The organism is Peptoniphilus sp. oral taxon 386 str. F0131 (assembly GCF_000090945.1).
GTDB classification, from domain to species: Bacteria; Bacillota; Clostridia; order Tissierellales; family Peptoniphilaceae; genus Anaerosphaera; species Anaerosphaera mikwangii.
In genome coordinates this window covers 1260296-1309826 of record NZ_GL349422.1, presented here as the reverse complement: position 1 = coordinate 1309826, position 49531 = coordinate 1260296, and the positions used below count along the sequence as shown (strand labels likewise).

Genomic DNA, 49531 nt, shown 5'->3' with positions numbered 1-49531 from the left:
TGAATACTATGGAAAAACACATGACTATTCTAAAAAAAACAGACCTTGCATTTTCAAAAATATTTCTGCCGGAACATGTCCCGAAAGAATTTTCAAACAGAGAATACCTATGGAATGAAGTTGAGAAAATCGAAAAAAGTAAAAATTCACAACTTGCAAGAAATCTACTCTTTGAACTGCCAAGAGAATTAAATGAACAGGAGAGAATAAAGTTAATCAGTGAATTTATAGAAGAAAACTTTACTTCTAAAGGTATGATAGCAGACTGTAGTATTCATAATCCTATGGCAAGCGATCATGAAGAACAACCACACGCCCATATCTTACTTACCCTTAGAGAAATAGACGAAAAAGGGAATTGGAAACCGAAATGCAGAAAAGAATATATCCTTGATGAAAACGGAGAAAAGATAAAGCTGAAAAGCGGAAACTACAAATCAAGAAAAGTAAATCTGAATGATTGGAACGAACCTGACAAAGCAAAAGAGTGGAGAGAAAACTTTTCAAAGAAAGCAAACGAATATTTAGCAAGGAATAATATCCAAAAGAGAATTGATCCACGCACCTTTGAAAAACAAGGCAGAGAAGAACTCCCGCAAATCCATTTAGGCACAAGCAGTTATCAGATGGAGAAAAAAGGCATACAGACAGAAAGAGGAAACCAAAACAGAAAAATCATCGCCTTGAATTTAGAGTTTAGAAAATTAAAAGAGGAGCTATCCAAACTTACATCTTGGATAGGCTCATTACTTGGAAGTCTGCAAGTAAAATATGATGAGTACAAACAAGAGAAGAAAGAAGAATATGAGAATAAGGCGGAACTCTTTAATCTCTATGAGTACATCAGTATTTATTATGACTTACAGGGAGAAAAAGCAAGAAAGTTAAACCCTTATGCAAGCAACAAAAAGATAGGAGCAGACCTAAGACGATTTTCAAAGGCAAGAATATATCTGAAAGACAATAACCTTAAAACCATAGCCGACCTACAAGAAAAGATAAGCACGTTACAATCCCAAAATAAGAAGATTAGTCAAGATATTAAGGCGAAAACCACAAGAATAGAAAACTTAAATAAATGCTTTGCCTATGCAGACATCATCAAGGATAACAAACAAGTCTTTGAGGAATGGAACAGTAAATCCCTATTCAAAGATAGCTTTTACAATTCACATAAAGATGAGATAGATAAATATAAAAGAGCAAGGGCAATCCTTGAAAAGATAACAGGCTCATCGGCGATTAAGTCTAAAGATTGGAAGAAAGAAATCCAAAGCCTTGAAAGTGAAATATCAAAACTCAACAGACAATCTCAAAAAGTCAAAGAAGAATACGAAAGTATTAACCATATCAAGTATGCCGTAAAAACAGTCAATGAAGATTATGGTATAGACTTATCTATTGAGATTGACAAGGCAATCAAGAGAGGAAGAGGAGAAAAACCAAGTGTCATTGCACAGATTAAGAAGTATCAAGAGCAACTAGAAGCTTATGAAAAACGAAAGGAAAAGACAAAGAACTATTACAGAAAAGAGGAAAGATGAAGTCCCAAAATGGGATAACATCATAAATAAGATAAGCAGACGCACTGTTTCGGTGCATAAGAGGAACGAAAGGAGAGAAAAATGGCAGATAAAAGAATGTTTTCACTAAAGATAGTAGATAGCGATTTATTTTTAGATATGCCACTAAGTAGTCAATGCCTATATTTTCATCTATCAATGAGGGCAGATGATGACGGCTTTGTAAATAATCCTAAGAAAATCATCAAGATTATCGGAGCGAATGAAGATGACCTGAAAATACTTATTGCCAAAGGCTTTGTGATTGTCTTTGAACAAGGGATTATTGTCATTACCCATTGGAAAATCAACAACTTTATCCGTAAAGACAGATATAAACCGACCCTTTATGAAAATGAGGTGCAAAGCCTATCCCAAACTAAAAACGGAATGTATATCAAAGAGGTTGGTTGTCATTTGGTTGACCAAAGGTTGACAAGTGGTCAACCCAGTATAGATAAGGGTAGATTAGATAAGGTTAGTATAGATAAGGGGAGAGAAGAAAGTACCCCGCCCCCCAATTCAAAAACCTATGGAGAATATAAAAATATCCGATTAACCGAAGAAGAATACCGAAAGCTGAAAGAAAAGCTGCAAGGTCATACCGATATGATGATTGAAAAGCTGTCAAGGTATATCAAGAGTACCGGAAAGACATATCAAGACCACTATGTAACTATCCTTAACTGGTATGAGCAAGACAAGGATAAACTATCACAGAAAAAGACCGGCAAGATTCCAACTTTTGAAGATTATGACAAGGGGGAACATTTATAGCTATCATACAAGGTAAGTGTAAAGGCATTTTTAGAGTACTAATGGGAAAAGTGGTGTCAGATTATGGCTAAGTGTAAAAAGCATTATGTGAGGGCTTAAAATTGTGGTATGGAAAAAATATCGATTTCATGGTACAATGATAATGATATGGTAATAAACTCAGTTACAAAGAGAGGATATATAAATGCGAATTCAATTTACAGTAAGCGATGAAGAACTGAAAATTTTAACTAAAAAAGCAGAAGAGGGTAATTACCCAAGTATTAGTGAATATTGTAAGTGTAGCAGTTTACAAGAAAATACAAGTTATGTTGACTTATATAATACCTTACTAAACAAAATAAGCTCCTTACCAAAGGGCAAAGAGTTTGTTCTACGAGAGTTAATCGCAACACCGCCGGCGTTGATTGGCAGATGGTTTTATGAAAATGTAAATAAGGGACTTGTAAAAAATGTAGAACACATCGGAAAAGCTGAAGGTGGAGTAGAAAAATACAAAAGGACATGATATTGATTTCAAAAAGTCACGCAGTGTGTGGCGGATTGGAAAAGATATTTAGATAATGTTGGAGGTGCATTTCATGGCAGAAGAAAATAAAGAGATAGTTATTGTAGATGATAAAACTATACAAGAAAAAATATATTTCATTCGTGGGCAAAAAGTAATGCTTGATTCGGATTTAGCTGAAATATATGGTTATGAAACAAAAATGTTTAACAGACAGGTTAAAAGGAATATCGAAAAATTTGAAGGGGACGATTTTATGTTCCAATTAACTGATGAGGAAGTATATGAACTTTCAAGGTGCCATTTTGGCACCTTGAATAATGGACAAGGCAGAGGCAGTAACATTAAATACAAGCCATATGCTTTTACAGAACAGGGTATATATATGCTTATGACTGTATTAAGAGGCGAACTTGCGATTAGGCAAAGTAGAGCATTAATACGAATGTTTAAGCAGATGAAAGACTACATTGTTGAAAATAGGGACTTTCTTAGCTCAAAAGAAATGGTGCAACTGTTATTGCAAACAAACAAAAATACAAATGACATAATGCAACATTCAAAAGAAATAGCAAAGTTAGATGATAAAATTAGCACCTTAGCAACAAAAGAAGATTTGAAAAAAGTAATGGATAATTTTATAGATCCGGACACCTACAAGCATTTCCTTTTGATGAATGGAGATAAGATTGAAGCAGATGTTGCCTATACAAAAATATATAAGTCTGCAAAAGAAAGCATTTATGTTATAGATAACTATATAGGACTTAAAACATTGGAACTTTTAAGAGCTGCAAAAGATAATGTTGAAGTCATCATATTTAGCGACAATGTCAGGAATAAAGATATGCTTACAAAAAATATCTTAAACGATTTTAGAAGAGATTACCCTAACATCAACTTAAAAATGAAGATTGCAGGCAAAAGGTATCACGATAGGTATATTGCAATAGACTATGGAACAGAGAATGAAGCCTTTTATCTTTGTGGAGCATCATCAAAGGATGCAGGAAATAAAATATCAAGCATTACCAAGATAGAAGAATCTTCTAAGGATATGTATCATACAATGTTTGCTGGAATGTTAAACAATAAGAATTTGAAAATTTAATATACAGATAACAGATTAGACAGTTATATGAGCTTTAAGCAAGGCGGTAGAAGTAAAAATCTATCGTCTTTTTTAATTGCAACAAACAGGAGGTAAATAATATGCACGAAAATAAAAATGAACAGACTACAGGCACAAAGACCATAAAGAAGATTGGAAAGACCACTTATGAGGTGATTGTCCATTTTAATGATAAAAGCAGTGAAACTATGCAGGATAAACTAAAAAGGATAATGCTGAGGGAATTTCGGAGAAAATCGAACGAAAAAAAAGATAATTTTGATTAAAAAGTCCTTGACAAGTAGCAACAGGAAAAACAGCGAAATCTATTTTAATTTCCTGTGGTGTAAGGCTTGCTCCCTTTGATATTCAGGAACTACGGGACTTAATGAGTGAAGATGAACTGGAACTTGATACACTTGGAGATAGAAAAACAGCACTCTTTGTTATCATTTCCGATACCGATGATACCTTTAACTTTGTAGTGTCCATTATGTATTCACAGCTATTTAATCTTTTATGTGATAAAGCCGATGATGTATATGGTGGAAGATTGCCAGTTCATGTAAGATGCCTACTTGATGAGTTTGCAAATATTGGCTTAATTCCAAAGTTTGAAAAGCTGATTGCAACCATCAGAAGCAGGGAAATCTCCGCAAGTATCATTTTGCAGGCACAATCTCAGCTAAAGGCAATTTACAAGGATAATGCCGATACCATTGTTGGCAACTGTGATAGTACCCTATTTTTAGGAGGGAAAGAGAAAACAACTCTAAAAGAGCTTTCCGAAACACTTGGTAAAGAAACCATCGACCTTTACAACACATCGGAAACAAGATCGAATCAAAAGTCGTTTGGACTTAATTACCAAAAGACCGGTAAGGAACTGATGAGCCAAGATGAAATAACAGTAATGGACGGCAGTAAATGTATCTTTCAGCTTAGAGGCGTCCGCCCTTTTCTATCGGATAAATTTGACATTACAAAACACAAGAACTATAAGCTCTTGGAGGATTATGACAAGAAGAATGTCTTTGATATAGAGAGCTATATCAAGCGAAAAGGAAAAGCAAAACTGCATGGAGATACAGTGATTACAAGAGTGTAGGGAAAGTTTGTACTGTTTGAAATGCACACTATTTAGTATAATGATAAGAAAAACAAGAAAGGAGGATTTTTATTGAATGACAAGGAACTGATTGGAAAAGTTCATTCATCAATGTATGGGCAATTAAAAAAACGAGGCTATGCTACAGCGGTGGATGTCCTGATGGATTTGGAAATACTTTCAAAAGTCAATTATGAGCGTTGGAGAAACGGACAAGTTCCATATTTGGAAAAAGTATGTAATATCAATCTTAAAAAGCTGTCCACAATCCTACATGAGATGAGAGTTTATGCCAAAAAAGGAAATTTGAAGCCCTCCCCTTGTGTATATAAGAAATGGGCGGTTAAGAAAAAGAACGGGCAAGGGAAAAAGCCGGTTATCAAACTACGATTTAGTAAGAGCGGTTCTGAAGATATTGAAAAATGGTATGCCACTCACTTTGTAGACACGAAGAAGATAGAAAAGATAAAAGAAGAAAAACAAGTAAATAACAGTGATGATAAGCAGTAAGTCTAAAAATAGATTTGCTGCTTTTTTCATGTAAAAAGCAGGAGGAAAGATGATCAGGATCAGAAGTCCTACTTAACAGGCAGAGAAAATTTAATATCGGGGTTATGGAGCGATTGAAAACTTAAACTTTCAGTCGCTTTTTTTATTGAAATGAAAAGGAGAAATAAAAAATATGAAGCAGGAAATGATGAACATCAATGCCAACTTGGTTGCAGAGCCTACTTTCTCAAGTTTTGAAAAAGACGGAGAAACGGTAGAAGTCGTAAATTTTGCACTTGTAAAGAAGTACGGGAAAGGCAAGGAATATATCAACTGTGCTGCTTACGGTGAAAAGGTGGAAACAGCGAAAGACTTTGAAAAAGGCGATCTCATTCATATCTTTGGATATTTTAAAGATCGTGAAAAAGACGGTAAGACTTACAAAAACTTTGTAGTGAAGTCATACAACAAAATTGAAAAGAAAGAAAACAAGGAGGAAGAATAAAATGGAATTTTTTACACAGGCAGTAGATGTACTGAAAGTATTGGTAATGGCGGTAGGAGCAGGACTCGGTGCGTGGGGCGTGATCAACCTGATGGAAGGTTACGGGAACGACAATCCCGGCGCCAAGAGCCAAGGCGTGAAGCAGTTGATGGCAGGAGGCGGTATCGTCCTTATCGGTTTAAAACTCATTCCGCTTCTTGCCAATGTACTAAAGTAGGAAGAAAAGGAGCGATGAAATGTTTGGGATATTCGACAAGATAGAAGAATTTTTCAAGGAGCTTCTACTGGGCGGTATCCAAGCAAACTTAGAGTCTATGTTTCTTGACATTAACAATCAGGTTGGGAAAGTGGCAGCAGATGTAGGACAGACACCGATGGGATGGAACGGAGAAGTATTTAACTTTATCAAGAGTATTAACGACTCCGTTATCATTCCAATAGCAGGACTAATCATAACGGCAGTCCTTTGTATCGAGCTTATCAATATGGTCATGCAAAAGAACAATATGCACGATACGGACACCTTTGACTTTTTCAAATACATCATCAAGATGTGGGTTGCCGTATGGTTAGTATCCCATGCCTTTGAATTTTCGATGGCAGTCTTTGATGTGGCACAAAGTATGGTAAACAAAGCGGCGGGGGTGATTAACACCTCTGCTGTTGTTTCCGGAGATCAAATTGTTCAGATGGTAGAAGCTTTAAAAGATAAGGGACTTGGAGAACTCATTATGATTCTCTTTGAAACCTCACTCATTAAGGTTGCCATACAGGGAATCTCCATTGTCATCATGCTCGTTGTGTATGGAAGAATGTTTGAAATCTATGTTTACTCATCGGTTTCAGCCATACCGTTTGCGACAATGGGCAATAAAGAATGGGGACAGATCGGAACAAACTACATTAAAGGACTGTTTGCCCTTGGACTGCAAGGACTCTTTTTAATGGTTTGCCTTGGAATTTACGCAGTATTAGTTAAGACCATACAGATTACAGACATTCATACCAGTACCTTCACGATACTTGGGTATGCGATTTTGTTGGGACTGATGATGTTAAAAAGCGGAACACTGGCAAAAAGTGTTCTCAATGCTCACTAAAAGAAAGGAAGATAGTATGAAGAAAAGAAAAAAAATATGGAAAGCAGCCCTTCTTGTAACAGGCATTGCCTTTGTGATGGATAGCATAAAAAAACATAAGAAAATGAAAGAATTGAGCGAAAGAATCACAAGAATCGGACATTGTCATAATGATTTTTGTCTGATGCAGGGAAGAATCAATCAAAGCACAGAGGAACAGCTTGCAATTATTCAGGAAGAAATCGGCTCCGTATATGAACACATGGAGGAGCTGTCAAAGGAAAAAGAAGATGGGAGGTAAATCATGGCGTATGTACCGATCCCAAAAGATTTGAAGCGTGTAAAAACGAAGGTCGCTTTTAACTTAACCAAAAGGCAGCTGATCGGATTTACTCTCGCAGGACTGGTAGGAATACCGGTCTATTTATTTATGAGAAAGTTTGTAGCAAATGATATAGCAATTCTATTTCTCATCGTGTCCACACTTCCCATTTTTTTCATTACACTGTTTGAAAAAGACGGACTGACCTTTGAAAAGTATTTTAAGTATATCTATTTACACAAGTTTTACCAACCGCAAAAGCGTGTGAGAAAGGAGGTTTACCTTGAACAGCAAAAGAAAAATTCAGCAGCTAAAGCTCACGCAAAACAAAAAGGCGTTAAAAGCAAGAAAACAGGAATTAAAGCAAGATAAAACAAAGATAAAAAAAGAGAAAGGCGGATTTTTAAGCCTTATCTTTAAGAAAGAGCCGAAACGCCATACCGTAGAAGATACCCTTCCCTATCTTAGACTCTTGAAAAACGGGATATGCCAGAGTGATGAAAAACACTTCAGTAAAAGCATAGCCTTTGAAGATATTAACTATCAGCTTGCCTTAGAGGAAGATCGAGATTTGATTTTTAATCAGTTTGCCAACTTCTTAAATTCCTTTGATCCGAGTGTCGGGATTGAACTGTCATATATCAATCAGCTTGGAAGAAACGAAGAAATGCAGTCGGCAATTCAGATACCGGATAAAAAAGACGGCTTTGACGAGATACGCCTTGAGTTTCGAGAAATGCTAAAAAATCAGATTGTAAAGGGAAATAACGGGCTTAGAAAATCAAAGTACATTACTTTTACCGTCGAAGCGGACAATATGGAGCAGGCAATTTCAAAACTGGAAAGACTGGAGATTGACATCTTATCTTCCCTAAAAAGTATGAGCGTGCGTGCAGAAAGCCTAAACGGAGAAGAAAGGCTGAAAATCCTTCACGATGTATTAAATCCGGGCAAGACCTTTGAGTTTTCCTACAAAGACCTAAAGAAAAAAGAAAGCACCAAAAGCTACATTACTCCTAATGAATTTAACTTTACACCAAGTAGATACTTTAAGTTCGGGAAGTTTATCGGAGCGACAAGCCATTTTCAAATCCTTGCCAGTGAACTTTCAGATCGAATGCTTGCCGAGTTTTTGGATATTGATGATAACATCAATATTTCCTTTCATATTAAGGCAATCGAGCAGTCGGAAGCCATTAAGATGGTAAAAAGAAAAAACACCGACATTGATAAGATGCGAATTGAGGAAAACAAAAAGGCGGTAAGAGCGGGTTATGATATGGACATTTTACCCTCAGACCTAATCACCTATGGTGAAGATGTGAAAAGCCTACTCAAAGACTTGCAGACAAGAGATGAGCGTATGTTTGTCGTAACTATTGTCTTTATGAACTTTGCAAGGACAGTACAGAAACTGGAAAACACCATTGCACAAATCAGCTCCATTGCCAATAAGCACAACTGTAAGATAAAAAGACTTGACCATGCACAGGAGCAAGGACTTGTAAGCGTACTTCCTCTTGGCGTAAATAAGCTTGAGATTAACAGAGGCTTAACTTCCTCGTCAACAGCCGTCTTTATACCGTTTACCACAGAGGAGCTTTTCATCAATTCAAGCAACAGTCTTTACTATGGACTGAATGCACTAAGTCATAACCTGATTATGGCGGACCGAAAGAAACTCAAAAATCCAAACGGTTTGATCCTTGGAACTCCGGGAAGCGGTAAGTCGTTCTCGGCAAAGCGTGAGATGGCAAATGCGATTTTGGTAACGGACGATGATGTCATTATCTGCGATCCGGAAGGCGAATATGGCAACCTTGTGCGTCAGTTTAACGGAGAGGTCATTAAGGTCAGCAGTAAATCAAAGGATTACCTCAATCCCCTTGACATCAATATGAACTACGGCGATGGAGATGCACCGCTGAAAGACAAGGCAAACTTTATTATGTCTATGCTTGAACTTGTCGTTGGAGGAAGCGGACTGACGGCAGAAGAAAAGTCGGTTATAGACAGGTGCTTACCTAAGATTTATGAGAAGTATTTTGAAAATCCGATTTCTGAAAATATGCCTATCTTACAAGACCTATACGATATGTTAAAAAATCAGGAAGAAAAGGTCGGGAAAAAACTGGCAACGGAGATGGAGATTTATGTATCAGGAAGTTTAAATGTCTTTAACCACAGGTCGAATGTGGATCTCAACAAGCAGCTCCTTTGTTTTGACATCAAGGAATTGGGCAGTCAGCTTAAAAAAATCGGAATGCTTGTGATTCAGGATCAGGTTTGGAATAAGGTATCCCAAAACAGAGGAAACAAGGCAACAAGGTATTACATTGATGAGTTTCACCTACTTTTAAAAGAAGAACAGACCGCCTCTTACTCCGTTGAGATATGGAAGCGTTTCAGAAAATGGGGAGGAATTCCGACCGGCATTACGCAGAATGTCAAAGACCTACTGATGAGTAAGGAGATAGAAAATATCTTTGATAACACCGATTTTGTTTTAATGCTCAATCAAGCGTCAGGAGATCGGGAAATCTTGGCAAGAAAACTGAAAATCTCCAAACCGCAGCTTAAATATGTTACCAATTCCAATGCGGGAGAAGGACTTCTGTTTTTTGGAAACACCATTGTTCCCTTTATTGATAAGTTCCCGAAAGATACCATTCTCTATCAGAAGATGACAACGAAACCTGAAGAAGTGAGGTAGGATTATGAATAAAAAACTGAAAAAAGACTTTGCCGAAAGACAAAAAATAAAGGAAGAAGCAAAACTGTTAGGGAAAGAATATATGGATGCGGATGAAGTCGGTAAATTAAAGCATGGCGATGATTACAGAGGGAAAATTATTCACGAGAAAGACCGATTTCAGGATAAGATCCACGAAAAGGAAAGCAAAAGAAATTCCAAGAATGAGCTTTTGCAGGGAAGTCCTAATAAAAGAAAAGCGAAACAGCCTAAAATCGTTCTAAAAGACAAGGAAACAGATTCACCTATGGATAAAACTCAGGACAAATTTGTATCAGACTATCAAAGTGTTGCTTTTACTTCCCTTGAAAATGATGAAACAACAGTTGGTGAGAGAATTTCTGCACCGAAAAGCATAAAAACAGAAAAGGAAATCTTCTTTGAAGAACAAAAAGCCGAGCTTTTAAAGAAAAGAAAAATGGCTGAAAAGGTCAGAAAAGAGTTAAGAACGGAAGGAAAGTACAATCAAAATGAAGAAGTCTACGATCCTTTAGGAAAAGACCTTGATAATGATGGTATCATTGACAGGTATGACAATGACTTTAGGGACAGCGACTATTTTGAATCGACTTATGATGTGGAAGATAATCTTCATACCAAAGAAGGTATAACGGAACACTCTAACAAAAAGCACAATGCTCAAAAGAAGCTGTATAAACGAAAAAACTACTCGGATAAGGTCTATACAAGGAAAAAGGAAGATAATCCCGCAGACGATAAGACGGAAGGGAAAAAGTCTTCCAAAGAGATGATTCAGGGCAGAGAAAAGAAAAAGTCTGCAAAGGGATCTGTTCTGTCAGGCTTAGCAAAAGGAAGCGAAGCGGTAAGGGATTATCTATCCCATGGCAGTGATGAAAATCAGGGTGTGGAAACCGGAGAAAAGATTGCAGACGGCAATTCAAAATTACTTCATGGGATAAAAAACTATGCCGATAAGAAAAAGGCTAAAAAAAGCTATAACCTAAGCCAAAAAGATTACAAGATACGAAAGCGTAAATCCAAGTTGGAGTTTCGGGAAGCCAAAGAGGAATTAAAGAAAACAAAGGAATATAAGCAAGCAAATGCCTTTAAGAAGTTTCAAAAGAAAAAGCAGATGAAATCCACTATTGGGAAACGAAATAAATCAAGGCTAAGAGATCGTATCAAAGAAAGTCTGATCGGAACACTGAAAAGCTCCAAAGAAATACTGATACGAAAAGCAAAGGGACTTATGATGATTGTCATAGGTCTTATTATTTTGGGGACTTTTATCATTCAATTTGCAGGCACCTCCATGACCGGAATGATAAACTCTACAAGCGGCGTATTAACTACAACCTATCTTTCCGACCAAAATGTACTAAGTGAAATCAATCAACAGTTTTCGGGATTGGAAGAAGGTCTGCAAGATGAAATCAGTTCCGTAGAAGAAAATTATCCCGGCTATGATGAATATCTCATAGAAAAAGAGGGAGAAATCGGACACAACACCCATGAGCTTTTATCCTACATCACTTCAAGATGTGGAGAAATTAAGGATTCAAAGGAAGTTCAAAGTATCATCCATGACCTTTTTACAAAGATGTATGATTTATCTTATCGAGAAGAAATTGAAATCAGATACAGGACGGTTACGGAAACATATACCGATGAAGATGGCAATGAGCATACCGAAAGTCATGAAGAAGCTTATGAGTATAAGAAGCTCATAGTAACACTGAAGAAAAGGGAAATGGACAGTATCGTAAGAGAAATCTTCGCAGAGTATCCCGATAATGTTCTTCACTATGAAGCCTTGCTTGCCTCTAAGGGAAACATGGAAACTGTCTTTGGAAGCGGAAACGGAAATTTATCGGAGATTGTAGACAATCCCGACTTTTCAAATCCGGGAATTGCCTTTGACGATGTAACGGTGAAGGCACTGTTTAACGAAGCGGAAAAGCATATCGGAAAGAGATATGTATTTGGGGCGAACGGGCCGAATAACTTCGACTGTTCGTCCTTTGTGTGCTGGAGTTTTACCCATTCGGGTGTCAAGAATATGCCACGAACAACCGCTTGGGGAATATACAAAACTTACTGCAATCCCGTATCTCCAAGTGAAGCAAAGGCGGGAGATATTATCTTCTTTAAGAACACCTATGACAGCGGCTCCCCTATTTCTCATGTCGGCATTTATGCAGGAAACGGAATGATGATACACGCCGGAGATCCGATTCGCTTTGTCAGTATCAATACACCTTACTGGAGGGAGCATTTCTATGGATTCGGCAGAGTTAAGTAAAGAAAGGACGGTAAAATGTGAAAAAAGAACTTACAGCAGTGAAAAACAAAATTCAAAAGTTAAAGGATAAAAAGGCTCTGATTGATGAAGAATTGGAGCCTTTATTGATTCGTGAAGAAGAACTTGAAAATGAGGAGATTATTGCCATTTGCAGAAAAAACAATATCACAATTACGGATTTAATGGCAAAGGTTAAAAAAGAACAAACGAAAATAAAAAAGGAGAAAACAGATGAGAACAGTTATGAAAAATAAGGTATTTACAAGGGTGATGACAGCGTTACTTCTTGCTGTTACGGTCATTATGGCAGCTTACTCATCGGTAGCCTATGCACAAGTTGATGAAAAAGAAGCAGCACAGGAAACACTAAAAGAAGAACCGAAAAAACCGGAAATTACAGTTATTAAAAAGGAAGAAGAAAAAGAAGTGCGTTATCCGAACAAATTGACTGCAAAAGAGCCGGAGAATTTAAAGCAAAAAATGGCTTCAAACGGAGAAACAACCAATACCAATAAAGGGCTTCCGACCGAACCTACCAAATCAAGGGCAAGTGTTACGGAGAATGTAAATAATGCCAATCAGGAGTATCCCATTCATCATGGAGATAGTAGCGGTAACAAAGAAACGAATAAATATTCTGCGGATGCCAGACAGTTTATTACCTTTCAGACGAAAAACGGAAAGACCTTTCACATCATCATCAATCATGATGAACAGGGAGAAAATGTCATGCTTCTTACCGAAGTTTCGGAAGATGATCTGCTCAATATGGTAGAAATCAAGGAAAAATCGAAAGAAGTAGTCAAGGAAGAACCCATAAAGGACGAACCGAAAGAAGAAGCAAAGCCTGAAAAAAAGGAAGAAAAAAGCAGCACCGGAACATATATCCTGCTTGTTCTTGTAACTTTGGGGGCATTGGGAGCAGGCTATTATTTTAAGGTGGCAAAAAAGAAAGAAGATAAGGAACTGGAAGCCTTCGAGGAAGATGATGATTTTTTCTCGGAAGCGGAAGGCAGTGAAGAAACGGAAAATGAAGAAGTTGAAAATCAGGAAATGGAAGATGAAACAGAGGACAGCGAAGAAGATTAGGAGTAAAAAAGATACTATTTGCTGTAAAACACAGGGCGAGAGAGTAAAATCTTTCGCCCTACTTTATTGAAACAGGAGGAAAATATACATGGAACATAAACTTGTGATAGCAGAAAAACCGAGCGTAGCCATATCTATCGCAAAGGTTATCGGAGCGAAAAATAAAAAGGACGGATATTACGAGGGAAACGGCTATAAAGTATCATGGTGCGTTGGACACTTAATTCAAATGGCAAATCCCGATTCTTATGATGAAAAGTATGCAAAATGGAATATTGACGACTTGCCGATTATTCCAAAAGAGTACAAATATGAAGTGGCAAAGGCAACAAAGAAGCAGTTTGCAGTCCTAAAAAAACTGATGAATGATAAGGAGATTGATACTGTTATCAATGCCTGCGATGCAGGTCGTGAGGGAGAAGCTATCTTTAGACTTGTATATCTTCAGGCAAGCTGTAAAAAGAAGATGAAAAGGCTTTGGATTTCCTCCATGGAAGATAGTGCAATTAAAGACGGCTTTGATAAGCTAAAAGACGGAAAAGACTATGATAATCTCTTTGAATCGGCTCAAGCAAGAGCAATCGCCGACTGGCTTGTCGGAATGAATATCAGCAGGCTATACTCTTGCTTATATAAGCAAAATTACAGTGTTGGGAGAGTACAGACACCGACTCTTGCCATGATTGTAAAAAGAGATGACGAGATAACTAATTTTAAGAAAGATAAATACTACACAGTGGAGCTATCTATGAACGGCTTTATACTTTCGACTGAGCGAATTGATGATGAGGTTGCTGCTGAACAGCTAATCAATTTAGTTGGCGATAAGATTGAAATCACTGATGTTATCCAAAAAGAGAAAATTACAAAGCCTGATTTACCATTTGACCTTACGACACTTCAAAGAGAGTGCAATAAGTATTTTGGATATTCTGCAAAGCAAACTCTCGACTATGCTCAAAGTTTGTATGAAAAGAAGCTGATTACCTATCCAAGAACAGACAGCAGATGCCTTACTGAAGATATGATTACAAGTACCGTCAATAATATTTTGGGCAAAAATGACTTTGATACAGGTCGTATCAAGACGGTGTTTAACTCAAAAAAGGTTACGGATCATCATGCGATTATTCCTACAGTAAGCTCACTGAGTGAAGATTTATCGGGTATTCCTGAGAGTGAAGCAAAGGTATATCGACTGATTTCTAATAAGCTCCATGCAAGTGTGGGCTATCCTTTAATCGAGAATACTACTAAGATTGTAGCAACTTTTGACGGCTTTGAGTTTACAAGCTCAGGTAAGGTAATTGTAGATGAGGGCTTTACAAAGTATTTGAAAGAATATATGTCTAAGAAAAATGAAGAACCTGTTTTGCCGGAGATAAATGTGGGCGATGTCCTTGAAATAAAGGAGAAAGAAATTAAAGAAAAGTACACTCAAGCTCCGAAACACTTTACAGAGGACACACTTTTAAAGGCGATGGAGATAGCTGGAAATGACAGTTTAGACAAGAATGTGGAAGTCGAGCGGAAAGGACTGGGAACTCCTGCAACTCGTGCCGGAATCATAGAGAACTTGATCTACAAAGGCTTTATTGAAAGGGATAAGAAAAATTTGATTGCAACACCGAAAGGAAAAAGTCTGATTGAGATTGTTGCAGATAACTTTAAATCAGCAGAAATGACGGCACAGTGGGAAATGGAGTTGTCTGATATAGCACAGGGCAAATCTTCCAAAAAAGAGTTTTTAGAGGGTATAGAGGCGGAAATAAAAAATACTATAACTAAGTATAAAGAGGTTTAGCCTATGTTTGATACTTTAATGAAACTTGATGAAAACAGAGAGGCTTTAGATTTTTATGCAACTGATAAAAGAGCCATAGAAGAACTTTTAAATAGAGAAAAATTCAGAACAACAGTCTATGAGCCTGCGTGCGGACAAGGACATATTGGTAAGGTGCTTAAAGAATATGGATATAAAGTGAAAGCGACAGATATTTGTTACAGAGGTTATGGAGAAGAAAGAGAAGTAGATTTTTTCACAGTTAAAGAAAATACCTTAGACATAGTAACTAATCCGCCCTATTTTTGTGCTGACAAGTTTATAAAACACGCTCTTGAAATATCTAAATCAGGAACAAAAATAGCGATGCTTTTTCGTTTGGCATTTTTGGAAGGACAAAAAAGATATGAGATGTTTAAAAAATATCCGCCTGAAAGAGTATATGTATTTTCCAAAAGGCTTAATTGTGCTAAGAATGCTGAATTTGAGAAGTATAAAAGCAGTGCGATCGCTTTTGCATGGTTTGTATGGGAGGTGGGCTATACAGGAATAACAGAGCTTAGGTGGATAAAATAATTTAGTTTAAATCCCTCGAAATCGGGGGAATTAGAAGAAGGAGGTAAAAATGCGAATCAATGATTTTCATAACATTTTGGAGCTTATAAAACAGGATATTCTGCATAGCGAAGCGGAATATTTAAAGCTCCTAAAGGTTGTCGGAAACAATCAACGATACGACTTTAGAAGTCAATTAAGTATCTATGATAAAAATCCGGAAGCAACAGCCTGTGCCAAGTTCGACTATTGGCGTGAACGCTTTCATCGAACCGTTATGCGAGGACAGAAAGGAATTCCGATTTTAGAGGACTACGGCACATACAAAAAGGTTGACTACATCTTTGATGTAAGTCAAACCGTTTCAAGAAACAGAGATGTTAATGAGGTAAATCTTTGGAAATTTGATAAAGAAGCCCATCAAGATGTCTTAAAGGAAATGATAGCAAATGAAGGCTATGAAGAAAGCGAAAGTAACCTTGAAAATATCTTTTCTTTAAGCAGAATTTACGGTGATGAAAAGATAGGCAGCCTGATGAATGAGCTTAGAATCACTGATGAGGACAGAATATCCTTTGTTAAATTCGTCAGGGACTCCATCAGCTATGCGGTAGCTTCAAGGTTTAAGGTGGATTATCCGGTAGATTATGAACTGTTGAGAGAAAATATTTCAAGGCTTGATACCATTTCCCTTATGAGTGTTGGAGAAACGGTATCGGATATTAGCGGAAATATCATAGATACAACCATTCAAAAAAGTAAAGAGTTGGAGCTTCAAAAAGGAGTTTTAAGAAACAGAGAAGCAGGATATAATAAGATTAGAGAAGAAATTGAGAAAGGAGAAAACCATGTACTTCGACGAGATGATAAGGAAAGAATTAGTGAAACCGAGCGAGTTTTCAGAAATGGAGAGTACGGAGGAGATAGCAGTCAAAATCAGGGAGAATACACTAAGCAGCTTGGAGGAACAGATGGAATTCATCAAGGAATATCCGAATCCGACCTACGCAGTGATGAGGCTGGATTATCTTTCACAGAGCGAGGAGCAGAGCCGCTTCGAGATGTTAGTGGATCTATACAAGGAGAAGAAGCTGACAGAACACCTGATGGATATTCAGAAACAGGCGATAGCATTTATGAGGACAGAGAAGCCGAAGCTGATGAAGTCTTGGAAGATAGAGGACGAGAACAATCCACAGTATGGGGCGATGATTTCAGCCTTGAAGGAAATGACCATCAAGGAAATCGTGGAAATCTAAAAGAAAATACTGAAGTAGAGATAAGAGAAGCTGACAAGGCTTCTTTTTCTTTGCCTGAAAATTCTTACGGACAGATAAGGCTTAGCATCCCTCTTGCTCAGAAAGATATAGACACTGTCCTTATTAACGGGGGAAATCACGATGGGGGCAGACTTCCTATCATTGCCGAGTTTTCCAAAGGAAAAAGCAATGAAGAATTAGGAGAATACCTTAAAAACACTTTTCAAGGGGGGAACGGCTATATCATTGACGGAAATGAAATATCGGCTTGGTATTCGGATAAGGGACTTCACTTTGCTTCCGGAACATCGGCAAGAGAAGATGATACGCAGGTTTTAAGTTGGAGTGATGCTGCCAACAGAATTGCTGAACTTCTAGAAAACGGAGAGTTTGCTACCAATGTGGAGATTTCAGAAGCATTTGACTATGAAAGGGACAGAATTTCAGAATCTCTATGGTATCTCATTCACGATTTGAGTGAGGAAGGAAAAGAACAAGGCTTTTTTGAATTTCTCGAAAAGGGAGGTGGCTTTCCGGATGAAACAAAACGATTATCCGAGGCACTGAAAAATCCTGAATACCTTGTGGATGTTATCAAAGAGTATGGACGATTTTTAGAAGCATATAGAGAAGATAGAGATGTACTAAGGTTTGACTATCATAAGGTGGACAGCCTTTATCAGAAGTTACAGGAGCTTGCACTGCCAAGAAAAGAATATACTTCTAATCTGACTGAACTTCCAAAAGTAAAAGCCTTTATTACGGAAGATGAAGTTCTTGCCACACTTTCAATGGGAAGCGGAGCAGATAGAGGAAAAGAGAGAATTACCGAGTTTTTCAAAGAGAACCATACTTTACAGGAAAAAGCCGACTTCTTAAAAGATGAATACGGAACAGGAGGAAGAAGCCATGCGGTATCAGGTTTGACAGGCAGTGGAGAATGGCACGATGCCAAAGGAATAAAACTGGAAAAGAATGATTGTAATGATGTGTTTCTTACTTGGTCAAGAGTGGCAAAGCATATTGATGAGATACTTTCTAAAAATCTTTATCTTGAAGAAAAGAAAATAGAAAGTAAGGCAGAGAGAGAAGAAGCAAAAGAACTACAATATTATTCTAAAGATGAACCTGAAAATCTGATGACTGATGAAATGATTGAAAGAGTTCCTGAACTTTATGCACAGGAAGATGTGGAGTTAGCGGATAAGGAAGTTCATGCCGCATATATCATTCCATTCAGAAGTAATTGGACTTGGTATATGACGGAGTACGACAGAGAAAGTGGTGATGCTTTTGGTCTTGTTTTAGGGATTGAACCTGAATGGGGATATTTCAATCTGAATGAATTGAAAGAACTTAATGCTCAAAGACTTGTGTTGGAAGATTTTCCAAAGACTTTTCAAGAAATCAAAGATACCGAGCTTGTAAAACAGATGAGCGAGGAAGAAATAGACCGAGTATTTAACGGACAGCTTTCCTCAAAAGATAATCAAAAGGAACAGGACATCTTTTATCTTAGCGATGAAATGGGAATTTCATTAGAAGAATCCGAGGGTATTATCGACGACAGGAGCAGGTTATCAGGGGTTAGTACAGAGGATACAGATAACAAAGATAATTTACTTGATGAAAAAAGTCCTGTTCAATCTACTCTATTTGACTACATTCAGCAAAAAGAAGAAGTAGAGCTGAATGAAAAAGAGGAAAGCCTTGCAGAACAATTTGCAGTGAAACAAGGTGATACCGTATATTTTGACCATGAAGCATATATCGCAAGGGATATTGAAAAAAATAAGGTAAACGGAAAGCCGGAGGTATGGCTGTATCCGGCAAGAGATGGAAATAGGCAAATTGCAATCGTACCGTTTATGGATAATGAGGAGCTGCTAAAAAAGATAAGCCTTGAAAGACCAAACTTTTTGGTTGGCGATGAAGTGAGATACAAGGATAAGGACTGTACCATTACCCGCTTTGACAATATGGGAAATAACCTAAAGACTGTAACGGTTATGGACAATACCGAATATCTTGGCGGTATGATAACCGGCTCCGATGTGATTCCCTATCGTTTGGAGAGCGACCTTGAGAGAATATTTGAAAATCTGACATACACGAAAGCTAAAGATACAATTCAAGACATTGATGAAAAGGCAGAAAAACCTAAAATAGAAGCTCATAACTTTAAGATTATCGAAGAAATCCTCCCTGAAAAATTAACGCCAAGTGAAAGGTTAAACCAAAACCTTGAAGCAATCTCCATGCTTAAACGAGTGGAGAGTGGACAAAGAGAGCTTGACAATACAGCTCAGGAAGTCTTGGTAAAATATGTCGGTTGGGGCGGATTATCTGAAGTATTTGATGAAGAAAGGGGTGGTCAATGGAAAAAAGCAAGAAGTTTCTTAAAAGAAAATCTATCGCAGGCAGAATACGAAGCTGCAAGAGAATCTACCTTAACGAGCTTTTACACACCAAAAACTGTGATTGACAGTATCTACTCTACCCTGTCAGGAATGGAATTTAAAAACGGAAATATCCTTGAGCCGAGCATGGGAATTGGAAACTTTATAGGCAATCTTCCTGATGAAATGAAAAAGTCCAAGTTTTATGGTGTGGAGCTTGACTCCGTAAGCGGTAGAATTGGAAAACTTCTATATCCTGAAAGTGATATACAGATTAAAGGACTTGAAGAAACGAGCTTTTCCAATAACTTCTTTGATGTGGTTATCGGTAATGTACCCTTTGGAGAATACAAGGTAAATGACAGAGAGTATAACAAAAATAACTTCCTGATCCACGATTATTTCTTTGCGAAATCCATTGATAAAGTCAGAAACGGAGGTATCATCGCCTTTATCACATCTTCAGGTACGATGGATAAAAAGGATGAAAGTGTCAGACGATACCTTGCAGCAAGAGCAGGGTTTTTAGGAGCTATCAGACTTCCAAATGATACTTTTAAGGGTGTTGCCGGAACGGAAGTAACTTCGGATATTATTTTTCTCAAGAAAAGGGACAGTATCAGAGAGCGTGATGAGGACTGGATACATCTATCTGAAGATGAAAAGGGACTGACCTATAACAAATACTTTGTAGAGAATCCTCAGATGGTGCTTGGCTCTATGGAAGAAGTATCAGGCAAATTTGGAAACACCCTTGCTTGCCTGCCAAGAGAAAATGCCGACTTAAAAGAGCTGCTTGCAAGGGCAAGTGAAGAAATATCCAAAGGAGCAACCTATGAAGAAATCGAGCTTTTAGAGGATGAGATCAGCACAATGCCCGCAACGGACGATGTTAAGAACTTTTCCTACACCATTATTGACGATGAGGTGTATTACAGAGAAAATTCTCTTTTTGTAAAAAAAGAGATAACGGAGAAAAACAAGGAAAAGATTAAGGATTATCTTGAACTGAATACTGCCCTTAAAGATGTCATTTACAAACAAAAAGAAGATTTTTCCGACGATGAAGTGAAAAAATCACAGGAAAAGCTGAATGAAGTCTATGACGGTTTTTCAAAGAAACATGGCTTTGTAAATAACCTTTCCAATACCAGAGCCTTAAAAGAGGACAGTAACTTCCCTCTTGTTTCCTCCATTGAAATCCTTGATGAAGAAGAAAACTTTAAGGAAAAAGGAGATATATTTTCCAAAAGAACCATTACAAAGGCAAAGACCATTGACCATGTAGATACTTCTTTAGAAGCTCTTGTGTTATCTATGTCCGAAAAGGGTTATGTGGACTTTGATTATATGGAAAGCCTGACAGGAAAAGACAGACCGACTTTGATAGAAGAATTAAGGGGAGAAATCTACTTAAATATCAGAGAGGAACAGAACTTTTACAGACCGTTATCCTTTAACCCTGAAGATGGCGATTTACCTTTTGCCTGTGCCAGTGGCAGCGATTCTTACAAATACGGTTATGTTACGAAAGACGAATACCTATCCGGAAATATCCGAGATAAAATCGCCATTGTTGACAGCTATCTTTCAAAGCTAAGACAGACCGAAAGAGAACTTCCTCATCTGGGGTATGCGGAAGATGGCAAAGAAAAAGAGCTGATAAGCTATGAGATGAACCGCTTGGAATACCAAAAGGCAGAGCTTACCAAAGTATTACCGAAGGCACTCGAAGCAAGTGAAATAAGCGTTCGTCTTGGTGCAACTTGGATACCGATGAAGGATATTGAAAAATTTATCTTTGAAACACTCAAAACACCGGGTTATGCCAAATGGGATATTAAGGTTAAATTTTCAAACCTGACAAGCGAATGGAATGTGGAAGGAAAGAGTGCGGATCGAGGAAATGACCTTGCTGAGATGACCTACGGTACAAGTAGGGTAAATGCCTATAAGCTGATTGAAGACGCTCTAAATCTTAAAGAAACGAAGGTATTTGACCAGATTGAAAATCCGGACGGCTCAAAAAGTTCTGTCTTAAATAAGAAAGAAACCCTGCTTGCAGGACAAAAGCAGGAGCTTCTAAAAGAAGAATTTAAGAACTGGATATTTAGCGATCAGGAAAGAAGAAACAGACTCGTAAAACTGTATAATGAGCGTTTTAACTCTATCCGAAATCGTGAATATGACGGAAGTAACCTCTCTTTTGAGGGAATGAATACGGAAATAGAGCTTAGACCACACCAAAGAAATGCCATTGCAAGAAGCCTTTACGGAGGGAATACCTTACTTGCTCATGTGGTAGGAAGCGGTAAGACCTTTGAGATGGTCGCTTCCGCAATGGAAAGTAAAAGGCTTGGAATGTGTAGTAAATCTCTCTTTGTTGTACCGAATCACCTAACAGGACAGATTGGCAGAGAATTTATGCAGCTATATCCGTCAGCCAATATTATGGTGGCGGATAAAAAAGACTTTGAGCCGAAAAACAGAAAAAGATTTATCGGTAAGATTGCTACCGGCGAATATGATGCGGTTGTAATCGGTCATACGCAATTTGAAAAAATCCCGATGTCAAAAGAATACCAAGAGAAGCATATTCAGGATCAGATTGATGAAATCTTGAACTATATTGAGGAATATAAGCACGACAGAAACCAAAATTTTACGGTTAAGCAACTTGAAAAGACCAAGAAAAAACTGGAAGCAAGGCTTGAGAAACTAAACGATGATTTTAAGAAAGACGATGTCATAACCTTCGAGGAACTTGGTGTAGATAAGCTCTTTGTCGATGAAGCACATGGATTTAAGAATTTGTATCTTCATACAAAAATGCGTAATGTTGCAGGGATTGGGCAGTCGGAAGCCTTTAAGTCCTCCGATATGTTTATGAAATGCAGATATATGGACGAAATGACAAATGGAAAAGGAATTGTCTTTGCCACAGGAACACCGGTATCAAACTCTATGACCGAGCTTTACACCATGCAGCGTTATCTTCAGTATGAAAACCTAAAGAAAAATCACTTGGAGCATTTTGATGCTTGGGCAAGTACCTTCGGGGAAACACAGTCCGCCTTTGAACTTGCTCCTGAAGGAACAGGATACAGGGTGAAAACAAGATTTTCCAAGTTCTACAATCTGCCTGAACTAATGTCAATGTTTAAGGAAGTGGCTGACATTCAAACGGCAGATACGCTTGATCTTCCGACACCTGAAGCACACTATGAAGTAATTAAGACCTTGCCGAGCGAGGAACAAAAAGAAATCCTAAAAGGATTATCTGAAAGAGCGGATAAGGTTAGAAATAGAGTGGTAGAACCTGATGAAGATAATATGCTGAAAATCACCAATGACGGTAAGAAACTGGCTCTTGACCAAAGACTGCTCAATCCCCTACTTCCCGATAATTCGGACAGCAAAGTCAATGTCTGCGTGAAAAATGTGTTTGCCATTTGGGATAAGACAAAAGATGATAGGTCAACACAGCTTCTATTTTCCGATATGTCCACACCGAAAGGCGATGGAGAGTTTAATATCTATGATGATATTCGAGAAAAACTTGTAGCTATGGGCATACCGAAAGAAGAAATCGCCTTTATCCATGAAGCTAATTCAGATAAACAAAAAGATGAACTCTTTGCAAAGGTGCGTAAGGGAGATGTAAGGATATTACTCGGTTCTACTCAGAAGATGGGAGCAGGCACGAATGTGCAGAATAAACTGATTGCACTTCACGACCTTGATGTGCCTTGGCGTCCTGCGGATTTGGAGCAGAGAGCAGGAAGAATTGTAAGACAGGGCAATGAAAATAAAGAGGTAAATATCTATCGTTATGTAACGGAAAATACCTTTGATGCGTATTTATGGCAGACCATAGAGAATAAGCAGAAGTTCATATCTCAGATTATGACCAGTAAGACTCCCGTTCGTGTGGCGGAAGATGTGGACGAAAGCTCCCTTAATTATGCAGAAATTAAAGCTCTTGCCACAGGTGATCCAAAAATCAAGGAAAAGATGGACTTGGACAATGAGGTTACGAAACTTAAAATGCTGGAAGCCAACTACAAGTCCAATCGTTACAGATTGGAGGATAAGGTGGCAAAAAATTATCCGGAAGAAATAACAAGGACGGAAAAACTCATTGAAGCTGTTAAGAATGATATATCAGAGGTTGAACCGAAAGCGGAAGGAGAGGAAAAGTTTACTTCCATTACTATTTTAGGCGAGAAGATTACCGATAAGAAATTAGCAGGAGAAAAGCTGCTTGAAGCCATTTCAAAAATAAAAATCAACGAAAGTAAGATGATAGGAAAGTATAGAAATATGGATTTAGAGGTCAGCTATAACTTCTTTACCAATGAGCATAACTTCAGCTTAAACGGTGCTGCAAAGCATTCCGGAGAACTTGGTACAAGTGCGGATGGTAATATTACAAGACTGGATAACGCTCTTGAGAAAATGCCCGAAAAACTGAAAAGATTAGAGGAAAAGCTCATCAGCACCAAAGAACAGCTTGAAAATGCCAAAGAAGAACTTAAAAAGCCGTTTGAAAAGGCAGATGAACTGAAAACTAAAGTATTAAGGCTTGCCGAACTGAATAAGCTGCTCGATATGGGAGAGGTAGAAGAAAAGAGAAATGACAATCCCCTTGTGGAAGATGTAAAACGAGCGATTATTGACTTCTGTAACAGAGAGTATGAAGAAAACCACAGCTATGATGAGTTTGACACACTATACCCTGACTTAAAGCATATAGGTATTGCCTACACCGATACTCCTGATGAAAGACATGGGATTCAGTACGAACTGAATTTAGAGGATTACACATGGACTCAGTACATTGATGATACTCCAATCAAAACAGAGAGCTTTGATTATGAGAACAAAGGAGAAAATGAAGCTCTAAAGAACATGAAAAATGAGATTGAGCTATCCTCTTTTGAAGATTTAGTCTATGTGGACTCGGAAGATTTAAGGGCAGCAACGGGACTTGACATTGATGATGAGGGAAATTTCTATGATCCGCTTGCAAAAGACCTTGACAATGATGGAATTCCTGACCGATATGACAATGATTTTAGGGACAGTGATTACTTTGAATCAACCTATGATGTGGAAGATAATCTTCATACAAAAGAAGAAACTGCTCAAAGAACAGATGACAAGCCTTCTATTTTAGGACAGATAAGAGCTTATCAAAGTGAAAGCAAAACGGAAGAAAAACAAACTACAAAAGAACAGGAATATGCAAGATAAGGGAGCGAACAGCTCCCTTTTACCATGAAAGGAGATAAAAACATGGATTACAAAACAATAAGGGATAGAATTGAAGATATGGCAAAGGATAACCATAAGGATTTCGTAAAAGCGGTTATCAGCATGGAAAAAGGCATTAACGATGAAAGTGCATTAGATAAGCTATATGATGCTTATATGGCAAATGACACCATCAATCTGCTTCATGAAGATTTCGATTACATGATTGAAGATTTAAGAGAACAGGGACAGATAAAAGACCTTCCCTATATTCAGGGGGAAAAAGATGACCTTATCAATATCGTCGGAAATATTGTAGGCAAGGTCGAACTTATTGAAAGAGAAAATAAGAATGGAGAAGCCTTTAAGGTGGCAAATTTCTCCATAGTTTCCAAAGATGATGAGGGGAATAAGATATATCATAATTGCTCTGCTTATGGAGAAAAGAGTGATATTCCAAAGGATTTTAAACAGGGAGATTTTGTGAAGCTCTTTGGACAAATCAGAACTTCCATTGATGATAAAGGCAAGGAGCACAGTAATGTAAGGATACTTTCATCAAAGCTCTTAAAGGCAAAAGAACAGATGAAAGGACAAGATAAGAGTCAAGAGATTGCTAAACTGAAAAGCGAGATAGAAGAAAGAGAAAAAGACTTATTTTATGCAGATTCTTGGGAGCAATCAGGACAGATTAGAGCAGATATTGAAAAAATGAAAGCTAAGTTAAATATCTTGACCAATTCTGAAAAAGGTCAAGAAAACGGTAAAAAATCCATAATTGGTGCTATCAAAGAATATCAGGCGGAAGATAAGGAAAAGCCGAAAGTAAAGCAGGAATCATCAAAAGAAGCAGAGAGATAAATGTATGGTCGGTGTGGTCTTTAGGGCTGCACCGGCTCTTTTTTTATGGATTTTAGCACAATTAAGTTCGATGTGTTTTATTAAGCTCGGCAATATAATCCAACCCAAAGATTTCTATCTCATCTAACACTCTTTGAAATTTAGTGCCTAATGTACTCAAAGAATATTCAACATGGGGAGGAACTTCCGGGAAAACTTTTCTAATGATTAGTTTGTCTTGTTCCAATTGACGAAGCTGTCTTGTTAAAACAGTTCGAGTAACATCAGGAATTAACCTTTCAAGTTCACTAAATCTTTTCGTGCCTGTACTTAGATGATATAAAACTACAATTGCCCATTTTCCTTGTAAAACTTTTTGAGTCGTAACATAGGGACATTTATCATAAACCGTTGCCATTGTAACCTCCTTAGAAAACTATTAGTATTGTATTTGATACTATGTATTATAAATGTTCGTACTTCTAAAATCAAGACTAAAAAAGTATAATGATAGCAAGAGAAAATCATTTCTCAAAAAATGAAAGGAGATCAGCTATGAAAAATGAAGTTATGAAAGTGTTTCATGCTTACACAGAAGCATTATCAAAAGGAGATTTTGGAGCGGTTTTTGAAATGATGTCGGATAATATTGTATGGCATATGGGAGGAGAGAGTTCACTTTCCGGTGTGATAGTGGGAAAACAGGCATTAGGAGAGCGTTTGGGAGAATTTTCAAAACGAAGTAACGGAACATTTAGGGTGATAACAAATTGGGCTGCAAGCAATGACTGTTTTGTGGCTGCCAGTGTTTTTTCTTTAGCGGAAAGAGGAGAAGAAAAACTAAATGATCCGGGGATTGACCTATTCAGAATAGAGAATGGCAAGATACAGGAAGTTTGGACTTTTGCAGAAAAACAAGAGGAAGAAGATAAGTTTTGGGAACAATAAAAAGAGGAGAGAACACTATCTCTCCATCTCCTTACCCATGTAAATTCCATAGTTTTTGCGTATCTTGTAAAGTTCGTCCATTGTAGCTTTTGAGGAAGAATACTCTTTCATCAGGGTATTCTTTTTTTCTTGCAATTTATCAAGTCTGTCTAAAATATCCTTTGAATTTGGAAGTTTGGAATAAGACTTTTTAAGCTCGCAAAGAGCATTTTCATAGAGGGTAATCTGAGCTTTATATTCCTCAAAAAATGCCCTATCAGACGGATTCGCCTTATATTCCTTGTAATAGGCACGATATTTTTTTACAGTATGAACTTGCTCCATAGTGGCAGAAAGCTCCTGCATTTCCTTATCAATCGCCTTGATTTTATCTTGAAGATATTGTCTTTCATCAGCACTTTTTTGAATAAATTCGTCAAGCTGCTGAACGGATTTAATCCCATATTCTCTGATGAAAATAACGGATTCCGCCATCGTATTCAGATTATGTTTTGTTGCCCAGTATTCATAACCTTTGCTTTCTTTCACTTTGACATTGGACTTCATATCAATGATAGTTCCAATGCGTTTTTTAATGGTAGGAGTTTTAATTGTTTCTCTTTCTGCTATGCGTTCTTTTAACCTTTCTTCAGTATAATCTTCTCCGATTGTTTTAGCCCTTGTAAATCTTGGCTTATCTTTCGGCTTAAAAGCGATATGCTTACCGTACTTAATTTCATAACCAAGCTCGGTCATTTTCTTTAGAAATTCATCCCAATCCTTTGACTGTTTTATCATGCGATCAATATCAAATTGAAGCCTGCTTTTCCAAGAAGTACCTTTCTTTGCCTGCTCATTTTCATACCAAGACTTTCCGCTCGTCTTGTATTTTTTCTTGTAGCTTTCGTAGTGTTCATCAATGACGGAAAGGTTGTTTTCTTTGCATAGCTTATCACTCTGATAACGAATTTTATGGTAGCTTTTTTTGTTTGACTGATAGCACTTGCCACTAACCATATTCACATTGTTGAAGATGATATGATTATGGATATGCCCTTTATCTATGTGCGTCGATAACACAAACTCATACTCATCTTTGAGGATCTTTTTACATAACTCAAGACCGATTTGATGTGCCATTTCAGGGCTTGTTTCTCCCGGTAAAAATGATTGAATGAGATGTCTTGCAAGGACAGTTCCCTTAGTTCCTGCCTCCCCTCTTGTCCTTAAAAACTGAGTATGAGCAGTTGACTGATGGCATTTATGCGTACTGACTAAAAGCTGTTCATCTGTTTTATCTCCATTAACAATATAGTCAATAGCAAGATGAAGGGTTGATTTTATAGGATGTATTTTTGTAATCGCCATAAATTTTAATCACCTCCGGAAGTCCTGTTTAGAAGCAAGGAATGAATTTGCCACAGTTCTTTTGAAAAATGTTCAATCTCTTGTTTCATATCGCCTATGTCCTCTTTGTAGATAACACCGGTCGAATTTACACGCTTTGCAATCTGATTGATGTTGTTTGTTGCGTTGGAAAGTAAGCCTTGTAAATCCCTAAAAGGCTCTAAATCTACCTGATAAATTTCCTTTTCCAAAACGCATTTGCGGATAAAGTGGCTCATATTTCTACACTTTGCAAGTTTCCTTTTCTCCTCAAAAAGAGCCTTTTCTTCCTTAGTCAACTTAATTTCAAGTCGTTCATTTCGTATTCTGTTTGCCATAGGTATTTCCTCCTTTGTATGATTTTCGGGGTCTTAGGGTCTCCCTAACAAGCTAAAAATTGATAAAAAAAGAAGCAGATCCCGAAGGGCTGCTTCATCAATTTTTCCGTAAGTGTCCGTACACTTACTGTGCTTGCTCTTATACTATTAGTATATGAACAGCGTTAAGCATAAATTAGATTTAATAACTTATTATAACATGGAAAAAGATGTGTTGCCACATTTATTGTTATTCTTTTAGAAAATGAAAAAATAATTATTTTTACTTGAAATTAAATGTAACAAGTGTTATAATATAACAAAGTTATTTTTGAAGAAAGGAGGTTGAAACAAGGTGGCAAATGGAGATTATGATTTAACTCATAAAAAGATATTGGAGAGTGGCAAGAAGATTTTTAAAGAGCAAGGATTTGAAAAAGCAAATTTAAGAGCTATATGTAAAGAAGCGGGTGTTACGACTGGTGCTTTTTATGGTCATTTTGAGGATAAAGAAAGTCTTTTTGCAGAATTAGTAGAACCTCTTATAGCTGAAATTAAAAGATATTATGCTATGTATGAGAATAAGAGCTTTGATGCTTATAAAAAGGAAAAAAGAATAGGAAAAGAAACTATTCAAAAGATTTTGGAGTCAAAAGCACAGGGCACGATTGATACAGTTTTGCATTTTTTTGAAAACAAAGATGTGTTTGAACTTTTAGTGTTTGGATCTTATGGAACTAAATATAGCAGTTTTTTAGATGAACTTATAGAAATTGAAGATAAAAATCATTTTAAAATATTAAGTATGATTTATGGTGCAAATCATGTTAATGACAGAATAACCAACAGAGGTATTCATTTGCTTAATCATGCGTATTTTTATGCCTTGTCTGAGATTGCTGTACATTCTGAAGATAAAGAAGAAGTAAGACAAAACGCAATTCTAATTTCAAACTTTTTTAATGAAGGATGGGGGAAAATACGAGGATTATAAAAAAATTTTTTTACTCTAAAAATAACTAAGTTATTTTTAGAGTTCAATAAGACTATATTTTTTCTTTCAAAAATAAAATAAGAATATTATTTCTGGTGGATAAACAGAAGAATATTAAATAAAAAACTAAGGAGGAAGTATCATGAATTTAAAAGGTATTGTAAAAATAGCAGTATTCTCTGTTATTGGATTTGTTTTGACGATGGGATTGGGATTTTTGACAGGATCATTTGGTATGATTCCAAGTTTGTATTTGTCATCTGCATTGCCAACAATCATTGTTGCACCTATTTTTGTAATTATGTGCAAGCAGGTTGGACAGAGAGGAACTGCTTTTTCATACTTTCTGTTGCTGGGTGTATTCTATGCTCTTATGGGAATGTGGCCGGTAATTGTTGTTTGTGCTATTGCAGGAATTTTGGCGGAATTTGTAATTGGTAAAAAAGAGAACTATACAAACAAAAATATGAAAGTTGGGATTGCTTTTGGAACAGGTATGTTTATCTATTCCTTACATGCTATGTATTTTGCTTTTGTATTTGGTGTCGAAGGACTTACAAAGCAATTTCCAAAGATGTTTACAGCCGATTACGCAACATTCCTTTACAATTTTTACACACCTAAAAATATCTTGATTTGTTTATTGATTGCAATTGTGGCTTCATTTATAGGTGCTTATTTTGGAACATATATTTACAACAAATTTTTTAGCGATAGGAAGAAAAAAAGTGTTTTGTAAAAATGATAAAAAGAATATAAATCAACACCAACTATCAGACAAAATCAACCCGCTTACTATAGTTGGGTTGATTTTACTATTTTCAGTTATTTTAACAGTAGGAGAACAATCGCAATACTTATTTTCACTTATTTTTGTTTTAGGACTGTTATCCTTATTTTCAATTAAAAAAGCATTTAGAACGATATGTTCATTGCTTATAATATGGGGACTTATTTATTTACTAAAACCTCATTTAGGAAATGTTTTGATTGGCTCTATATATACAATGCTACTTATAGTGTTGAAATTTGCTCCACTTTTCATCTTGGGAAGAGTTCTGTCTTCATATAGCTCTTCGCATCTAATTGCTGCATTTAGAAAAATTGGAATTGATGGTGGAATAGGTATAGGAATCACAGTATTTTTTCGTTTTATTCCGGAAATCTCTATTAGGATGAAGGAAATAAACAACGGCATGAAAATTAGAGGATTTAAAGCAAGCATTTTCAAACCAATTAGAACATTTGAATTATATTTTGTTCCTCTTATGTATAAGTGCATAGACATAAGCGACACCTTAACTTGTTCAATTATATCAAAAGGAATTGAATACGATGGGAAAAAAACAAGTTTTCATGAGGTGAAAATTACATTTATTGATATCTCAATGATAGTCGGAGGGATGATTTTGTTGGGGGCGAGTTTATGGAAAATATTTTAGAGGCAGAAATCAAATCATTTCATTATGGAGAGGATTTGATATTAAAAAATTTAAAAATGTCTGTAAAGAAAGGCGAAATTGTAGTCTTAACAGGTCTTTCCGGATGCGGAAAAACGACACTTTTAAGATTACTAAACGGGCTTATTCCATCCTTTTATGATGGTGATTTGGACGGAGAAATCAAGATTTTAGGGAAGGATATAACGGCATATAAAAAGGGAGAGTTAGCTAAATATATTGGCAATGTATTTCAAAATCCTAAAGATCAATTTTTTTGTGATGTAGTTGAAGATGAAATTGCTTTAGTGGGTGAAAATTTGGGCTTAGACAGGGATACATTAAAAGAAAAAGTTGAAAAAGCAATGGACTTGTTAGGAATAAGCCATATTAGCAAAAAATCCATTTTTGAATTATCAGGAGGAGAAAGGCAAAAGGTAGCTATAGCTGGAACTCTTATCTATGATACGGATATTATTTTTTTTGATGAGCCATCAAGCAGTCTTGATTACGATAGTATAAAACACTTCAGTGAAATACTTCTCAGATTGAAGGCGATGGGAAAGACAATAATTATAGCAGAACATAGGCTCTATTATTTAAAAGAGATTTTTAGCAGATTGATTTATATAAAAGACGGTACAATATGTGATATTTTTCCGAATGGGAGTCTTAGTAATGATAAATGTAAGGAACTTGAGTTAAGAACACTTAATGAAAGAGAATTGATATCAGAAAAAGAACTTATTGTTGCTAAAAGTTATATCAAAGTAAATAAAGCCTGCATTCATCAAGGTAAAAGAACTTTGATAGAAGAATTAACATTTGAGCTTGGAGAGAGCGAAATAATGGGAGTGATTGGTTCTAATGGCATTGGAAAAAGTACCTTAGCAAAAGCATTATGCGGATTATCTGAAAAATATTTAGATGTCAGCTATGGACAGAAACAAAAAGAAAGGCTTAGAAATTCATATTGCGTGTTACAAGATGTAGATGCTCAGATTTTTTTAGACACCGTAGAAAATGAGTTGATATTTTGTAAAGATCAAAACTCGGAAAGTGATTTAGAAAAAATACGAGAATATCTAAAAAATACAAACCTGTGGCATAAAAAAACCAATCATCCGCAGAAATTATCCGGTGGACAAAAACAACGATTGGCGATTATTACTTCGTTTTTATCTGGTCGTAAACTGATAATTTTGGATGAACCAACATCAGGTCTTGATTATAAAAGTATGAGAATTATGTCTGATTTAATAACAGAAAAAGCAAAGGAGATTCCAATTATAATAATTACTCATGACTTGGAGTTGTTATTTAAAACCTGTCATTCCGTCTTAATGCTCGGTGAAAAGGATTATAAAAAAATATCTGTGAAGGGAAATGAAGCGTTAATCATGGATTTTATGGATAAAAAAGGAAATTTATTGAAGGAGAAAAACTATGTTAAATAAGGTTTTTGAATATGCAGGTTCGCATAAAAAATCAATTCACTTAGCAAGTTTTATTATGCTTATTAGTGTAATTATGGGTGTGCTACCCTTTCTATTTGCATATCAGATTATCAATCCACTTATTTTAGGTGAGCAATTAGAATTTGAAAGACTTGCTATTTTATTGATCAGTATTTTAGTTTGTTTAGTGTTGCAAGCTGTCTTAGGAGGTTTAGGTCTTAATGTATCCCATAAAGCAGCATACAACACGCTACTTGGACTTCGAACATCCTTACAGAAAAAAATGGAAGATCTGCCATTGGGTGTTGTTGAAGAAAAAGGGACTGGTACAATCAAAAAAATGTTCGTGGATGATATTGGCAGTTTAGAAGTGCTTTTAGCTCATTCACTTCCTGAAGGAATAGCGAACCTAATTGTACCTATTATGGTTTATATTTCAATGTTTTTTATTGACTGGAGATTAGCGTTAATGTCATTAGCTTCTATTCCGATTAGCATTCTTGCAATGATGATTATGTACTCTGTAGGTATGAAGCAAATGGGACCATATTATATGGCAAGTGGAAAAATGAACAATACCATTATTGAGTATGTAAACGGTATGGAAGTTGTAAAAGTATTTAATAAGCAAACAGAGTCTTATGAACGCCTTTCTAAAGATATAAGTAATTACAGAGATTATGCACTCGCTTGGTATAAGACGGCATGGCCATGGATGGCGTTATATAGTGCCTTACTTCCATGCACGATTATTTTAACATTGCCTCTTGGTGGTTACTTTGTGTATATGGGCTATGCAAGTCTTTCTAACTTAATATTAGTGTTATGTCTTTCTTTAAGTATAGGATTGCCACTCTTGAAAGCTCTTGGATTTTTACCAACTATGCCACAATTAAATTATAAGATTTCTGCTTTAGAACAAGCCTTAAATATGGCTCCTTTAAAGCAGGGAGAAAATGATTTTAAGGGAACAGGACAGACTATTTTATATGATAATGTTACCTTTGGCTATCAGCTAAACAAGATGGGAGAAAATGGACAGCCCGAAACCTATATTAAGAATGTTATTCATAATGTAAGTTTTACGGCAAGAGCTGGTGAAAAGACAGCGATTGTCGGTGAATCAGGTTCAGGAAAAAGTACTTTAGCTAAACTTTTAATTCACTACTATGATGTTTTAGATGGAAGCATAAGTATTGGGGGACAAGACTTACGAGATATAAGATTGGAATCTCTCAATAAGCAAATTTCTTATGTAGCACAAGACCAATATTTATTTAATACTTCGCTTTTAGAGAATATTCGTATTGGTAATTTAGCTGCAAGCGATGATGAGGTTATAGAAGCAGCTAAAAAAGCCCAGTGCATGGAATTCTTAAATAGACTTCCGGATGGTATTTATTCTTTAGCTGGGGAAGCAGGAAAGATGCTTTCAGGTGGAGAAAGGCAAAGAATATCATTAGCGAGAGCTATTTTGAAGAATGCTCCGATTGTTGTACTTGATGAGGCAACAGCCTATGCAGATCCTGAAAATGAAGAAAAAATGGAAGCAGCTATTCGTGAACTTGTAAAAGGGAAAACCTTAATTGTTATTGCACACAAGTTACCATCTATTGTAGATGCAGATCAGATATTAGTTATGGATCATGGTCATTTAGTTGCAAATGGAAAGCATAAAGACTTATTAGAATCTTCAGCAGAATATCGCAAATTATGGGATGCGACACTATTTAGTAAAGATTGGAAAATCAGCAGAAAGGAAGGTGAAATGAATGTTTAGACTAATTTCAAGAATTTTAAATTTATCAGGTAAATACAAAAACAGAATAAAGTCCGCATTTATATTTGCCTTTGTTGAATCTATATTAAGTAAAATGCCGATATTTATTGCATTTACCGTTTTGATTGGATTTTATGAAAAAAGGAATACGTCCCAAACTTTTCTATATGTAGGAATAGGACTTGTTTTAGTGGTTTTATTACAAGCTGTGGTTCACTTCTTAAGCGATAAATTACAAAGTGCAGCCGGCTTTATGATTTTTGCTGATAAAAGAATGGAGCTTGGGAATCATCTTAGAAAGCTTCCGATGGGATATTTTACAGCAGGTAATTTAGGAAAAATAAATTCTGTTTTAAGTTCGGATATGGCTTTTATTGAAGAAGTTTCCATGAGTACGATTGCCAATATGATGAGCTATGTATTATCAACACTTGTACTAACAGTATTCATGTTTGTTTTAGATTACAGAATTGGACTGATTGCGGTGTGTGTAACACTGGTTGCAACATTGCTTGCAAAGAGCATGAATAAAATGTCTTTATCTGAAGCGGTTATTAGACAAGAACAAAGTGAAAAACTCACCGATGCAGTTTTGTCATTTGCTGAGGGGATCAGTGTTATTAAAAGTTACAACCTTTTAGGCGAAAATTCTAAATCTCTTACAGATAATTTTATATCCTCAAAGGACACATCTATAAAATTTGAAAATAAAATAACACCATGGACAACCGGTTTAAATATTATTTATGGAATTGGGATTACATTTATTTTAGCAGTGGCTTTATATCTTAATCATCAAGGAACTTTGGGACTTCCATATATGTTGGGGCTTATTTTGTTTGTGTTTGACTTATTCAGCCCTTTAAAAACACTTTATGGTGAAGCAACAAGGCTTACTGTAATGAACGCTGCGTTGGATCGTATTGAAGAAGTGTTAAATGAAACTGAACTGCAAGATGTGGGCAAAAAACATATTTCAAAATCTGATACCTCAGAACCTGAAATTTGTTTTAATCATGTTAAATTTTCTTATGGTGAAAAAGAGGTCTTGCATGATATGAGTTTCAAAATGAATAAGAATACAATGACGGCTTTAGTTGGACAGTCCGGGGGAGGTAAATCCACAGTAGCAAATCTTTTGACAAGATTTTGGGATGTAGACTCCGGTGAAATTTTGATTAGAGGAGTGAATATAAAGGATGTTTCACTATCTGAATTGATGTCGGAAATCAGTATGGTTTTCCAGAGAGTTTATTTATTTCAAGATACGATTTTTAACAATATTGCCATGGGGAAAGAAAATGCAACAAAAGAAGAAGTTATAGAAGCAGCCAAGAAAGCAAGATGCTATGATTTTATTATGGCACTTCCTGATGGATTTGACACAATGATTGGAGAGGGAGGAGCAACTTTATCCGGTGGTGAAAAACAAAGAATTTCTATTGCCCGTTGCATGTTAAAAGATGCTCCTATTGTAATTCTTGACGAGGCAACAGCAAGTGTTGATGTGGACAATGAAAGCTATATACAGGAAGCAATTAGTGAATTGGTAAAGAATAAAACCTTATTAGTTATTGCTCACAGATTAAATACGATTAGGGATGCCGACAATATTGTTGTAATCAAGGAAGGGAATATTGCAGAACAAGGAACGCATAATGAGCTAATTGCTTTAAATGGGATTTATAAGAATATGGTAGAACTACAAAATAAAAATAATGGCGTAAAAATACTGTAAAAATATATTTGTAATAAATGGAGGTAAGTACTTGAAACAGGATATGAAAGAACAATTATTAACAAAAAGACCAATAGATTTACTATTTCAACTATCTGTTCCTGCCGTTATTGGAATGATAGTAATTGGTTTATATCCGTTAATGGACGGAATATTTGCTGGAAAAATTATAGGACAAACAGCAATGACCGCTTGTGGTGTTGCAATGCCTCTCACCTTTTTTAACAGCGGGATTTCAACCCTGCTCGGTGTAGGCTCCGCTTCTGTCCTATCCAGAGCAATTGGAAAAGGAGATCAGAAAACTGTAGATAAAATTATGGGTAACTTAATCTTTTGGGTGATTTTGTTCTCTGCTATTATCACAGTCGGAGGAATCCTCCTCGCACCGCATTTTTTAGATATGGTCGGTGCAACAGGTGAAATTAAAGCCTATGGTATCAGATACCTTAGAGTGATTTTCATCGGTTCTCTATTTGTGAACTTTACACAGTCTGCCAATATGGTGATGCGTGGCGAAGGACTGATGAAAAAAGCCATGCTGATTATGGGTTTTGGTGCTTTGCTTAATATCATACTTGATCCGATACTAATGACCGTTATGGGAGAATACGCTATTGAAGGTGCTGCCCTTGCAACGATCACAGCCCAATTTGTTCAAGCTGCTGTAACACTACATTATTTCTTGAAAAAGAGTAAGGTCGTTAAAATTCATAAGATACAGTCTGATGCGGAAATTAAAAAAGAAATGTTTTCTGTCGGTTCATCCGCTATGATGATGCAGCTCTTATTTATGATACAACAAACAATGCTTTATAAAATGGCATTTAAATATGGTGGAGATACGAACGGAATTTTGATGGCGGCATCGCTTCGTGTATATGCCTTTTCCTTTATTCCGCTTTGGGGAATGAGTCAGGGGCTGCAACCTGTGGTTGGTACAAACTTCGGAGCAAAACAGTTTGACAGAGTAAGACAAGGTATGAAGGTGTTTTCTATTGGAGGACTTATCCTTGCAGCAATCTTTTGGCTTCCATCTTTACTGTTTTCAAGTCAGATCCTTTCCTTGTTCGGTGTAGAGGCAAACATTATTGCACAAGGAGTAGGAAATTTCAGATTGTTCTATTCTGTATTTATCTTGTATGGCGTGATGGTTATGACTGTTACTTTCTTCCAATCAATCGGAAATGGAAAGAAAGCCGGAACTATTGTTATGCTTAGACAGTTATTCTTATTTGTTCCTGCAATGATCTTTTTACCAATGGTATTTGGAATAAAAGCGGTATGGTTCACACAACCACTGGTGGATTTCATTATGATTATGGTTGGAATACTTATGATGCTTAGTGAACTTAATAAAATGGGAAAAGACAAAGCGTAAATACAAGGACATTTGATATAAAAGCGAAAATAATCAAAAGAGGCTGTAGGTATGGATGCTATTTATCTATAATGAACGGAGGGAAAGGGAGATGAACAAGTGTATAAGTTACCTTGTAGAATTGAAATGGAATAAAAACACTCCTTTTTTCTATAATCCTTGTAGTTGTCTATGCTTACGCATACTCTCTTAAACAATTAAATACATTTCAAAAAAGAACGAAATTCGTTCATTTTAGAGGACTTCTTATGCCCGGATGCAGAAGTCCTCCTTTTTTTGTCTGAAAAACGGTCAGTCAAAAGAAACGGAGGACTTCAAAATGAAAAAAGAATTTTATCTATATGTAAACGGACAAAAGGTAAAAGTCAGTGAAGATATTTACAAAGTCTACTGGCGAGAAAGAGAACATGAAAAGTATTTAGAGCAGGTGGACAGAAAAAACCACTTGCTCTTTTTTTCGTCCTTGGATCAGGATGGACATTTTGCAGAGAACATCATTGATGAAGGCGTTGATGTAGAAAAGATTGTGGAAACACAGATGATGATTGAAGCGGTCAGAAACGCTATATCAAGGCTTAACGCAGAAGAAAAGGACATCATAGAGCGTTTGTATTTTCATGATGAACCAGTCCGTTCGGTAGCAAAGTTAAAGAGTATCACACACCCGGCTTTGATTAAGAAAAGAAACAAAATCTTAGAGAAGCTGAAAAAATTTATCGAAGAAATTTAGAAATTCGGTAACCAAAGGGGTCAAATTTTCCTTATATAAAGTGAAGGGGAGTTTGACCTCTTTTACTTTCTTTTATAAGAGATAGGTTGCTATGGCAAATTGGAAAATAGAAAGAAAAATCCCTTTCAAATATTTTGTTCTTTGACAACTGAATAGACCAAGGTAGGACTTTATCTGCTTGTGGAGAATTATGACTTACGCCAAGACCTTTCTGCTGAGAGATTTCGGTTTTATGAATACTGGTTAAATCAAGGAAACAAGGAAGCGAGCGACAAATAAGAAAACATAAAAAACAGAGGTGGCAATCTGTTCGTTGAAATAAGCAGTGATAATGATACTTCAATAGTTTATGCCGGCTCGTCTGGAATAAGGGGCGGAGGTGAGATTCCTATGTTGTCAGCCAAGACACCTACCAATGTCATAAAACTTAAAAAAGAAAACAACAGGGAAAGGAGTTTTCTAATGAATGCAGAAGAATTAGCAAGATATAAAAACATGTCAGCGGAAGAGATAGACAGGAAAATTGTCCCTGATATTGAAGATATAAAAGATAAGAAAAATGCAGAGCCGCTTTCCATGTACTTTATGAAAGTCGGAAATGTCATTGTTAAATGTAGCTATGCAGAGAATGGAAGAAGTTTGGAGGATTGTTTTCTGTCATATCTAAAAAAGAAAGCAATGCTGCTTGATTAAAAATATGATAAAAGGGGCAGACTTTTTTACAAATCTATGGTATAATACGAATCAAATAGGGATACAACTTCATAAGAGCTGAAAGACTCCAAGTTATCATATTTCTCCTTAAAAAAGAATATGAAAGTTTGGAGGTTTTGTTATGTCTAAAAACAATTTAGATACAGATGTTCTCAAAGTTGCCATGTATCTCAGATTATCACAAGATGATGAAAAATATGATAAAGGCTTTAAGGTGGAAAGCAACAGCATTTCCAACCAAAGACTTCAGATTAATGACTTCATTGATAAAAATGAGGACATGGAGCTGATAGAAGAATATGTCGATGACGGATATTCAGGGATAAACTTTGAAAGACCGGCATTTAAGAAAATGATGGAAGATGTCATCACAGGCAATATTAATTGCATTGTTGTAAAAGACTTATCCCGTTTCGGCAGAGATTATATTGATAGCGGAAGATACCTGCAAAGAGTGTTTCCCTCTCTTGATATAAGATTTATTGCCCTAAATGATAATTATGACAGCTATACAGCCAGTGAAACGGAAAAGAACTTGGTCATTCCGTTTAAAAGCTTCATCAATGACAATTATTGTAGGGATACTTCCGCAAAGGTCAGAAGTGTCTGCAAGGTAAAGAGAAAACAGGGACAGTTTATATCAAACTATGCTCCTTACGGCTATGAAAAAGATAAGGAAGATAAGCACAAAATAGTAATTGATAAAGAAGCGGAATATGTGGTGCGAAAAATCTTCTCCATGAAACTGGAAGGATACAGCTCCTATTCAATTGCCAAACACTTAAACGATAATGGAATCCCCTCACCGATGGAGCATAAAAAGGCAAAGGGAATACGATATAAGACAGGCTTTTGTACAAAGGCGGTTGCCAAGTGGGATACGCCTGCGATCAATCGCATTTTAACCAATGAGGTCTATATTGGAACACTTCAACAGGGAAAACGAGAAAAAATCAATTATAAGCTGGATAAAGTGGTTTCCAAAGATAAAAGCGATTGGATTGAAATTGAAGATAACCATGAGGCGATTATTGATCCCCATGACTTTGAAATCGTCCAAAAACTTTTAAAATGCGATATCAAGGCGAAAACTGTCGGAGAAAAAGCGGATTTGTTTTCCGGACTTCTCTTTTGCAAAGACTGTAACGCACAGATGACAAAGAAAGTCGATAAACGAGGGAAAACACCGACCGTCTATTATATTTGCTCCTCATACAATAAGGGGCAAGATTGCAGCAGGCACTCCATAAAGCAGGAAGAATTGCAAAGGACAGTGCTTGAAATGATTCGGCATTATATTCAGTATCTTGGGGAATACGAAAGTGTTTCAGAGAAAATCAAAGAGATGGAAGTATCCTATGAACTGTTTCAAAGAGTAGATAAAAGACAGGAATACACCAAGAAAAGCAAGGCAAAATTTGAGCTTCTAAAATCTTCCCTTTACCAAGATTTGAAAGAAGGCATTATTGCGGAAGAAGAATTCTATGATATGAGAGAGTTTTACACGAATCGTATCGTAGAAAGTGAGCTGATTTTAGAAAAGCAGAGTAAGGAAATTGCAAGGCTCTATAAAAAGAGTTTGGGCAATCAGAATTTCCTTACAGGTATCAAAAAATATCAAAACATCGGTATTTTAGAAAGAGGACTTCTCGTTCGACTTGTTGATAAAATCTATGTTTTAGAAGATAAGAAAATTGAAATTCAGTTTAACTATGACGAAACGATAGAGATTCTGGATAAGTTAAGCAGCTATACCTCTCAAACTCCTGAAATCAGGGAGGTGGTATAGATGGCAAGAACAGCAAATCGAAGAATAAAGTCGGAAGAACAACTGCTAAACAAAGAAAGTATAAACAGTTTTCAAACGGCAATCTATGCAAGAATTTCAAGAGATAAAAAAGAAAAACCGAGCGACTCCATAGAAAATCAAATTGCTCTTTGCGAGAGCTTTATTCAAAAAAGTGAGGATTTCAGTTTAGCAGGAATCTATAAAGATATTGCAAAGACGGGGACGAACTTCGAGCGACCGGACTTTGAAAACTTGATGGATGAAGTACGAATGGGGAAAGTAAACTGCATTGTTGTAAAAGACCTATCAAGGTTTGGAAGAAACTATACGGAACTTGGCAATTTCATTGAAAAGATCTTCCCGTTTCTTGGGGTAAGATTTGTGGCAGTCAATGACAATTTAGATACTTTCCACATGGACGATCCCAATAAATCACTGGAAGTCATTCTAAAAAATATTGTCAATGAAACCTATGCAACGGATATTTCAAAGAAAGTATCAAGCTCTCATCAGATGAGGATCAAACAAGGCGGATTCATCTGTGGAGCAGCTCCGTATGGATATGTGGCACGAAAAGATGAAGATGGAATTCGACGCTTGTATCCGGATGAAAATACAGCTCCCATTGTTAAAGAAATCTTTGATGCCTATCTGAAAGGACTGAGTACACTGGGTATATCCAAACTTCTTCTGGAAAAAAGAGTGTATATCGCAACTGATTATCGAAAATTTGGAAAAGCCGTATCTGATAGTGAGGAAGCGATTCGGATATGGCAACCGACTACAATTTTACAGGTGCTTAAAAATCGTGCCTATACTGGAACTTTAATACAGGGAAGAAATCAAAAACATCTTTATGAAGGGAAATCAAGGGAAAGACTCTCTGAAGAACACTGGACAGTAACCGAAAATGCCCATGAAGCCATTATTTCGATGGATACCTTTGAAAAGGTGCAGGAGAAGATTTCCGAAAAAGCAGCTCCGATAAAAAGAAGCGGAAAGGAAAATGCGACTGCCAAAGACGATACGATCTTTCGAGGAATGGTTTACTGTAACCTTTGTCAAAAAAGAATGAGCGTCCATCGACAATTAAGCGGGAAAAGAACGGTATTTTACTTTAGCTGTAACCGATTTGGAGAATATAAAGCGGAAAAATGTGGAACGGCAATTACAGAGCTGACACTCCAAAATACCGTAAAAGCTGCATTTGACACCATTCTTTCCGACAATAAGAAAAGTTATAAGGCATATTTAGACGGGTATGCAGATAAAAAAAGAGAGGCGGAGCAGCAAAAGGAAAAAGAACTGACAGAAATCGACAGAAGAATTTCAGGACTGAGCAGGCTTCAAAGTGAGTATTACGAAAAGTATGTCTTGGGAGATTGGAGAAAGGAAGATTTTGAAAGAGAAAAGGAACATCTTCATCAGAAGAAAAAAGAACTGGAATACCTAAAAGAAAAGCAAATTGCCATCTTTGAAGAAGAAAAACGAAGGCTCGAAGAAAAGCACAAGTATCTGAAAGCTCTCTTTAAGGGCAAGACAAAGAAATGGGACAAAGAGTTTGTGAAAGCCATCATAGATAAGATATTCATCGGAAAAGACCATACGGTAGAAATCAAATTTAACTTTGAAGAAATACCTGTCATTACCGAAAAAATCGGAAGAAAGGTAAAAAGGTGATGATATGAATACCGTAGATTTTTATCTAAGACTTTCATTGGAAGATGGCGATCAGCAAGATGAAAGCAACAGTATCACTTCTCAAAGAGAAATCTTAAAAGACTATATCCGCTCAAGTGAAGAATTTACAGGTGTTCAGATCAGGGAACACATTGATGACGGTTATACCGGAACAAACTTTAATCGCCCCGCATTTCAAAAGATGATTGCTATGGTCAAGAAAAATGAAGTAAAGACTATACTTGTAAAAGACTTATCTCGTTTTGCCAGAGATTATATCGAATCGGGAGCCTATATTGAGCAGATTTTTCCCTTTATGCAAGTTCGGTTTATTTCTGTGAATGACAATTATGACAGTAAGAACAACGAGAACGGAATCAGCAGTTTGGAAATTCCTTTTAAGAATCTTGTCTATGACTACTATTCCAAGGATATTTCACAAAAAATTCGTTCTTCCGTTAAAATCAGACAAGAGAAAGGCTATTACTTCGGTTCAAAAGCACCCTATGGATATGTAAAAGACGAAAAAGACCATCATCAGCTCATTGTCGATGAAGAAGTAAGACCGATCGTAAAAGAAGTGTTTACAAGGTATTTAAGTGGCGAAAGTATGCTTGCGATTGCCAAAGACTTGAATGAGAGAAAAGTCTTAACACCCGGAAAGCACATAGGACTGAAAAGAGGAAGCGGAATTTGGACAGGACAGATTGTTCGCTATCTCTTAACCCAACGAGTTTATACCGGAGCAATTGTCGGCGGAAAGACCAGAGTGTATGAAGTCGGCTCGGATCATCGACAATGGACGGATAGCGAGGACTGGATTATACGGGAAAATATGCACGAAGCCATCATATCCCAAGAGGATTTTGCGGAAGTTCAAAACCGATTAAGCAGCAATGCAAAACATATCAGCCGAGAACGGAAGCATTTTCATATTCTTCAGGATAAAGTCTATTGCGGGAAATGCCATCATAAGATGAGCTATACCGTTTACTCCGGAAAAAATGACGGATATTATTGTCCATATCGGTACAAGGCAAAAGACTGTGGCTGTATGAAAGGAAAGATACAAGCCTCGGTACTGGAAGAAATCGTGTCAAAGGAAATTCAGCTTTATACCGAGAGCTTTCTTGAAAAAGAACAGACGAGAATGCTTGAACAAAAAGTCAGAGAAAGTATTTGTGAGAGCCTGCTTGAGCGAAAGAAAAAACTGGAAGCGGAACAACAAAAGAATCAAATTTCCAAAATGCAGTGTTATGAAAGGCATAAGCAAGGTATCATGGAGAAAGAAGAATACCTTTCAAAACGGGAATCCCTGACACAAAGAGCAAAAAACATCGAGCAGGAAATATTGATCATAGAGGACAAGATACAAGAAAATACCGCTTCAAGACATCATCTGAATGTCGATAAACTAAGAGAAGCAGTAGCCGAAGGAGAACTTGTTTTAGACTGGATCAACGAAGTGATAGACAGAATCTATGTTTATGACAAGGACAAGGTGGAGATTGTTTGGAAATTTGAATAAAGAGGACAAAGAAATGGATAAAAAAGATGAAATGATGATTGTAAGTCGAGATTCGGTTATAAATAAGATCTACACAATTCGAGGACAAAAGGTTATGCTGGACTTTGAATTAGCCGAAATCTATGGGTATGAAACAAAGCGATTTAATGAGCAAGTTAAGAATAATATTGAGAAATTTGACGATGATTTCAGATTTCAACTCACTAAAGAGGAGTGGGAATTTTTGAGGTCGAAAATTTCGACCTCAAAATCGGAAGCAGGTTCCGGAGGCAGAAGATACCTACCTTTTGCCTTTACCGAGCAGGGAATCTATATGCTGATGACAGTTCTCAAAGGAGAGCTTGCAGTCAAGCAGAGTAAAGCTCTGATTCGTACCTTTAAGCAGATGAAAGACTATATCGTAGAAAATCAAGGGTTGATTGGGAAAAGAGAGTTTTTACAACTTTCGATGCAGATCACAAGTAATGTTGTGGAAATGCAGGATTTAAGACGAGATTTAAGAGATGTAGAAGATCAGGTGGCGGAAGTGATGGACACCTTAAATAATGTGGTGCATAAATCCGAACTGTCTGATTTGATTCTCGACCTCAGCAATCCACAGCTCAAATATGGATTTTTACTTTTGAATGGACAGCCGATCGAAGCGAATCTTGCTTATAAGGACATTTACAGCATAGCGAAAAAGAGTATTTATATCGTCGATAACTACATCGGAGTGAAAACTTTGGTCTTGTTAAAAGATGTTCCTTCATCGGTAGAGGTCATTATATTCAGTGATAACATTGGCAAAGGACTTCACGCCCTTGAATATCAGGATTTCTGTAGGGAATATCCGTTTAGAAAGATAACATTCCAAAAATCCGGTGGAGAGTTTCATGACAGATACATTATTATCGACTGGAATACCGAACATCAGAGAATATATCATTGCGGAGCATCTTCCAAAGATGCAGGACAAAGAATTACAAGCATAACGGAAGTGGTCGATCAGATGATTTATACAGACCTTATCAACAACCTCTTGAAAAATCCTGTGTTGAAGTTAAAATAGAAGTAAAAAAATGGATTGGAAATTTGAAAAAATATGTATCCAATACTTGACACAAGGGTGTAATTTAAGATAGGTCTAAAACTTTAATCTCTATCTCCATAGCCTGTAATCTGTTTGAGAGCAATGTAATTTAAGATAGGTCTAAAACAACCAAATCAGATATTGGATTATCAATGGTGTTTGAGAGCAATGTAATTTAAGATAGGTCTAAAACAGTTCTAAAACTTCATCACATAATCCATTTTGTTTGAGAGCAATGTAATTTAAGATAGGTCTAAAACCTTTATTTAAAAAACCCGTGTTGTATCATAGTTTGAGAGCAATGTAATTTAAGATAGGTCTAAAACATGCCTTGAGTGCCACAATACCAAGACTTTGTTTGAGAGCAATGTAATTTAAGATAGGTCTAAAACGAAAAAGAAATCAACAGAAAATATTATGGTGTTTGAGAGCAATGTAATTTAAGATAGGTCTAAAACACTTTAATAGCCATTAAAGTTTTATTATTAGTTTGAGAGCAATGTAATTTAAGATAGGTCTAAAACAATATATTGTATGTCACACTATCACCTTCTGTTTGAGAGCAATGTAATTTAAGATAGGTCTAAAACTAGGGCTTGTTGGAGCTGTGATGGCTTTTGGTTTGAGAGCAATGTAATTTAAGATAGGTCTAAAGCGACTTATTAAATGTAATACATAGAATCAATATAAAATGTAATTTTTTTAGCAAGCTGATTTTTCAGCTTGTTTTTTTATAGAAATATATTGTAATGTAAAATCTCGTATAAGTTAATAATAAAAATATTAGGGTTGATATTTTGTTTTATAAATATAAAAAATAAGTTGTAAAAAATTTTTTGCATTTCATAAACATTTCATAAAAGTCTTGTAATATATTTTATGAACAGTTCGATTTGATGTGTGAACTGATATATTAATTGGAAATCAATCTATTTTAAGGAGGAAAATTTATGAAAAAGAAAGTATTAAGAGGAGCATGTGTATTACTTACGTTATGTTTAAGTCTAAGTGCTGTTGGATGTCAAAAAGGTAGTGAAAATAATAAGGCGGAAAATAATAAAGCTATAAGCTCTGAACAGGCAGGTATGTCAACTAATGCAAATGGAAAAACTGAAACTTTTAAGCCGTCAGATTATACATTGGAAGCAAAGGAAGAATATGTTTATGAATATTTAGGACTTAAATTTAAACTTTCAGATGAAACCAGAAAATATATTTCCGACAAAAAAATTGCAATGTTGGATGATCAAAGTCCTATAGACAAAGAATTAAAGTATGCTATTTTGACATTTGATAAAATGACAGAAGAACAAAAAAATGCAGTTATAGAAAAGATGGGCGACGGATATGAAAAATGGCAAAACGAACTTGAAAGAGTTGGAACTATTGGTATATTCGAAAAAAATACACCGGAAGAAGAAATATCTAAGATTACAAAATGTGATACTCATACTAAAATAGGAGTTTCAAGTGATGGAAATTATGATTGCTATCTAAGTACAAATAGCGGAGCTGAAAGCAATCTTTTGGATGAATTTAACAAAACTGAGATTGAGATTATAGATAAAAAAGAACGTCCGGAAAATGGTTTTGTTTTATCGGAAAAAACTGATTTAGAAAATACAGAAGCATTTAATCAAGAGACATCCGGTAATTTAAGCAATGTGGTAACAAAAGATATTAACGGAAAAGAATTTTCAAGTAAAGATTTTGCAGACTATGATATTACTATGGTTAACGTATTTGCAACTTGGTGTACAGCATGTGTTAAGGAAATTCCTGATTTAGTTGAAGTTTATAAAGAAATGAAAGATAAGGGCGTAAATATAGTTGGAGTTGTTACAGATACTGTTGACGATAATGGTGAAAACAAAGATGCTCTTGAAAAAGCAAAAATAATACAAGAAAAAACCAAAGCACCATATTCTTTCTTAATGCCGGATAAAACTAATTTTAATGGCAGATTAAATGGAATACAAGCTTTACCGGAAACATTCTTTGTTAATAAGAATGGTGAAATTGTAGGTGAAACTTATTCAGGAGCAAAAAGTGCAAAAGAATGGAAAGAAGTAATTGAAAAAGAACTTGCAAATATAAAAAATAAATAAAATTAAGATTAAATGGTGGGAGATGTATGTATAAAAATTTTTTAAGGGGTCGTGCTTTACCTGTAATAATTATGTTTATTAGTATGGCTATGATTTACTATGGACATAGTAACGGAGAGGTTAAAGTTGTATTTGATAAAGCAATAAGAATTTGCATGGAGTGTATTGGAATTGGATAAGTTAAAGAAATTTGTAAATGTTGGCACAAAAAAAAATAGATACAAGATAATGGATTGGTTTAGACATCTTTTTCAATCATTTTGGTTTTTGCTAACGAATTCTCACTTTAAAGGATTTAAGACAGGTAAAATTTATGGTGGAGAATTGAAAAAAATTTGTGTTCCGGGTATGAATTGTTATTCATGCCCGGGGGCAAAAGGTGCTTGCCCTATAGGCTCGCTACAGGCAGTGATTGGAAAGTCGGAATATAAATTCAGCTATTATATAGTAGGTTTTTTATTTTTTATAGGAGCATTGGTAGGAAGATTTGTTTGCGGATGGTTATGTCCATTTGGATTAATTCAAGATCTGTTGCATAAGATTCCATTTTATAAAAAAATAGAAACATTTAAGTTTGATAAGTATTTGAGAAAATTGAAATATGTAATTTTACTTGTGTTTGTAATAATATTACCTTTATTTTTAGTTGATATTTTGGGTCAGGGTTCTCCATATTTTTGTAAACTTATCTGTCCGGTTGGTATGTTAGAAGGTGGATTACCACTTGTATTACTGAATAAAACTATGAGAGGTGCTATAGGATTTTTATATTTTTGGAAAGGAACAATTTTAATAGCAACTGTGATACTTTCAATAATCCTATATAGACCTTTCTGTAAGTATATATGCCCACTTGGTGCTATCTACTCATTCTTCAACTCAATTTCAGTATTTAGGTATAAATTGGACAAAGATAAGTGCATTAGTTGCGGTAGATGTAAAAAAGTTTGTCAAATGAATATAGATCCGGTTCAAAATTGTAATCATATGGAGTGTATTAGATGCGCAAGATGTAAAAATGCTTGTCCTGTAGACGCAATTAGTTTTGGAATTAAAAATTAAAAAACAGAAGGGAGTTCGGTGAAAAAGTGATTCAAAATGCTATTGCATATGTTTTAAGAAAAAAGAATAGAACATTTATAGTTTTTATTATTTTAACAATGGTTTTGTCATGCTTATATTCGTGTTTAAGCATAATGAAATCAAGTAATAGTTTGGAAAAATCTTTATATAAATCTTCGAACTCCTCTTTATCAATAACAAAAAAAGATAATGGGTATTTTGAAGTAGATCAATTTAAAGGGATAGAAAATATAAAAGAGATTGACGAAATTGTTCCTCAATATGATGGATTGGCAAAACCTATAAATGCCAAAGTAGTTGAGGGTGAACAAAAAATTGAAAGAGATAATTTACCTATTGAATTCAAAAACGTTGTATCTGTAGAAGCTACAAATAATACAATGAGAAATGTTTTATTTACCAGTGGAGTTTTTACAATTAAAAATGGTAGAAATATTGAAGAAAATGATAGAGGAAAGATTCTTGTACATGAAGATTTTGCCCAAAAGAACAATTTGAAATTAAATGATAAAATTGGTCTTGAATTAATTGAAATTAGTAACACGGGTTCAAATAAAGAATATAAATTTGAAATTGTTGGAATTTTTTCGGGGAAAAAACAAGAAAGATATACGGGGTTGTCTTCCGATTTCAGTGAAAATATGGTCTTTATTGATTATGAGTCAAGTCAAGCGGCATTGAATAGAGGAGAAGGCAATAAAATTGCAAATAAGCTTGCACTATTTTCAGATGACCCGGAATATATGAAAGAGTCTTTAAATAAAATAAAAGAGTTTAAAGTTGATTGGTCAAAGTATAATCTTGAAAAAGATACTAATGCATTTGAGGAGTCTTTAGAAGCACTGAGCGGGATAAAGAATATTATTAAAATAATGACATATTCTATTATGATAGGTGGAGTAACTGTTCTTTCATTAATATTAATTTTATGGTTAAGAGAAAGAATTTATGAAATCGGAATACTATTGTCAATAGGAATAAGCAAAATTAAAATAGTAACTCAATTTATTTTTGAATTGATATTTATATCTATACCGGCTATAGTAGCATCTTTATTATTTGGAAATTTGTTGTTACACCAAATTATAGGTGCATTTATAAATTCTGACAGTTCAGGAACGTTTACTGATAACTTGCTTAAAAACGGAAATGGCATAGTAAGTTTCGTTACTTTTATACAAAGTTATGGTGTTTTAATCAGCATTATTGTCGTGTCAGTTACTATTGCTTGTGCAATGATTTTAATAAAGAAACCGAAAGAAATATTATCAAAAATAAGTTAGGAGAACATAATGGACGTATTAGAAATTAAAAATGTAACATACAGTTATTCAAACTCTAAAGAAAAGATTTTATCATCAGTAAATCAAAAATTTGAACTTGGACAATTTTATGCAATAATCGGTAAATCCGGCACAGGAAAGTCAACACTACTTTCTTTATTAGCCGGTTTAGATAAACCGAAAATCGGTCAGATTTTATTTGAAGATGAAGATATAGAAAAAAAAGGATATAGTAATCATAGAAAAAACAATATATCATTGGTATTTCAAAATTATAACTTAATTGATTATTTATCACCGATTGAAAATGTTAGACTAGTAAACAGCAAAGCACCTGAAACAATTTTACTTGAATTGGGACTTGATAAAAGTCAGATAAAAAGAAATGTTATGAAATTGTCCGGGGGACAACAACAAAGAGTTGCCATAGCAAGAGCTTTAGTATCAGAAGCGCCAATAATTCTGGCTGAC

38 protein-coding genes, 4 pseudogenes and 1 CRISPR repeat array (1 of these 43 only partly in view) are annotated in these 49531 nt (G+C 35.8%); of the genes and pseudogenes, 39 read left to right on the top strand and 3 right to left on the bottom strand.

The genetic code is table 11. The features are described from left to right. From HMPREF0629_RS06210 to HMPREF0629_RS06115, 20 genes and pseudogenes are all read left to right on the top strand, one after another. A pseudogene (locus tag HMPREF0629_RS06210) lies at positions 1-1544 on the top strand (MobA/MobL family protein); the annotation flags it as partial. Positions 1545-1625: 81 nt separating this feature from the next. Then, positions 1626-2339, top strand: a complete 714-nt coding sequence (locus HMPREF0629_RS06205) for a hypothetical protein (protein WP_009222488.1) — start codon at positions 1626-1628, stop codon at positions 2337-2339. A gap of 184 nt (positions 2340-2523) precedes the next feature. Continuing rightward, entirely contained in the window at positions 2524-2847 is a 324-nt protein-coding gene (locus HMPREF0629_RS06200) for a hypothetical protein (protein WP_009222487.1), read from the top strand. 73 nt (positions 2848-2920) lie between these two features. Continuing rightward, complete coding sequence (locus tag HMPREF0629_RS06195) at positions 2921-3958, top strand: ORF6N domain-containing protein (protein WP_009222486.1); 1038 nt, start codon at positions 2921-2923, stop codon at positions 3956-3958. 101 nt (positions 3959-4059) lie between these two features. Then, positions 4060-4245 (top strand): transposon-encoded TnpW family protein, encoded by a 186-nt coding sequence (locus HMPREF0629_RS06190; protein ID WP_009222485.1) that lies wholly within the window; start codon positions 4060-4062, stop codon positions 4243-4245. Positions 4246-4256: 11 nt separating this feature from the next. Beyond that, a pseudogene (locus HMPREF0629_RS06185) lies at positions 4257-5066 on the top strand (VirD4-like conjugal transfer protein, CD1115 family); the annotation flags it as partial. Between the two features lie 72 nt (positions 5067-5138). Next, the gene (locus HMPREF0629_RS06180) at positions 5139-5576 is read left to right on the top strand and encodes a hypothetical protein (RefSeq protein WP_039856709.1); all 438 of its coding nucleotides are present in this window, start codon (positions 5139-5141) and stop codon (positions 5574-5576) included. 172 nt (positions 5577-5748) lie between these two features. Then, on the top strand, positions 5749-6060 hold the full coding sequence (locus tag HMPREF0629_RS06175) for a single-stranded DNA-binding protein (protein WP_009222482.1): 312 nt from the start codon (positions 5749-5751) through the stop codon (positions 6058-6060). 1 nt (position 6061) lies between these two features. Then, a complete protein-coding gene (locus tag HMPREF0629_RS06170; protein ID WP_000394207.1) occupies positions 6062-6277 on the top strand; it encodes a Maff2 family mobile element protein in 216 nt (71 codons plus the stop codon). Between the two features lie 19 nt (positions 6278-6296). Beyond that, on the top strand, positions 6297-7160 hold the full coding sequence (locus HMPREF0629_RS06165; RefSeq protein WP_009222481.1) for a VirB6/TrbL-like conjugal transfer protein, CD1112 family: 864 nt from the start codon (positions 6297-6299) through the stop codon (positions 7158-7160). Between the two features lie 16 nt (positions 7161-7176). Continuing rightward, the gene (locus tag HMPREF0629_RS06160; RefSeq protein ID WP_039856706.1) at positions 7177-7440 is read left to right on the top strand and encodes a hypothetical protein; all 264 of its coding nucleotides are present in this window, start codon (positions 7177-7179) and stop codon (positions 7438-7440) included. A 3-nt stretch (positions 7441-7443) separates the two neighbouring features. Next, the gene (locus HMPREF0629_RS06155) at positions 7444-7833 is read left to right on the top strand and encodes a PrgI family protein (RefSeq protein WP_009222479.1); all 390 of its coding nucleotides are present in this window, start codon (positions 7444-7446) and stop codon (positions 7831-7833) included. Further along, positions 7745-10174 carry a VirB4-like conjugal transfer ATPase, CD1110 family gene (locus HMPREF0629_RS06150; protein WP_009222478.1) on the top strand — a complete coding sequence of 810 codons (2430 nt, stop codon included), beginning with the start codon at positions 7745-7747 and terminating at the stop codon, positions 10172-10174. Before HMPREF0629_RS06155 ends, HMPREF0629_RS06150 begins: the two co-directional genes overlap by 89 nt. Positions 10175-10178: 4 nt before the next feature. Beyond that, on the top strand, positions 10179-12476 hold the full coding sequence (locus HMPREF0629_RS06145; RefSeq protein ID WP_009222477.1) for a C40 family peptidase: 2298 nt from the start codon (positions 10179-10181) through the stop codon (positions 12474-12476). 17 nt (positions 12477-12493) lie between these two features. Next, positions 12494-12730, top strand: a complete 237-nt coding sequence (locus HMPREF0629_RS06140) for a hypothetical protein (RefSeq protein WP_009222476.1) — start codon at positions 12494-12496, stop codon at positions 12728-12730. 151 nt (positions 12731-12881) lie between these two features. Continuing rightward, a pseudogene (locus HMPREF0629_RS06135) lies at positions 12882-13565 on the top strand (CD1107 family mobile element protein); the annotation flags it as partial. Positions 13566-13653: 88 nt separating this feature from the next. After that, positions 13654-15369 (top strand): DNA topoisomerase 3, encoded by a 1716-nt coding sequence (locus HMPREF0629_RS06130; protein WP_009222474.1) that lies wholly within the window; start codon positions 13654-13656, stop codon positions 15367-15369. 3 nt (positions 15370-15372) lie between these two features. Beyond that, on the top strand, positions 15373-15924 hold the full coding sequence (locus HMPREF0629_RS06125) for a hypothetical protein (protein WP_009222473.1): 552 nt from the start codon (positions 15373-15375) through the stop codon (positions 15922-15924). A gap of 49 nt (positions 15925-15973) precedes the next feature. After that, complete coding sequence (locus tag HMPREF0629_RS06120) at positions 15974-24817, top strand: helicase-related protein (RefSeq protein WP_039856702.1); 8844 nt, start codon at positions 15974-15976, stop codon at positions 24815-24817. A 42-nt stretch (positions 24818-24859) separates the two neighbouring features. Beyond that, positions 24860-25429, top strand: a pseudogene (locus tag HMPREF0629_RS06115) (single-stranded DNA-binding protein); the annotation flags it as partial. 310 nt (positions 25430-25739) lie between these two features. Here the strand turns inward: HMPREF0629_RS06115 and HMPREF0629_RS06110 are convergent. Further along, positions 25740-26075 (bottom strand): helix-turn-helix domain-containing protein, encoded by a 336-nt coding sequence (locus HMPREF0629_RS06110; RefSeq protein ID WP_009222470.1) that lies wholly within the window; start codon positions 26073-26075, stop codon positions 25740-25742. Between the two features lie 137 nt (positions 26076-26212). Between HMPREF0629_RS06110 and HMPREF0629_RS06105 the strand changes: the two genes are divergently transcribed. Then, on the top strand, positions 26213-26605 hold the full coding sequence (locus HMPREF0629_RS06105) for a nuclear transport factor 2 family protein (RefSeq protein ID WP_039856700.1): 393 nt from the start codon (positions 26213-26215) through the stop codon (positions 26603-26605). A gap of 15 nt (positions 26606-26620) precedes the next feature. Here HMPREF0629_RS06105 and HMPREF0629_RS06100 read toward each other — a convergent pair whose 3' ends face one another. Together HMPREF0629_RS06100 and mobC are read right to left on the bottom strand one after the other, a co-directional pair. Next, positions 26621-27952 (bottom strand): relaxase/mobilization nuclease domain-containing protein, encoded by a 1332-nt coding sequence (locus HMPREF0629_RS06100; RefSeq protein ID WP_009222468.1) that lies wholly within the window; start codon positions 27950-27952, stop codon positions 26621-26623. 5 nt (positions 27953-27957) lie between these two features. Then, the gene (gene mobC, locus HMPREF0629_RS06095) at positions 27958-28308 is read right to left on the bottom strand and encodes a plasmid mobilization relaxosome protein MobC (RefSeq protein ID WP_009222467.1); all 351 of its coding nucleotides are present in this window, start codon (positions 28306-28308) and stop codon (positions 27958-27960) included. 334 nt (positions 28309-28642) lie between these two features. Between mobC and HMPREF0629_RS06090 the strand changes: the two genes are divergently transcribed. The 18 genes from HMPREF0629_RS06090 to HMPREF0629_RS06005 all read left to right on the top strand — a co-directional run. Beyond that, positions 28643-29281, top strand: a complete 639-nt coding sequence (locus HMPREF0629_RS06090; RefSeq protein WP_009222466.1) for a TetR/AcrR family transcriptional regulator — start codon at positions 28643-28645, stop codon at positions 29279-29281. Positions 29282-29423: 142 nt separating this feature from the next. Continuing rightward, positions 29424-30020 (top strand): MptD family putative ECF transporter S component, encoded by a 597-nt coding sequence (locus HMPREF0629_RS06085; protein WP_009222465.1) that lies wholly within the window; start codon positions 29424-29426, stop codon positions 30018-30020. Further along, entirely contained in the window at positions 30010-30723 is a 714-nt protein-coding gene (locus HMPREF0629_RS06080) for an energy-coupling factor transporter transmembrane protein EcfT (RefSeq protein WP_039856884.1), read from the top strand. The genes HMPREF0629_RS06085 and HMPREF0629_RS06080 overlap by 11 nt, the downstream gene beginning before the upstream one ends. Continuing rightward, positions 30708-32177, top strand: a complete 1470-nt coding sequence (locus HMPREF0629_RS06075) for an ABC transporter ATP-binding protein (protein ID WP_009222463.1) — start codon at positions 30708-30710, stop codon at positions 32175-32177. The genes HMPREF0629_RS06080 and HMPREF0629_RS06075 overlap by 16 nt, the downstream gene beginning before the upstream one ends. Then, on the top strand, positions 32167-33957 hold the full coding sequence (locus tag HMPREF0629_RS06070; RefSeq protein WP_009222462.1) for an ABC transporter ATP-binding protein: 1791 nt from the start codon (positions 32167-32169) through the stop codon (positions 33955-33957). Before HMPREF0629_RS06075 ends, HMPREF0629_RS06070 begins: the two co-directional genes overlap by 11 nt. After that, positions 33950-35695 (top strand): ABC transporter ATP-binding protein, encoded by a 1746-nt coding sequence (locus tag HMPREF0629_RS06065; RefSeq protein ID WP_009222461.1) that lies wholly within the window; start codon positions 33950-33952, stop codon positions 35693-35695. Before HMPREF0629_RS06070 ends, HMPREF0629_RS06065 begins: the two co-directional genes overlap by 8 nt. A gap of 31 nt (positions 35696-35726) precedes the next feature. Beyond that, positions 35727-37073 carry an MATE family efflux transporter gene (locus tag HMPREF0629_RS06060; RefSeq protein ID WP_009222460.1) on the top strand — a complete coding sequence of 449 codons (1347 nt, stop codon included), beginning with the start codon at positions 35727-35729 and terminating at the stop codon, positions 37071-37073. Between the two features lie 319 nt (positions 37074-37392). Next, positions 37393-37803 (top strand): sigma-70 family RNA polymerase sigma factor, encoded by a 411-nt coding sequence (locus HMPREF0629_RS06055; RefSeq protein WP_009222459.1) that lies wholly within the window; start codon positions 37393-37395, stop codon positions 37801-37803. Positions 37804-38193: 390 nt separating this feature from the next. Further along, the gene (locus HMPREF0629_RS06050) at positions 38194-38496 is read left to right on the top strand and encodes a DUF6870 family protein (RefSeq protein WP_009222458.1); all 303 of its coding nucleotides are present in this window, start codon (positions 38194-38196) and stop codon (positions 38494-38496) included. A gap of 142 nt (positions 38497-38638) precedes the next feature. Further along, positions 38639-40306 (top strand): recombinase family protein, encoded by a 1668-nt coding sequence (locus HMPREF0629_RS06045; protein WP_009222457.1) that lies wholly within the window; start codon positions 38639-38641, stop codon positions 40304-40306. Beyond that, the gene (locus HMPREF0629_RS06040) at positions 40307-41986 is read left to right on the top strand and encodes a recombinase family protein (RefSeq protein ID WP_009222456.1); all 1680 of its coding nucleotides are present in this window, start codon (positions 40307-40309) and stop codon (positions 41984-41986) included. Between the two features lie 4 nt (positions 41987-41990). After that, complete coding sequence (locus tag HMPREF0629_RS06035) at positions 41991-43514, top strand: recombinase family protein (protein ID WP_009222455.1); 1524 nt, start codon at positions 41991-41993, stop codon at positions 43512-43514. Positions 43515-43527: 13 nt separating this feature from the next. Continuing rightward, entirely contained in the window at positions 43528-44565 is a 1038-nt protein-coding gene (locus tag HMPREF0629_RS06030; RefSeq protein WP_039856881.1) for an ORF6N domain-containing protein, read from the top strand. Positions 44566-44611: 46 nt separating this feature from the next. Then, positions 44612-45302: direct repeats of the CRISPR family, unit length 36 nt; unit sequence GTTTGAGAGCAATGTAATTTAAGATAGGTCTAAAAC. 234 nt (positions 45303-45536) lie between these two features. Next, positions 45537-46694 carry a TlpA disulfide reductase family protein gene (locus tag HMPREF0629_RS06025; RefSeq protein ID WP_009222453.1) on the top strand — a complete coding sequence of 386 codons (1158 nt, stop codon included), beginning with the start codon at positions 45537-45539 and terminating at the stop codon, positions 46692-46694. Between the two features lie 26 nt (positions 46695-46720). Beyond that, entirely contained in the window at positions 46721-46873 is a 153-nt protein-coding gene (locus tag HMPREF0629_RS07955) for a CD1871A family CXXC motif-containing protein (protein ID WP_009222452.1), read from the top strand. After that, positions 46866-47756, top strand: a complete 891-nt coding sequence (locus HMPREF0629_RS06015) for a 4Fe-4S binding protein (RefSeq protein ID WP_036728355.1) — start codon at positions 46866-46868, stop codon at positions 47754-47756. The genes HMPREF0629_RS07955 and HMPREF0629_RS06015 overlap by 8 nt, the downstream gene beginning before the upstream one ends. Before the next feature lie 26 nt (positions 47757-47782). Further along, positions 47783-49060 carry an ABC transporter permease gene (locus HMPREF0629_RS06010; RefSeq protein ID WP_009222450.1) on the top strand — a complete coding sequence of 426 codons (1278 nt, stop codon included), beginning with the start codon at positions 47783-47785 and terminating at the stop codon, positions 49058-49060. A 9-nt stretch (positions 49061-49069) separates the two neighbouring features. After that, positions 49070-49531: the 5' portion of an ABC transporter ATP-binding protein gene (locus HMPREF0629_RS06005; protein ID WP_009222449.1), read on the top strand. 183 nt of this gene lie beyond the right edge of the window; only the first 462 of its 645 coding nucleotides appear in the window; its start codon is at positions 49070-49072; its stop codon lies beyond the right edge, outside the window.

Excerpts from the sequence above, each read along its gene's own strand:
- HMPREF0629_RS06055 (WP_009222459.1), top strand. The coding sequence starts at position 37,393 with ATGAAAAAAGAATTTTATCTATATGTAAACGGACAAAAGGTAAAAGTC.
- HMPREF0629_RS06175 (WP_009222482.1), top strand. The coding sequence starts at position 5,749 with ATGAAGCAGGAAATGATGAACATCAATGCCAACTTGGTTGCAGAGCCT.
- HMPREF0629_RS06195 (WP_009222486.1), top strand. The coding sequence starts at position 2,921 with ATGGCAGAAGAAAATAAAGAGATAGTTATTGTAGATGATAAAACTATA.
- HMPREF0629_RS06025 (WP_009222453.1), top strand. The coding sequence starts at position 45,537 with ATGAAAAAGAAAGTATTAAGAGGAGCATGTGTATTACTTACGTTATGT.
- HMPREF0629_RS06045 (WP_009222457.1), top strand. The coding sequence starts at position 38,639 with ATGTCTAAAAACAATTTAGATACAGATGTTCTCAAAGTTGCCATGTAT.
- HMPREF0629_RS06100 (WP_009222468.1), bottom strand. The coding sequence starts at position 27,952 with ATGGCGATTACAAAAATACATCCTATAAAATCAACCCTTCATCTTGCT.
- HMPREF0629_RS06155 (WP_009222479.1), top strand. The coding sequence starts at position 7,444 with ATGGCGTATGTACCGATCCCAAAAGATTTGAAGCGTGTAAAAACGAAG.
- HMPREF0629_RS06125 (WP_009222473.1), top strand. The coding sequence starts at position 15,373 with ATGTTTGATACTTTAATGAAACTTGATGAAAACAGAGAGGCTTTAGAT.
- HMPREF0629_RS06130 (WP_009222474.1), top strand. The coding sequence starts at position 13,654 with ATGGAACATAAACTTGTGATAGCAGAAAAACCGAGCGTAGCCATATCT.
- HMPREF0629_RS06070 (WP_009222462.1), top strand. The coding sequence starts at position 32,167 with ATGTTAAATAAGGTTTTTGAATATGCAGGTTCGCATAAAAAATCAATT.
- HMPREF0629_RS07955 (WP_009222452.1), top strand. The coding sequence starts at position 46,721 with ATGTATAAAAATTTTTTAAGGGGTCGTGCTTTACCTGTAATAATTATG.
- HMPREF0629_RS06110 (WP_009222470.1), bottom strand. The coding sequence starts at position 26,075 with ATGGCAACGGTTTATGATAAATGTCCCTATGTTACGACTCAAAAAGTT.
- HMPREF0629_RS06165 (WP_009222481.1), top strand. The coding sequence starts at position 6,297 with ATGTTTGGGATATTCGACAAGATAGAAGAATTTTTCAAGGAGCTTCTA.
- HMPREF0629_RS06205 (WP_009222488.1), top strand. The coding sequence starts at position 1,626 with ATGGCAGATAAAAGAATGTTTTCACTAAAGATAGTAGATAGCGATTTA.
- HMPREF0629_RS06105 (WP_039856700.1), top strand. The coding sequence starts at position 26,213 with ATGAAAAATGAAGTTATGAAAGTGTTTCATGCTTACACAGAAGCATTA.
- HMPREF0629_RS06030 (WP_039856881.1), top strand. The coding sequence starts at position 43,528 with ATGGATAAAAAAGATGAAATGATGATTGTAAGTCGAGATTCGGTTATA.
- HMPREF0629_RS06120 (WP_039856702.1), top strand. The coding sequence starts at position 15,974 with ATGCGAATCAATGATTTTCATAACATTTTGGAGCTTATAAAACAGGAT.
- HMPREF0629_RS06065 (WP_009222461.1), top strand. The coding sequence starts at position 33,950 with ATGTTTAGACTAATTTCAAGAATTTTAAATTTATCAGGTAAATACAAA.
- HMPREF0629_RS06145 (WP_009222477.1), top strand. The coding sequence starts at position 10,179 with ATGAATAAAAAACTGAAAAAAGACTTTGCCGAAAGACAAAAAATAAAG.
- HMPREF0629_RS06085 (WP_009222465.1), top strand. The coding sequence starts at position 29,424 with ATGAATTTAAAAGGTATTGTAAAAATAGCAGTATTCTCTGTTATTGGA.
- HMPREF0629_RS06200 (WP_009222487.1), top strand. The coding sequence starts at position 2,524 with ATGCGAATTCAATTTACAGTAAGCGATGAAGAACTGAAAATTTTAACT.
- HMPREF0629_RS06170 (WP_000394207.1), top strand. The coding sequence starts at position 6,062 with ATGGAATTTTTTACACAGGCAGTAGATGTACTGAAAGTATTGGTAATG.
- HMPREF0629_RS06160 (WP_039856706.1), top strand. The coding sequence starts at position 7,177 with ATGAAGAAAAGAAAAAAAATATGGAAAGCAGCCCTTCTTGTAACAGGC.
- mobC (WP_009222467.1), bottom strand. The coding sequence starts at position 28,308 with ATGGCAAACAGAATACGAAATGAACGACTTGAAATTAAGTTGACTAAG.
- HMPREF0629_RS06035 (WP_009222455.1), top strand. The coding sequence starts at position 41,991 with ATGAATACCGTAGATTTTTATCTAAGACTTTCATTGGAAGATGGCGAT.
- HMPREF0629_RS06075 (WP_009222463.1), top strand. The coding sequence starts at position 30,708 with ATGGAAAATATTTTAGAGGCAGAAATCAAATCATTTCATTATGGAGAG.
- HMPREF0629_RS06190 (WP_009222485.1), top strand. The coding sequence starts at position 4,060 with ATGCACGAAAATAAAAATGAACAGACTACAGGCACAAAGACCATAAAG.
- HMPREF0629_RS06050 (WP_009222458.1), top strand. The coding sequence starts at position 38,194 with ATGTTGTCAGCCAAGACACCTACCAATGTCATAAAACTTAAAAAAGAA.
- HMPREF0629_RS06040 (WP_009222456.1), top strand. The coding sequence starts at position 40,307 with ATGGCAAGAACAGCAAATCGAAGAATAAAGTCGGAAGAACAACTGCTA.